Annotated in this window: 54 protein-coding genes; 37 read left to right on the forward strand and 17 right to left on the reverse strand. The window is 65.3% G+C overall.

What is annotated here, in order from left to right; translation table 11 throughout:
* The 4 genes from ACYP33_RS03785 to gspG all read right to left on the reverse strand — a co-directional run.
* Positions 1-71, reverse strand: a 71-nt coding sequence (locus ACYP33_RS03785; RefSeq protein ID WP_459619852.1) for a prepilin-type N-terminal cleavage/methylation domain-containing protein, incomplete at its 3' end; no start/stop codon positions are given.
* On the reverse strand, positions 49-459 hold the full coding sequence (gspI, locus tag ACYP33_RS03790) for a type II secretion system minor pseudopilin GspI (RefSeq protein ID WP_414443494.1): 411 nt from the start codon (positions 457-459) through the stop codon (positions 49-51). The genes gspI and ACYP33_RS03785, both read right to left, overlap by 23 nt.
* 2 nt (positions 460-461) lie before the next feature.
* Entirely contained in the window at positions 462-953 is a 492-nt protein-coding gene (locus ACYP33_RS03795; RefSeq protein ID WP_459619798.1) for a GspH/FimT family pseudopilin, read from the reverse strand.
* A gap of 55 nt (positions 954-1,008) precedes the next feature.
* On the reverse strand, positions 1,009-1,470 hold the full coding sequence (gene gspG / locus ACYP33_RS03800) for a type II secretion system major pseudopilin GspG (RefSeq protein WP_459619800.1): 462 nt from the start codon (positions 1,468-1,470) through the stop codon (positions 1,009-1,011).
* 151 nt (positions 1,471-1,621) lie between these two features.
* Here gspG and ACYP33_RS03805 point away from each other — a divergent pair, with 151 nt between their 5' ends.
* Positions 1,622-2,032 (forward strand): hypothetical protein, encoded by a 411-nt coding sequence (locus tag ACYP33_RS03805; protein WP_459619802.1) that lies wholly within the window; start codon positions 1,622-1,624, stop codon positions 2,030-2,032.
* A 122-nt stretch (positions 2,033-2,154) separates the two neighbouring features.
* On the opposite strand, the gene gspF is transcribed toward ACYP33_RS03805, so the two are convergent.
* The 3 genes from gspF to gspD are packed head-to-tail and all read right to left on the reverse strand — an operon-like array spanning position 2,155 to position 7,200.
* Positions 2,155-3,372 (reverse strand): type II secretion system inner membrane protein GspF, encoded by a 1,218-nt coding sequence (gene gspF / locus ACYP33_RS03810; protein WP_414450641.1) that lies wholly within the window; start codon positions 3,370-3,372, stop codon positions 2,155-2,157.
* Positions 3,373-3,376: 4 nt separating this feature from the next.
* Positions 3,377-4,858, reverse strand: a complete 1,482-nt coding sequence (gene gspE / locus ACYP33_RS03815) for a type II secretion system ATPase GspE (RefSeq protein WP_414443499.1) — start codon at positions 4,856-4,858, stop codon at positions 3,377-3,379.
* Positions 4,855-7,200 carry a type II secretion system secretin GspD gene (gspD, locus tag ACYP33_RS03820; RefSeq protein ID WP_459619804.1) on the reverse strand — a complete coding sequence of 782 codons (2,346 nt, stop codon included), beginning with the start codon at positions 7,198-7,200 and terminating at the stop codon, positions 4,855-4,857. Before gspD ends, gspE begins: the two co-directional genes overlap by 4 nt.
* A gap of 368 nt (positions 7,201-7,568) precedes the next feature.
* Between gspD and ACYP33_RS03825 the strand changes: the two genes are divergently transcribed.
* Positions 7,569-8,024, forward strand: coding sequence for a lytic transglycosylase domain-containing protein (locus ACYP33_RS03825; protein ID WP_414443501.1), 456 nt, complete (start codon positions 7,569-7,571; stop codon positions 8,022-8,024).
* A gap of 274 nt (positions 8,025-8,298) precedes the next feature.
* Positions 8,299-9,603, forward strand: a complete 1,305-nt coding sequence (locus tag ACYP33_RS03830) for a GTP-binding protein (RefSeq protein WP_459619807.1) — start codon at positions 8,299-8,301, stop codon at positions 9,601-9,603.
* Between the two features lie 91 nt (positions 9,604-9,694).
* Here the strand turns inward: ACYP33_RS03830 and ACYP33_RS03835 are convergent, their stop codons facing one another.
* Complete coding sequence (locus tag ACYP33_RS03835; RefSeq protein WP_006401505.1) at positions 9,695-9,973, reverse strand: HU family DNA-binding protein; 279 nt, start codon at positions 9,971-9,973, stop codon at positions 9,695-9,697.
* A 50-nt stretch (positions 9,974-10,023) separates the two neighbouring features.
* Complete coding sequence (locus ACYP33_RS03840) at positions 10,024-10,323, reverse strand: hypothetical protein (protein WP_414450638.1); 300 nt, start codon at positions 10,321-10,323, stop codon at positions 10,024-10,026.
* A 30-nt stretch (positions 10,324-10,353) separates the two neighbouring features.
* On the opposite strand from ACYP33_RS03840, the gene mnmC reads away from it, so the two are divergent.
* The 7 genes from mnmC (at position 10,354) to ACYP33_RS03875 (ending at position 19,516) form a co-directional block, all read left to right on the forward strand.
* Positions 10,354-12,327 carry a bifunctional tRNA (5-methylaminomethyl-2-thiouridine)(34)-methyltransferase MnmD/FAD-dependent 5-carboxymethylaminomethyl-2-thiouridine(34) oxidoreductase MnmC gene (mnmC, locus tag ACYP33_RS03845; protein ID WP_459619810.1) on the forward strand — a complete coding sequence of 658 codons (1,974 nt, stop codon included), beginning with the start codon at positions 10,354-10,356 and terminating at the stop codon, positions 12,325-12,327.
* Positions 12,328-13,076: 749 nt separating this feature from the next.
* Entirely contained in the window at positions 13,077-14,291 is a 1,215-nt protein-coding gene (locus ACYP33_RS03850) for a cation:proton antiporter (RefSeq protein ID WP_414450636.1), read from the forward strand.
* Positions 14,292-14,348: 57 nt separating this feature from the next.
* Positions 14,349-15,464 carry a YbdK family carboxylate-amine ligase gene (locus ACYP33_RS03855; RefSeq protein WP_414443505.1) on the forward strand — a complete coding sequence of 372 codons (1,116 nt, stop codon included), beginning with the start codon at positions 14,349-14,351 and terminating at the stop codon, positions 15,462-15,464.
* Between the two features lie 515 nt (positions 15,465-15,979).
* Positions 15,980-16,621: a MarR family winged helix-turn-helix transcriptional regulator gene (locus ACYP33_RS03860; protein WP_414450635.1), complete on the forward strand. Its 642-nt coding sequence runs from the start codon at positions 15,980-15,982 to the stop codon at positions 16,619-16,621.
* Between the two features lie 40 nt (positions 16,622-16,661).
* A complete protein-coding gene (locus ACYP33_RS03865) occupies positions 16,662-17,372 on the forward strand; it encodes a glutamine amidotransferase (protein WP_414450634.1) in 711 nt (236 codons plus the stop codon).
* 192 nt (positions 17,373-17,564) lie between these two features.
* The gene (locus ACYP33_RS03870) at positions 17,565-18,677 is read left to right on the forward strand and encodes an NADH:flavin oxidoreductase/NADH oxidase (protein WP_459619813.1); all 1,113 of its coding nucleotides are present in this window, start codon (positions 17,565-17,567) and stop codon (positions 18,675-18,677) included.
* A 269-nt stretch (positions 18,678-18,946) separates the two neighbouring features.
* On the forward strand, positions 18,947-19,516 hold the full coding sequence (locus ACYP33_RS03875; protein WP_414450632.1) for an SET domain-containing protein: 570 nt from the start codon (positions 18,947-18,949) through the stop codon (positions 19,514-19,516).
* Positions 19,517-19,597: 81 nt separating this feature from the next.
* Here the strand turns inward: ACYP33_RS03875 and ACYP33_RS03880 are convergent, their stop codons facing one another.
* The gene (locus tag ACYP33_RS03880; protein ID WP_459619816.1) at positions 19,598-21,163 is read right to left on the reverse strand and encodes a sensor histidine kinase; all 1,566 of its coding nucleotides are present in this window, start codon (positions 21,161-21,163) and stop codon (positions 19,598-19,600) included.
* A gap of 116 nt (positions 21,164-21,279) precedes the next feature.
* Complete coding sequence (locus ACYP33_RS03885; RefSeq protein ID WP_414443510.1) at positions 21,280-21,972, reverse strand: response regulator; 693 nt, start codon at positions 21,970-21,972, stop codon at positions 21,280-21,282.
* Between the two features lie 107 nt (positions 21,973-22,079).
* Here ACYP33_RS03885 and ACYP33_RS03890 point away from each other — a divergent pair, with 107 nt between their 5' ends.
* Positions 22,080-22,310, forward strand: coding sequence for a DUF3717 domain-containing protein (locus ACYP33_RS03890; protein ID WP_414443511.1), 231 nt, complete (start codon positions 22,080-22,082; stop codon positions 22,308-22,310).
* A 232-nt stretch (positions 22,311-22,542) separates the two neighbouring features.
* Here the strand turns inward: ACYP33_RS03890 and ACYP33_RS03895 are convergent, their stop codons facing one another.
* Together ACYP33_RS03895 and phhA are read right to left on the reverse strand one after the other, a co-directional pair.
* A complete protein-coding gene (locus tag ACYP33_RS03895; RefSeq protein WP_459619818.1) occupies positions 22,543-22,908 on the reverse strand; it encodes a 4a-hydroxytetrahydrobiopterin dehydratase in 366 nt (121 codons plus the stop codon).
* A 37-nt stretch (positions 22,909-22,945) separates the two neighbouring features.
* Positions 22,946-23,857 carry a phenylalanine 4-monooxygenase gene (phhA, locus tag ACYP33_RS03900; RefSeq protein WP_459619820.1) on the reverse strand — a complete coding sequence of 304 codons (912 nt, stop codon included), beginning with the start codon at positions 23,855-23,857 and terminating at the stop codon, positions 22,946-22,948.
* A gap of 139 nt (positions 23,858-23,996) precedes the next feature.
* Here phhA and ACYP33_RS03905 point away from each other — a divergent pair, with 139 nt between their 5' ends.
* A complete protein-coding gene (locus ACYP33_RS03905) occupies positions 23,997-24,488 on the forward strand; it encodes an Lrp/AsnC family transcriptional regulator (protein WP_414443514.1) in 492 nt (163 codons plus the stop codon).
* Positions 24,489-24,571: 83 nt separating this feature from the next.
* On the opposite strand, the gene ACYP33_RS03910 is transcribed toward ACYP33_RS03905, so the two are convergent.
* A complete protein-coding gene (locus ACYP33_RS03910; RefSeq protein WP_414443515.1) occupies positions 24,572-25,102 on the reverse strand; it encodes a class IV adenylate cyclase in 531 nt (176 codons plus the stop codon).
* A gap of 228 nt (positions 25,103-25,330) precedes the next feature.
* The gene (locus ACYP33_RS03915; protein ID WP_414450628.1) at positions 25,331-26,230 is read right to left on the reverse strand and encodes a LysR family transcriptional regulator; all 900 of its coding nucleotides are present in this window, start codon (positions 26,228-26,230) and stop codon (positions 25,331-25,333) included.
* Positions 26,231-26,365: 135 nt separating this feature from the next.
* On the opposite strand from ACYP33_RS03915, the gene ACYP33_RS03920 reads away from it, so the two are divergent.
* The 6 genes from ACYP33_RS03920 to ACYP33_RS03945 all read left to right on the forward strand — a co-directional run bounded on the left by ACYP33_RS03920 (position 26,366) and on the right by ACYP33_RS03945 (position 33,225).
* Positions 26,366-28,060, forward strand: a complete 1,695-nt coding sequence (locus ACYP33_RS03920; RefSeq protein ID WP_459619823.1) for a GMC family oxidoreductase — start codon at positions 26,366-26,368, stop codon at positions 28,058-28,060.
* 343 nt (positions 28,061-28,403) lie between these two features.
* Entirely contained in the window at positions 28,404-29,183 is a 780-nt protein-coding gene (locus tag ACYP33_RS03925; protein WP_414443518.1) for an ABC transporter ATP-binding protein, read from the forward strand.
* Between the two features lie 38 nt (positions 29,184-29,221).
* Complete coding sequence (locus ACYP33_RS03930; protein WP_459619854.1) at positions 29,222-29,983, forward strand: ABC transporter ATP-binding protein; 762 nt, start codon at positions 29,222-29,224, stop codon at positions 29,981-29,983.
* Between the two features lie 80 nt (positions 29,984-30,063).
* On the forward strand, positions 30,064-31,266 hold the full coding sequence (locus tag ACYP33_RS03935; protein ID WP_414443519.1) for an ABC transporter substrate-binding protein: 1,203 nt from the start codon (positions 30,064-30,066) through the stop codon (positions 31,264-31,266).
* Between the two features lie 100 nt (positions 31,267-31,366).
* Positions 31,367-32,251 carry a branched-chain amino acid ABC transporter permease gene (locus ACYP33_RS03940; protein ID WP_414443520.1) on the forward strand — a complete coding sequence of 295 codons (885 nt, stop codon included), beginning with the start codon at positions 31,367-31,369 and terminating at the stop codon, positions 32,249-32,251.
* Entirely contained in the window at positions 32,251-33,225 is a 975-nt protein-coding gene (locus ACYP33_RS03945) for a branched-chain amino acid ABC transporter permease (protein WP_414443521.1), read from the forward strand. The genes ACYP33_RS03940 and ACYP33_RS03945 overlap by 1 nt, the downstream gene beginning before the upstream one ends.
* A gap of 234 nt (positions 33,226-33,459) precedes the next feature.
* Here the strand turns inward: ACYP33_RS03945 and ACYP33_RS03950 are convergent, their stop codons facing one another.
* The gene (locus tag ACYP33_RS03950) at positions 33,460-33,693 is read right to left on the reverse strand and encodes a hypothetical protein (RefSeq protein WP_414450626.1); all 234 of its coding nucleotides are present in this window, start codon (positions 33,691-33,693) and stop codon (positions 33,460-33,462) included.
* A 411-nt stretch (positions 33,694-34,104) separates the two neighbouring features.
* Here ACYP33_RS03950 and ACYP33_RS03955 point away from each other — a divergent pair, with 411 nt between their 5' ends.
* From ACYP33_RS03955 to ACYP33_RS04045, 19 genes are all read left to right on the forward strand, one after another.
* Positions 34,105-35,262: an ABC transporter substrate-binding protein gene (locus tag ACYP33_RS03955; protein WP_414450625.1), complete on the forward strand. Its 1,158-nt coding sequence runs from the start codon at positions 34,105-34,107 to the stop codon at positions 35,260-35,262.
* A gap of 127 nt (positions 35,263-35,389) precedes the next feature.
* Positions 35,390-36,445: a branched-chain amino acid ABC transporter permease gene (locus ACYP33_RS03960; protein ID WP_459619827.1), complete on the forward strand. Its 1,056-nt coding sequence runs from the start codon at positions 35,390-35,392 to the stop codon at positions 36,443-36,445.
* 4 nt (positions 36,446-36,449) lie between these two features.
* A complete protein-coding gene (locus ACYP33_RS03965) occupies positions 36,450-38,249 on the forward strand; it encodes a branched-chain amino acid ABC transporter ATP-binding protein/permease (RefSeq protein ID WP_459619829.1) in 1,800 nt (599 codons plus the stop codon).
* Positions 38,249-38,995: an ABC transporter ATP-binding protein gene (locus tag ACYP33_RS03970; RefSeq protein WP_459619831.1), complete on the forward strand. Its 747-nt coding sequence runs from the start codon at positions 38,249-38,251 to the stop codon at positions 38,993-38,995. Before ACYP33_RS03965 ends, ACYP33_RS03970 begins: the two co-directional genes overlap by 1 nt.
* 160 nt (positions 38,996-39,155) lie before the next feature.
* The gene (gene mnmG / locus ACYP33_RS03975) at positions 39,156-41,126 is read left to right on the forward strand and encodes a tRNA uridine-5-carboxymethylaminomethyl(34) synthesis enzyme MnmG (protein WP_459619833.1); all 1,971 of its coding nucleotides are present in this window, start codon (positions 39,156-39,158) and stop codon (positions 41,124-41,126) included.
* A complete protein-coding gene (gene rsmG, locus ACYP33_RS03980) occupies positions 41,123-41,812 on the forward strand; it encodes a 16S rRNA (guanine(527)-N(7))-methyltransferase RsmG (protein WP_459619834.1) in 690 nt (229 codons plus the stop codon). The genes mnmG and rsmG overlap by 4 nt, the downstream gene beginning before the upstream one ends.
* A 56-nt stretch (positions 41,813-41,868) precedes the next feature.
* A complete protein-coding gene (locus tag ACYP33_RS03985; RefSeq protein WP_414443528.1) occupies positions 41,869-42,639 on the forward strand; it encodes a ParA family protein in 771 nt (256 codons plus the stop codon).
* Positions 42,640-42,677: 38 nt separating this feature from the next.
* Positions 42,678-43,565, forward strand: a complete 888-nt coding sequence (locus ACYP33_RS03990; protein ID WP_414443529.1) for a ParB/RepB/Spo0J family partition protein — start codon at positions 42,678-42,680, stop codon at positions 43,563-43,565.
* 7 nt (positions 43,566-43,572) lie between these two features.
* Positions 43,573-44,703 (forward strand): SLC13 family permease, encoded by a 1,131-nt coding sequence (locus tag ACYP33_RS03995; protein ID WP_459619837.1) that lies wholly within the window; start codon positions 43,573-43,575, stop codon positions 44,701-44,703.
* Positions 44,704-44,958: 255 nt separating this feature from the next.
* On the forward strand, positions 44,959-45,486 hold the full coding sequence (locus ACYP33_RS04000; RefSeq protein ID WP_414443531.1) for an ATP synthase subunit I: 528 nt from the start codon (positions 44,959-44,961) through the stop codon (positions 45,484-45,486).
* 152 nt (positions 45,487-45,638) lie between these two features.
* The gene (atpB, locus tag ACYP33_RS04005) at positions 45,639-46,490 is read left to right on the forward strand and encodes a F0F1 ATP synthase subunit A (RefSeq protein WP_414443532.1); all 852 of its coding nucleotides are present in this window, start codon (positions 45,639-45,641) and stop codon (positions 46,488-46,490) included.
* A 76-nt stretch (positions 46,491-46,566) separates the two neighbouring features.
* The gene (atpE, locus tag ACYP33_RS04010) at positions 46,567-46,836 is read left to right on the forward strand and encodes a F0F1 ATP synthase subunit C (protein ID WP_013696170.1); all 270 of its coding nucleotides are present in this window, start codon (positions 46,567-46,569) and stop codon (positions 46,834-46,836) included.
* Between the two features lie 130 nt (positions 46,837-46,966).
* A complete protein-coding gene (locus tag ACYP33_RS04015) occupies positions 46,967-47,437 on the forward strand; it encodes a F0F1 ATP synthase subunit B (RefSeq protein WP_414443533.1) in 471 nt (156 codons plus the stop codon).
* Positions 47,438-47,439: 2 nt separating this feature from the next.
* Positions 47,440-47,979, forward strand: coding sequence for a F0F1 ATP synthase subunit delta (locus ACYP33_RS04020; RefSeq protein ID WP_414443534.1), 540 nt, complete (start codon positions 47,440-47,442; stop codon positions 47,977-47,979).
* Positions 47,980-48,023: 44 nt separating this feature from the next.
* The gene (gene atpA / locus ACYP33_RS04025; RefSeq protein WP_414443535.1) at positions 48,024-49,565 is read left to right on the forward strand and encodes a F0F1 ATP synthase subunit alpha; all 1,542 of its coding nucleotides are present in this window, start codon (positions 48,024-48,026) and stop codon (positions 49,563-49,565) included.
* Between the two features lie 72 nt (positions 49,566-49,637).
* Positions 49,638-50,516 (forward strand): F0F1 ATP synthase subunit gamma, encoded by an 879-nt coding sequence (atpG, locus tag ACYP33_RS04030; protein WP_459619841.1) that lies wholly within the window; start codon positions 49,638-49,640, stop codon positions 50,514-50,516.
* A gap of 72 nt (positions 50,517-50,588) precedes the next feature.
* Positions 50,589-51,983 (forward strand): F0F1 ATP synthase subunit beta, encoded by a 1,395-nt coding sequence (gene atpD / locus ACYP33_RS04035; protein ID WP_414450617.1) that lies wholly within the window; start codon positions 50,589-50,591, stop codon positions 51,981-51,983.
* Between the two features lie 107 nt (positions 51,984-52,090).
* A complete protein-coding gene (locus tag ACYP33_RS04040; RefSeq protein WP_206125680.1) occupies positions 52,091-52,516 on the forward strand; it encodes a F0F1 ATP synthase subunit epsilon in 426 nt (141 codons plus the stop codon).
* A 164-nt stretch (positions 52,517-52,680) separates the two neighbouring features.
* Entirely contained in the window at positions 52,681-54,507 is a 1,827-nt protein-coding gene (locus tag ACYP33_RS04045) for an AMP-binding protein (RefSeq protein WP_459619843.1), read from the forward strand.
* 731 nt (positions 54,508-55,238) lie between these two features.
* On the opposite strand, the gene ACYP33_RS04050 is transcribed toward ACYP33_RS04045, so the two are convergent.
* On the reverse strand, positions 55,239-56,030 hold the full coding sequence (locus ACYP33_RS04050; RefSeq protein WP_459619845.1) for a transporter substrate-binding domain-containing protein: 792 nt from the start codon (positions 56,028-56,030) through the stop codon (positions 55,239-55,241).
* Positions 56,031-56,116 lie beyond the last annotated feature (86 nt).

A 56,116-nucleotide genomic window follows, 5' to 3' on the forward strand; every position in this document is an offset into this window, starting at 1 on the left:
GCGATCGCGATCAGCAGCTCGATCAGCGTGAAGCCGCGCGCGCGGCGCTCAGAGCGAACGATTGGTTTCATTCGCCACCACCGTCACCATCTGCGCGAGCACGCCTTTCTCACCGGTCTTGCTGACCGACACCTCGACGCGCCGGAACACCGGGTTCGGCGTGGTCTTGACGCGCTGCGTGCAGCTCAGTTCGAGATTGCCCTGGGAGCAATCGAAGGTCTGCTCGCCGACCTCGGGCCAGGCATGCGCGAGGCGCAACTGGCCGAGCACGTCGTCGGCGCTCCAGCTTGCCAGCAGGCGGTCGTTCAGCGCGCCGGCATTGCTGGCGAGCGTGCCGACCGCGCGGATCGACGCGGCCAGCGCGATCGCGATGATGGCCAGCGCGATCAGCACCTCGATCATCGTGAAGCCGCGCGCGCGCGAGGCGCGGCGCGGTGCAGGGGTGAGCCGGGCGGACATGTTCAGCGCACCTCGTAGCGGCCGTTGCCGGTGCCGACGATCGTCGCGCTGCCGATCGCGGAATAGAGCGTGACGCGCACCGGCACGTCGATCGGTTCGGTGCCGAAGACGATCCGGTTCACTTGCGTATCGGAGCCCGGGTAATCGATGCTCGCGCCGGTCACGCCGCCATCCCAGTCGCGCGGGCGCAACAGGTCGTCGCGCAGCGTGCGCCAGCCGTCCTGGCTGCGGATGTCGAAGCGAAAGCCGTGCTCGGTGGGCTGCCAGGCGATCGGCCGGGCGCGAACCTGGGCCTCGTCGCCGGCGCTTTCGAGCAGCAGCGAGACGCGCACCGCTTCCTCGTGGAGGTCGGTGCGCGGATTGCGCCGCATGGTCAGCGTGGCCGCCGTCACGAGGATCCCCGCGATCACGAGCACGACCATCATCTCGAGCAGCGTGAAGCCGTGCATCCGCCGGGGCGGAGAACGCAGCAGGGTAGTGCCGGGGGTTCGCATGACAAACGAAGGGTAAAGGGAACGGTATCGGTCGGTCGGCCGCGCGGGCGGGACGTTACTGCCAGGACCCGATGTCGGCGTCGTTGTTCTCGCCGCCTTCCTTCGCATCGGCGCCGTAGCTGAACACGTCGATTTCGCCGTGCACGCCCGGGTTCAGGTACTTGTACGGGTTGCCCCACGGGTCGTTCGGCAGGCGTTCGAGATAGCCGCCGTCCTTCCAGTTGTTCGGCACCGGATCGGTGGTGGGCTTGGCGGTCAGCGCCTGCAGGCCCTGCTCCTGGGTCGGGTAGCGGCCGTTGTCGAGGCGATACAGCTTCAGCGCCTGCATGACGGTGCCGATGTCCTGCTTGGCGGCGACCCGGCGCGCTTCGTCCGGGCGGCTCATGATCTTCGGCACGATCAGCGCCGCGAGAATGCCGAGAATTGCGATCACGACCATGATCTCGATCAGCGTGAAACCGCGTTGGCCGTTCGGGCGACGCGCGGCTTGCGGGCGGCGATTGATCCACGTTTGCATGGGTGAAACCTCTCTTTCAAAAACAGTCAGTCAATATTGAATGGCGCTGGCAGGCACACCGCCCGCGCAGCGAAGCCGCATTGTAAGACGGCCCCTGCTTCGGGCTTTCACCCAACGCAAATTTCACATAATCGTCCGTACAATAGCCCGCATGAACGCGCTCTCGATCCGGATCCTCTCCCTCGCCCTCTTCGCGGCTTTGTGCGCGACGGCCACTTACTGGGCCATCACGCTCTCGGCGCATCAGGCCCCACTACCCGCCGCCGCCGCGCGCGCACCCTTGCGCACGGAGGACGCTGCCGCGCTGTTCGGCGGGCAGCTCACGCACAACCCGGTACAGGACATCCACCTGTTCGGCATCCTCGCGCTGCGCCAGGGCGCCGCCGCGATCATCGGCGCGGGCGGCGACCCGGCCCGCGCGATCACGCTGGGCAGCAACATCATGCAGGGCACCAAGCTCGCCGAAGTTCGCGCGCGCTCGATCGTGATCGACCGCAACGGTGCGCACACCGAAATCTTCCTGCCGGCCAACGCGCCCGGCGCCACCATCTACGTTCGCTGAGCCGCCGTTGCCCTGACGCCACTGCGGTTGCCCGCGTCAGGGCCTGCCGTTCATTCCGCAAGCGGGCCGCATCATGCGGCCCGTTTTGCTTGCTCCACCCGTTTCGCCTGCCTGCCGCCGCCTCACTGCACCATGTTGTTCAGGTCGATGATCGGCAACATCACGGCCAGCACGATCACCAGCACGATGCCGCCCATCGCCAGGATCAGCAGCGGTTCGAGCAGGCTCGTCATGAACATGGTGCGGCGTTCGAGTTCGCGCGCCTCACCTTCGGCGGCGCGGTCGAGCATGGTCGTGACGTCGCCGGTGGCCTCGCCCGAACGGATCAGGTGCACCAGCACCGGCGGGAACGTCTTGACGTGATTGAGCGCGCGCGAGAGCGAGGTGCCTTCGCGCACGCGGATGATGGCGTCCTCGATGTTGCGGCTCATCGCGCGGTTGCTCAGCGTTTCGCCCGCGGCCTGCAGCGCGCGCAGGATCGGCACGCCAGCCGCGGTCAGGATCGCCAGCGTGCTCGCGAAGCGCACCGTGTTGTAGCCGCGCACCAGCTTGCCGGCCAGCGGCGCGCCGAGCAGCCAGCGGTCGAACGCGAGGCGCGGGCCTTCGCGCGACAGCGTGGCCTTCGCGGCCCAGATCACCAGCGCCACGCCGATCAGGATCGCCCACCACCAGTTCCGCACGAACGCGGACAGCGCCATCATCACCACCGTCAGCACCGGCAACTGCTGCTTGGTGCTCGCGAACACGTTGACCACCTGCGGCACCACGTAACTGAGCAGGAACGTGACGATGCCGAGCGCGATCAGCGTGACGATGCCCGGGTAGGTGAAGGCCAGCACGATCTTCTGCTTGAGCGCGTTGCGCTGCTCGATGTAGTCGGCCAGGCGCGACAGCACGAGGCCGAGCTTGCCGGTGTGTTCGCCGGCCGCGACCAGCGCGCGGTAGATCTCGGGGAAATCGCGCGGGTGCTCCGCCAGTGCGCTGGCCAGCGAATGGCCGCCCAGCACCTCGGCGCGGATCGCCGCCATCAGTTCGCGGATGTAATCGCGCTCGGCCTGCTCGGTGAGCACGGCCAGCGCCTCGCCGAGCGGCAGCCCGGCGGTCAGCAGGCTGGCGAGCTGACGCGTGAGGATCGCCTGCTCGCGCTGCGACATCTTGCGGCCGATCGACAGGCGCTGCTTGCGCTGCCCGGCCGTGCGCCTGGCGGCCGGCTCGACCACCAGCGGCGTGAGGCCCTGGGTGCGCAACTGGCCGCGCGCGGCGCGCGCGCTGTCGGCCTCGATCACGCCTTTCTGAGGGCGGCCGCCTGCGTCGATGGCTTCGAAACGGAATGCCGGCATCGCGCTATGCGCCTCCTGTCACGCGCAGCACTTCCTCGAGCGACGTGTTGCCCTGCTCGATCCAGCGCTCGGCGTCGTCGCGCAGCGTGCGCATGCCACGGGCGCGGCCCGAGGCGAGGATCTCCGAATCGGGTGCGTTGCGGTGGACCAGCGAGCGGATGTCGTCGTCGAGCGTCAGCAGTTCGTACACGCCGCGCCGGCCCGAATAGCCCGAATGGCCGCATTTCTCGCAGCCGACCGGGTGATAGCGGATGCGGCCGTCTTCCTCGCGCGGCGCCTTGCAATGCGGGCACAGCTGGCGCACCAGCCGCTGCGCGAGCACGCCGAGCAGCGACGACGCCAGCAGATACGGCTCGACGCCCATGTCGGTCAGACGCGTGACGGCGGACGCCGCGTCGTTGGTGTGCAGCGTGGCCAGCACCAGGTGGCCCGTCAGCGAGGCCTGCACGGCGATCTGCGCGGTTTCGAGGTCGCGGATTTCGCCGATCATGATGACGTCCGGGTCCTGACGCAGGATCGAACGCAGCGCACGTGCGAAATTCATGCCGATCCGCTCGTTCACCTGCGTCTGGCCGATGCCAGACAGGTCGTATTCGATCGGATCTTCCACCGTCATGATGTTGGTGGTGGCGGTTTCGAGCCGCGACATCGCCGCGTAGAGCGTGGTGGTCTTGCCCGAGCCGGTCGGGCCTGTGACCAGCACGATGCCGTGCGGCCGCGCGATCAGCTTGTCGAACTGCCTGAGCGTATCGCCGCCCATGCCGAGCGCTTCGAGATTGAGGCGCTTCGAATCCTTTTCGAGCAAGCGCAGCACCGCGCGCTCGCCATGGCCGGTCGGCAGCGTCGACACCCGCACGTCCACCGGGCGGCCGCCCACCCGCAGCGTGATCCGGCCGTCCTGCGGCAGGCGTTTCTCGGCGATGTCGAGCTGCGCCATGATCTTGATCCGCGAGATCAGCGCGCCGTGCAGCGCCTTCTTCGGGCGCACCACGTCGCGCAGCGTGCCGTCCACGCGGAAGCGCACCACCGAGGCGTTCTCGAACGGCTCGATGTGGATGTCCGACGCCTGTTCGCGCGCGGCCTGCGTCAGCAGCGCGTTGATCATGCGGATGATCGGCGCATCGTCTTCGGATTCGAGCAGGTCCTCCACCTCGGGGATGTCCTGCATCAGGCGCGACAGATCGACCTCGCCTTCCACCTCGCCCACCACCTGTGCCGCGCTGCCGTCCTGGCGCGCGTAGGCGGTGTTGATCGCCTGGGCAAGCTCGTCGGCGGGCAGGCGGCGCGCCGTCAGCGCACCGAAATTGCGGGCAACCTCGGCCAGCGCCGCATCGGTCGTGCGATCGCTGATCCACACTTCGATCGCCTCGCCGTCCTGCTGCGCGACGAGGATCTGGCCGGCCTTCGCGAAGCCGTAGGGCAGCAGGCGCGCGGCGATCGCCGACGGGCCGGCGTCGCTCTGGGCGTCCCGGACGGCGTCGTTCACGGCTGCGCTCCCGGCTGGGTGGTCACGCCCTGGGTGGGCACCGGCTGGACCACCGGCGCGGCCACGCCCGAGGTGGGCGCGGTGGCGGCCGGCGCGCTGGCCGGATTCGCCGGATAGCCCGGGCGGCGCGTCATGCGCGACAGGTCGAACAGGTTCGCGGCCGGCGAACCGCCGTCGCTCGGGCCGATCGGCATCGGCGGCGTGACCGGATCGTCGCGATCCTTGATCAGGTTGTTGTCCGACTTGTACGCGCCCTGCACGCCCTGGATGTAGTCGTAGCGGTTCGCGGTAATCGCCTGCGTGGTGGATTGATCGCTCAGGATCACCGGGCGCAGGAACACCATCAGGTTGGTCTTCGAGCGCTGCTTGCCTTCCGAACGGAACAACTGGCCGATCCAGGGGATGTCGCCGAGCAGCGGCACCTTGTTGTTGCCGGCCTGGTAGTTATCCTGCATCAAGCCGCCGAGCACGATGATCTCGCCGTTGTCGCACAGCACGGTGGACTGGATCGAACGCTTCGTGAAGGTCGGCACGCCGATCGTGCTGGCGCTGCTCGAGGTGCTCGGCAGCACCGCAGAATCCTCGGTGTAGATCTGCAGCTTCAGGATCCCGCCTTCGGTGATCTGCGGCTTCACGTGCAGCGTCAGGCCCACGTCCTGGCGGTCGAAGGTGTTGAACGCGTTGTTGCTGTTGCCGCTCGTCAGGTTCGAGTACGAGCCGGTGGCGATCGGCACGTTCTGGCCGACCACGATCTTGGCTTCCTCGTTGTCGAGCGTGACCAGATTCGGCGTGGACAGCACGTTCGCGTCGCTCGACCCGGAGAACGCCTGCAGCAGCGCGCCGAGGCCGGTGATGCCGAACATGTTCTTGAGCCAGCCGATATTGAGGCCCGGCGTGAGCGAGGCCGCCGCCGCGGCGCCACCGCTGATGCCGCTCGCCGAGCCCGTCGCGGCCGCGGACGTCAGGCCGGTGATGGTGTTGCCGAGGCCCGACACGTTGGTGCCGAGCGAGCTGCCCGCGTACAGCGCGTTGTTCGCGACCTGCCACTGGATGCCCAGGTTGGCCGAGGTCGTGGAATTCAGTTCGACGATCAGCGCCTCGATATAGACCTGCGCGCGACGCTCGTCCAATTGGTCGATCACGGCGCGCAGGTTCCGGTAGACCGGGTCCGACGCGGTGATGATCAGCGAATTGGTGGCGGCGTCGGCCTGGATCATGCCGCCTTGCTGGTTGTCGTCGCTTTTGTCCTTGTCGCTGCTGAGGAAGCCGTCGTTCTTGCCGCTGCCGCTGCCGCCACCGCCGAAGCTGCTGCCCGAACCGGAACCGGAGCCCAGCGAGGACGAACCCGACGGCAGCGGAGCGGTGCCGGACGTGCCCGTCGAGAAGTTGCTGCCGCCACCCGAGCCGCCGCCCGAATTGAACGAATTGGCGTCATTCGTGGAGCTGGAGCTGCTGCTGTCACCCTTGCCCAGCATGCCGCGCAAGGTTTTTGCAAGTTTCACGGCGTCGGCATTGCGCAGCCGCACCACATGCATGTTGCCCGGCACGCCGCTCGGCGCGTCGAGCTGCGACACGAGCCGCTTGGCCGCGGCCAGCCGCGAGCCGTTCGAGGCGCGCAGCAGGATGGCGTTGGTACGCGGATCGGCCGTGACGCTGACCTTCAGCGTGGCATCGGTATTGCCGATCGAGCCCGGGTCGAGCAGCTTGCCGAGCTGGCTGGCCACGTCGATCGCGTTGGCGTTGCGCAGCGGCATCACCACGACCTGGTTGCCGGCCGCGCCGTCCACGCCCGCGATGATCTGGGCAATACGGCGCACGTTGTCGGCGTAATCGGTGACGACCAGCGTGTTGTTGGCCGGATACGCCGTCACGGTATTGTTCGGCGAGATCAGCGGGCGCAGCACCGGCAGCAGGTTGTTGGCCGATTCGTTATGCAGTTCGAACACCTGCGTGACGATCTGGTCGCCGGTGGCGCGCGGCGTATTGCCGATATAGGTGGGCACGCCCTGCAGCTTGGCGTCGGCTTCCGGCACGACCTTCAGGACGCCGTGGTCCTGCAGCAGCGAGAAACCCTGCATGCGCAACGCCGATTGCAGCGTCTTGAGCGCCTGATCCTCGGGCACCGATCGTTCGGAGATGAGGTTCAACTGCCCCTTCACACGCGGGTCGACGATGATCGTCTTGCCGGTGGCCGCGCCGATGGCCTTGGCCACCTGATCGATATCGGCATTGACGAAATTGAGCGTGACCTGGGCGTGCGCGACCGTGATCTGGGACGCGACGATTCCGGCGACGACGAGCGCTTTTGCAGCGCGCCGCATAGCAAAACGAGTGGTTGTCATGAGGTGGGTAGTCGATGCCGGGTAAGGCCGTATCAGACGGTAGAGCGTGATTGCGGAAAACAAAAAACGGACATTATCAGCTTTTCGTGTCCGAAATATCACATTGGTCCGAGAGACCTCTCGCTTTTTTCAGCCAGATCATCCCGGCTGCTGCGGGTCGTATTTCTTTCGGCAAGTTTTCGCAAGAATTCCAAATAAAAGGCCCTGGAAAAAACCGTGTTCGCTGCCCGCAACACCCGCTGCGGACGGTGGCGGGATGCGCCAGGGCACCGGTATGATACGGGCGGCGCAGCGCCTGCGCCCGCTTTCCGCGTTGGGGGTTTTCCCGCCCCGATTTCCCGTTTTTTCAGCTATTTGAAGGCTTCCTAATGCAAATTAGGTGTTTTCTCTTCGTGTCGTGGCTTGCCGCAGCCGGCTTCAGCGCTCCCGCGCATGCCGACTGTTATGACGAGGCCGCCAAGTATCAGAAGGTCAATCCGCTGATCCTTCGCGCCATCGCGTGGCAGGAATCCCACAACACACCCGACGCGATCAACCGGAATGCGAACGGTTCGACCGATTACGGGATCATGCAGATCAACTCGATCCATCTGTCGCGGCTATCCCAATACGGGATCACCAAGGACACGCTGATGCAGCCGTGCAAGAACGTCTACATCGCGGCGTGGCACCTGCGCCAGAAGATGAACAAGTTCGGCAACACCTGGGCCGCGGTAGGTGCTTACCACTCCGAAACGCCGTCGTTGCGCGATAAATACGCTCGGCAGATCGCGGCGATCCTGGCCAAATGGCGTCTGCTGCCGACGGCGAACGAGCCGCACTGAGGGCGAGCGGTGCGGTACGGCCACAGTGCGAACGCACCGCCGAGCCGCCGTCTGCCGGTAGCCCCCCACCGATTTCGCCTGCCGTATTCCTCGTTTCATCCGCTTCGTTCAGCCCGTTTCTTTCTGCCGCTTCCTCTCCCGCTTCTTCTGCCGATGCTCCCCAGCCAGCCCGGCGTCCCCGCCCGCCCGCGCGTTTGATGCACAATGCGGCTTTCATGCCGCCACGCCTGCGCGCGCTCGGCTGCTTTCGTCTTTTTCCGGGGTATCCATCGCCATGAACTCGCCGTTGCCCGTTACCGTGCTGTCCGGCTTTCTCGGCGCCGGCAAGACCACGCTGCTGAACCACGTGCTCGCCAACCGCGACGGCCTGCGCGTTGCCGTGATCGTCAACGACCTGGCCGACGTCAATATCGACGGCGCGCTCGTCGACGACAAGGCGGCGTTGTCGCACGTGGAGGAACGGCTGGTCGAGATGTCGAACGGCTGCATCTGCTGCACGCTGCGCGACGACCTGCTGGTGGAAATCCGCCGGCTGGCCGCCGAGGGCCGTTTCGACGCGATCCTGGTCGAATCGACCGGCGTGGCCGAACCGATGCCGATCGCCGAAACCTTCACGTTCGTCGACGACGACGGCGATTCGCTCGAACATGTCGCGCGGCTCGACACGATGGTGACGGTGGTCGACGCGTTCAATTTCCTGCGCGATTACGGTTCCGACCAAGGCCTCGCCGATCGCGGCCTGGCCACTGCCGGCGACGACGATCGCCAACTGGTCGAACTGCTGATCGAGCAGATCGAATTCTGCGATGTGCTGGTGATCAACAAGGCCGACCTGGTGGAAGCGGATCAACTGGCGCAGTTGCAACGGATTCTCGCCCGCCTCAATCCGCGTGCGCATCAGGTGGTGAGCCGCTTCGGCGTCGTGCCGGTGTCCGAGGTGATCGGCACCGGGCGCTTCGATTTCGAGGCCGCCGCGAACGCGCCGGGCTGGCTCACCTCGCTCGAACATCGCCACGACGGCGATTGCAGCGACGCCTGCGACGGCGCCCATGCGCATGGCACGCCCGACGAATTCGGCATCGGTCATTTTGTGTATCGCGCGCGCCGGCCGTTTCATCCGCAGCGTTTCTGGACGCTGCTGCACGACGAGTGGAAGGGAGTGCTGCGCAGCAAGGGCTTCTTCTGGCTGGCGACGCGTCATGATGTCGGCGGCTCGCTGTCGCAGGCCGGCGGCGTGTGCCGTCATGGGCCGGCGGGGCTCTGGTGGGCCGCGCAGGATCGCAGCGAATGGCCGGACGACGATCCGTCGCTGCTCGACGAAATCGCCGCCGATTGGCATGGCGATCCGGACGACACGACGATCGGCGACCGCCGCCAGGAACTGGTGCTGATCGGCGTGGGCCTCGATACGAACGCGTGGCGTGCGAAATTCGACGCCTGCCTGCTCGACGAAACTGAATTCGCGGCCGGCCCCGATGCCTGGCACGCGCTGCCCGATCCGTTCCCTGCGTGGGACATCGAGGAGCACGATCATGACGATGATCATGATCACGACGGTGAAATCGTCCATCGTCACTGAACGCGATGCGTCGCCGCGCCCAGGGCCGTGATGCCGGGGACGAAAAAAAACCCGCCGGGAAGGCGGGTTTTTCCGTTAACAAACGCAGAACTTAGCGCTTGTTCACTGCATCCTTGAATGCCTTGCCAGCCGTGAACTTGACGGTCTTGGCAGCCGGAATCTTGATGGTTTCGCCCGTCTTCGGGTTGCGGCCGGTACGTGCTGCACGCTTACCCGAGCCGAAGCTGCCGAAGCCGATCAACTGAACCGCGTCGCCTTTCGACACGGCCTTCTTGATCACTTCGAGGAGCGTGTCCAGCGTTTCGCCGGTTTGTGCCTTGCTGGCGCCCGTCTGTGCGGCGACGGCGTCGATCAGTTCCTGTTTGTTCATTAAGGTTCCTTTCTCAGGTTAGGTTGACACGAACAGCGCAGACGCGCCGATTATAAGTGCGCCCACCGTAGCATCGCAGTTCGCGGCGACGGCAGGGCGCAGTCGGACTGCGCCGCGCCTCGTAACAGCGAAGGCGCCTGAGGCGCTTCCGCTTTACGGCGCTTGCTATGATAGCGCAGCGCAAACCCAATAACGACAAGGGTTTCAAAGATTTTCATCCGGATTTTGCCGGATTCCAGCGCCGTTGCCCGCATTTTTGCAGCGCACCGCCCGGCCTTGTCAAGCGTGCGAACCCAGCCTTGCGCAATGACGTTGGTTTTTGCCAACGCCAAGCGGGGCGGGGCTTCCACGGCGATGCCGGCCCATTTCGATTGTTTCGCATGACCGACCGACTGATCCCTGCCACGCTTCAGCGCCTTGAAAACGGCACGCTCGTTTCATCGTTTCACGGCGAGTTGCAGCCTGCCGCGGCCGATGCGCACCCTGCGCCAGCGCAAGCCGGCAGCGGCTTGCTGCACGGCAACGGGCTGCCCGAACGCTGGCGCGGCCGGCGCAGCTTCACGATCGTCGAAACCGGCTTCGGCGCCGGATTGCAGTTCCTCTCCACCTGGTCCGCCTGGCGTGCCGATCCGGCGCGCGGCGAACGTCTGCACTACGTAGCAATCGAGTCGCACCCGTTTTCACGCGAGGATCTGCATCGAGCTGCCAAATATCTGGTTGCGAGCGCAACCAACAGGGAAGCGGGTGTCGAATGCTTGATCGATACGCTCGTCGATACGTGGCCAATGCTCACCCCGGGCCTGCATCGGCTCGAACTCGATGCCGGGCGTGTGATCTTGACGCTCGCGTTCGGCGACACCGAGGCGATGCTGTCGTCGCTCGTGTTGCGCGCCGATGCGTTCCATGTCAATACCTTCGCAGTCCGGAACAATCGGAATGCAAGCGCGGCCATGACGTGTCGCGCGCTCGCCAAACTGGCCGATGAGAACGCAACGTTCACCGTCGATACGATCGACGATGAAATGCGAAAGGCCCTGCAAAATGCGGGCTTTTCGTGTCGCGAGGAAGCCTGCGCGGGCACCTTCGCGCCACGCTGGAAGGTACGTCGTCACGAGCCACCGCGCGCGCATGACGCAAGCACCCGCGACGCAATCGTGATCGGCGCGGGGCTGGCCGGCAGCGCGCTCGCCGAACGTCTTGCCGCACGCGGCTGGCACGTCACGCTGATCGAGCGCCATGATGCTGTCGCATGCGAAGCCTCGGGCAATCCGGCCGGCGTGTTTCATCCGCTCGTCGCGATCGACGACAACTTCGGCGCACGGCTGTCGCGCGCCGGTTATCTGTATGCGCTGTCGCGCTGGCGCGCGTTCGAGGCGGCCGGTCACGACTTCTCGCGCAGTGCAAACGGCTTGCTGCAACTGGCCTGCGACGATGACGAATTCGTTCGCATGCAGGCCGCGGCCGACGCGCTCGACATGCCGGAAACACTGGCCGTCTTGCTCACGCGTGAGCAAGCAGCCGAGCGCCTGCGCACCGATGTTGCTCATGGCGGATGGTTCTTTCCGCACGGCGGCTCGCTCGATCCGGCGGCACTTGCGCGTGCCGCATGCGCGATGGCCGGCGAGCGGCTGACGCGCCTGCACGGTGTGGACGTCGCGCAGCTCGTGCCCCGCGACGGCGCCGGATGGCGCGCCATCGATGCGTCGGGCGCAACGCTGGCCGAGGCATCCGTGGCCATCGTCGCCAACGCGGCCGATGCGCCCCGCGTCGCGCGCTTGCATCATGCCCCGGTGCAGATCGTGCGCGGCCAGTTGAGCCTGCTGCCGGCCGGCGTCGCCCCTGACGTTGCGCTGCCCGTGATCGGCGACGGCTACCTGATCCCGTTCGCCGACGGCACCGCGCTGACCGGCGCGACCTACGATCCCGACGACACGGACCCAGCCTTGCGCGCCGGCGATCATCGAGACAATCTCGCGCGGCTCGCGGCACTGCTGCCATGCAGCCACGTCGATATCGATGTCATTGCAGATCCGGCCGCGCTGGCGGGCCGCGTCGCGTTCCGCTGCGTGGCGAGCGATCGTCTGCCGATGGCCGGCGAGCTTGGCGACGAGCCCGAAGCGGCAGCCCAAGCCGCCTTGCTGTCGGGCGCGCAGGCACGCGATGTGCCACGCGCGGCAGGCCTCTATGGCGCGTTCGGCTTCGGCTCGCGCGGTTTCATCTGGGCCGCGCTCTGCGCAGAATTGATCGCCTCGCAGCTCGACGGCGAACCCTGGCCGATCGAACGCGAACTGGCCGAAGCCGTCGACCCCGCACGCTTCCTGCTCCGCGCCCTGCGCCAGGGCCGCGCCGGCTGAGATCCGCACCTTCCGGCCGCGCCAATGGTGCGGCACGCCGGCTTTCCGGCTTCACCCATTCCCGGTTGCCACAGCCCGATCCGGCACAGCCGCCCAGAAAACGGCGCCTGTGCGCGGCAGCTTATCCACCGGCATCTGTGGATAAGCGCGCGATTTCCCCGTGAGTTCCCTGTGTAACCACAGTGGACGTAAACGGGGTAACTTGGGTTCGCCGCACAGCACAGCAAAAGTTGTTCTGTGAATTGCTGTGCGAGCGCACAGGCTGTGCGGGGTTTTTGAGTTTGGCAAGCTTATGAATCTGTGAGGTTTACCGGGGTTATCCACAGAAAATCGATGCCCTTGTTAACTACTACTACGTATACATACAAGTAAACCTGTGGTTATAAACCCATGGCATCTACCGAGCGGCCAGGCTTCGGATAAATCCGATCCGGTGCGAAATAGATGTGGCACAATCGGACACCACTGCGCCGCACCGGAATGCCACCGGCGCGGCACATCAGGAACAGTTCTAGCGAATCGGAATCTGAGGATGAGATCGCGCTGTTTCCATCACGCCAGGCCGGCAGTCAGATCGGCCATCTCCCGAGCAGCGTCCTCATGCGTCGCGATTCGGGAAATCCCGTGTCATGACGCCCTGATCCAGACCAACAACAACGGGGCAACCAGCCAAGCCAGCGCGCCATTTCGTTCGATACGCTCGACCCAGCGTCGCAGCCGGTTGCCTTCGCATAGGAGAATTCACCTCGATGAAGTCGGCATTCTCGTTTCTACCGAATTGGCCGTTTGTTCCCGATGCCGTGTTCTGGGCCGGGATCGCGCTGTTCGCGGCAGGCCTCTGTGGCGAACTCTGTTACCGCGCGTGGCGCCTGCCGCGCGTCACCGGCTACGCCGTCATCGGGCTGATCGCCGGGTCGGCCGGGTTCGGCGCGATCGACGCCAGCACCAGCAATACCGCGCGCCTGCTGATCAACGTCGCGCTCGGGCTGCTGCTGTTCGAACTCGGCAGCCGGCTCGACCTGCGCTGGATTCGCCGCAACCCCTGGCTGATCGCCACCAGCGTGGCCGAAGCCACGCTGACCTTCGCGCTGGTGCTGACCGTGCTGTTGGTGCTCAACGTGCCGGCCATGGTGTCGATCGTGCTGGCCGCCATCGCGGTGGCCACCTCGCCGGCGATGGCGATCCAGCTCAAGACCGAACTGCGCGCGGAAGGGCAGGTGTCGCAACGCCTGCTCACGCTCACGGCGCTCAACAGCGTGTATTCGGTGGTCCTGACGAAATTGCTGACGAGCTGGTTGCACCAGGAGGAATTCGGCAACGTGTTCGCGACGATCCTGCAGCCGCTGTATCTGATCGCCGGTTCGATGATCCTCGCGTACCTGCTCGCACGCGCCTGCAATTACCTGTTCCGTCACATCGCGCCGGTCATGCGTGACGAGCATTCGTTCGTCGCGCTGTTCGGCCTGGTGGTATTGGCGATCGCGGTCGCGCAGGCGCTCAAGTTGTCGACCGTATTGACCTTGCTGCTGGCCGGCATCGTCGTGAAGAATCTCGAGGTGCGTCCGCAACTCTGGCCCGAGCATTTCGGCACGGCCGGCTGGCTGCTGACCGTCATTCTGTTCGTGCTGACGCTGACTTCGTTCACCTGGCACGACCTCGCCACGGGCGGGTTGATCGCGCTGGTGCTGATCGCCACGCGCCTGGTCGCCAAGCTGATCGGCGTGGTGGCGTTCGCCAAGAAGAGCGGCATCAACGTGAAGCAGGGCGTGGCGCTCGGCCTGTCGCTGGCGCCGATGTCGGCGCTGGCCTACTTGCTGGTGGACGACACCTATCAGTCTTATCCGAACTTCGATCCGCACCTGCGCGCGGTCGTCATGTGTTCGATCGTGCTGCTGCAGCTCGTCGGTCCGGCCTTCGTCTATCGCAGCCTGTCGGCGGTGGGCGAACGGCGCGACGACAACTGATCGGCGCCGCCGCGGCCACGATCGCGGCGGCACCCAACCCGTTATCCGGAATTTGCCATGGCACTCGAAACCTTCAACAATTCCGAGCCGTTCACGTTCGGCGTCGAGCTGGAAATCCAGATCGTCAACACGCACAACTACGACCTGACCAAAGCGGCGTCGGACCTGATGCGGCTGATCGAAAACGAGCCGCATCCCGGCAACATCACGCCGGAAATCACCGAAAGCATGATCGAGCTGTCGACCGGCATCTGCCATTCGCACGAGCAGGCGCTCGGCGAATTGCGCACGATTCGCGACGTGCTCGTGAAGGCGGCCGACCAGCTCAACGTGGGTCTCGCCGGCGGCGGCACGCACGCGTTCCAGCAATGGAGCGACCGGCAGATCTACGACGCGCCGCGCTTCCAGTATCTGTCCGAGTTGTACGGCTATCTGGCCAAGCAGTTCACGGTGTTCGGCCAGCACGTGCACATCGGTTGCCCCGATGCCGACAGCGCGTTGTTCCTGCTGCATTCGATGTCGCGCTATATCCCGCATTTCATCGCGCTGTCGGCGTCGTCGCCGTACGTGCAGAACGTGGATACCGGATTTCATTCAGCACGCCTGAATTCGGTGTTCGCGTTTCCGATGTCGGGCCGCGCGCCGTACACGCTGACTTGGGATGGCTTCGAGGAGTACTTCTCGAAGATGGTCAACACCGGCGTGGTCAACAGCATGAAGGACTTCTACTGGGATATCCGCCCGAAGCCGGGCTTCGGCACGATCGAGGTTCGCGTGATGGATACGCCGCTGTCGGTCGATCGCGCCGCGGCGATCGCCTGTTACATCCAGACGCTGGCGCGCTACCTGTTGCTCGACAAGCCGCTGAAGCTGTCCGAAGACGATTACCTGGTCTACACGTTCAACCGATTCGAGGCCTGCCGCTTCGGTCTGGACGGCACCTGCGTGAATCCGCAAACGGGCGAGCGCCGCACCATCGCCGAAGACATCCTCGATACGCTCGACCGTCTCGCACCGCATGCGGCCGCGCTCGGCTCGCGTGCCGCGCTCGACGAAATCGGCGCGCAGGCGAAGGCGCGTGTAAATGACGCATCGTGGTTGCGCACCGTGTTCAAGCAGGAAAAGTCGCTTAACGAGACAGTTCGTCAGCAATGTTTGCGCTGGCGCGAGTGAAAAAGACTATTTCCGCCGCCGGTATCTGCGGCAGAAAGTCCGACCGGCTTTCGGGCCGGTCGAACAAATGTAGTAGTCTGAAGTAATTCTCATCGGGCGCTTGTGGATAACCGGCGCTTTCCCAGCAAACTCAAGGCTCTGCGCGTCTCGCGCACGATCGCGTCTTCCCCCGCCGGCACACCGTTGTTTGTCGATTGAAAGCGGCCGCCCGACGTGCACATGAGAGTCGTTCTTAATGGCACAGCGAAACGCTTCGGTTATCCAGGTTTTATCCACAGACTTATTTGGATAACTTAGCTGTGCGATTTTCTGCTCTCGCATAGAATGTCGGCTTTGCGAACGACAGTGCCGGATAGCATCGCGTTCGCAGGCCGGTTCATGGCGTATCAGTCATGGTGAACGGGCATCGGTGCGCCGTTCCGGACACTGCATCTCGATTCTCGATGGCAGGCTGGACACGGATCTCCCCACAAAGGCCGTCGGTTCGAACCGAGGCCGGCAACAGCGAAAAGACTATGAGCGAAGGTGTTTACGGGAACGAGGCAGCGGGTCGTGTGACCCACAGCCTGTTGCGATTGAGTACGGCCATGCGAAGCGAAGCATGGAATTGGGCGGAAGGCGCCGGTCTGACGCCGACGCAAGGTGAAATCCTGGTGCTGTTGCTGCAGCGCAAGGGCCCGATGCGTCTCGGCGAGATCGCCCGGGAAACCCAGTTGACCGCGGCTACCACCAGCGATGCGGTCAGCACGCTCGAAACCAAGGGTCTCGTGGAAAAGCGCCGTGCGCTCGACGATGGCCGCGCACTCGCCGTTCGCCTCAGCGCTCGCGGCCGCACCGCGGCCAAGAAGGCGCTGCAATGGCCCGATTTCCTGTCGAAGGCCGTGGGCGTGCTCGGCGGCGACGAGCAAGGCGCGCTGTACCGCGCGCTGCTGAAGGTCATGCGCGAGCTGCAGGTGGCCGGCCAGGCGCCGCAACACCGCATGTGCGTGACCTGCAAGCATTTTCAGCCGGGTAAAACCGGCCGCAAGGCATCGTACCGTTGCTCGCTGCTCGACCTGACGATGGCCGACAGCGATCTGCGCCTCGACTGCACCGTGCATGAAGAAGCGGACGCACTGACGCAGAAGAAAACCTGGAAGATATTCGCGCAGCTGTAAAAAGGCGCCGCGCGTGGCGCGCCAGACGGAGCCCGGTTTGATGAATGCAGAAGTCGTGGCGATCCGCCACGTCCACTTCGAGGATCTCGGCAGCTTCGAGCGCGTGCTCGGCGAACGCGGCCGGCGTGTCCGTTATGTCGATGTCGGCACGTCGCGCGTCGAGGTGCTCGACGCCTGCGAGCCGTCGTTGCTCGTGGTGCTCGGCGGGCCGATCAGCGCCTACGACGACGATCTCTATCCGACCACCGCGCCGCTCGTCGAACTGATCCGCCGGCGCATCGAGGCCGGGTTGCCGACGCTCGGCATCTGTCTCGGCGCGCAACTGATCGCACGAGCGCTCGGTGCGCGGGTCTATCCGGGCAAGGTGAAGGAAATCGGCTGGGCGCCGCTCACGTTGACGGCGGCCGGCGAAGCGTCGCCGCTGCGGCATCTGTCCGGCGAACACACCTCGATGCTGCACTGGCACGGCGATACGTTCGATCTGCCGCCCGGCGCGATCCATCTGGCGGCCACACCCGACTGCGCGCATCAGGCGTTCTCGTGGGGGCAGCATGTCCTCGCACTGCAATGCCACCCGGAAATCTCGACCGAAACCTTCGAGGCCTGGCTGATCGGCCATGCCAGCGAAATCGGCTCGGCGTCCGGCGTCGATGCCCGGCAGTTGCGTGCGGCCACGGCGCTGCACGGCCCCGTGCTCATGCCGGCCGCTGCGCGCATGTTCTCGGAATGGCTCGGCGCGGTCGGGCTTTGATCGACGATCCTCGGCATCTCTCACGAAACGGCACGCCAATGCGTGCCGTTTTGCTTCAAGGGGCCGCTGGCGGCTTCGTCAGCCATTCGACAGGGGCAGGCCTCGGTGGCCTCCCCGGAGCGGCGCCAGCAGCCTTGTGCGCTGCGTGCTAACCTCGATCGCTTCCGCCCCCTTGTAGCGAGCCAGCCTGCGATGAGCGTCCTGTTTTCTCCCTTTACCCTGCGCGGCATCACATTGCCGAATCGCATCGTCGTCTCGCCGATGTGCCAGTACTCGGCCGAACGCGGTGAGCCCACCGCCTGGCACACGATTCACCTTGGCAGCCTCGCGCTGTCGGGCGCATCGATGCTGTGCACCGAAGTGGTGGCCGTCGAACCGGATGGCCGCATCACGCCGGGCGATCTCGGCTTGTGGGACGACGCCACCGAGGCCGCCTACGTGCCGCTGCTGGCCGCCATTCGGCAGCATTCGCCGATCCGCGTCACGATGCAGATCGGCCACGCGGGCCGCAAGGCATCGAGCCAGGCGCCGTGGGAAGGCGGCCAGTTGATCGAGGTGGCGGACGGCGGCTGGTTGCCGCATGCGCCCTCGGCGGTGCCGCACAAGGAAGGCGAAACGCCGCCGCTCGCGCTCGACACGGCCGCGCTGAATCGCGTGCGCCGCGCGTTCGAGGCCACCGCCAGGCGTGCCGCGCGGCTCGGCGTCGACGCGCTCGAAGTGCACGCCGCGCACGGCTATCTGTTGCATCAGTTCCTGTCGCCGCTGGCCAACCGGCGCGACGACGAATACGGCGGCTCGCTCGAAAACCGCATGCGTTTCCCGCTGGAGATCTTCGACATCGTGCGCGCCGCGTTTCCGGCCGACCGGCCGGTGGGCGTGCGCGTATCGGCCACCGATTGGGTGGACGGCGGCTGGACGCTCGACGAAACCATCGAATTCGCGAAGGCGCTGAAGGCGCGCGGTTGCGACTGGATCGACGTGTCGTCGGGCGGTGTGTCGACGCTGCAGAAGATCCCGCTGTCGCAGGGCTATCAGGTGCCGTTCGCGCGCGCCGTGCGTCATGCGGCCGACCTGCCGGCATTCGCGGTCGGCCTGATCACCGAAGCGGCGCAGGCCGAGAAGATCGTGGCCGACGGCGATGCCGACTTCGTCGCGCTGGCCCGCGCGATGCTCTACGACCCGCGCTGGCCGTGGCATGCGGCTGCGGAACTTGGCGCGACCGTGACGGCTCCGCCGCAGTATTGGCGCTCGCAGCCGCGCGAGCAGAAGGCGTTGTTCGGCGACGTGGCGTTCGGCCAGCGCTGAAGCCCGCTGCAATCCCCCATCATCCCGCGCAACGCGGGCCGGATCGACACGACAAGCTGCCTGTTGTCGTGTCGATTCGCGCCGATCCATGCCGTTCGCGCATGATCGGTTGAACGAAGCAAGCGCGAACGTGTAGCATGCGGTTGGCCCGTCGCGGGCGCGTCGCTTCGACGGCTCCGCGCGCGCGACGCAGATCGCGCGCCGCATGCGGACGGCGGCCGGCTTGCCGCCGCCTTCGCGTCATCCATCGTCTTCACAAGGATTCATCGATGAGTTCACGCAGGATCGTCGTGCGCCGTTCCGGCGTTCACGGCAAGGGCGTATTCGCGGCCGCGCCGATCAAGACGGGCGAGCGCGTGGTCGAATACAAAGGCGAGCGGATCTCCTGGAAGGAGGCGCTGCGCCGTCATCCGCACGATCCGAGCGATCCGAATCACACGTTCTACTTTGCGCTGGAAGGCGGCGACGTGATCGACGGCAAGGTCGACGGCAACAGCGCACGCTGGATCAACCACTCTTGCGCGCCGAACTGCGAAGCCGAGGAAACCGCCGGCCGTGTGCATATCCGCGCGCTGCGCGACCTCGAAGCCGGCGAGGAGCTGTTCTACGACTACGGCCTCGTGATCGACGAGAAGCTGACCAAGGAACTGAAGCGCGAGTACGCGTGCCATTGCGGCGCGAGCACCTGCCGCGGCACGCTGCTGGCCGTCAACGACGACTCGGACAAGAAGAAAAAGAAGAAGTCGAAGAAGGCCAAGGCCGAGAAGGAAGCGAAGGCCGAGAAGACCGAAAAGGCCGAAAAGGCCGAGCGCAAGGAGAAGGGCGCGAAGAAGAAGTAAGCGCCCGGGCGGCTGACAGTCAATCAATCCATGACGGCGCGCGATGCGCCGTCATGCGTTTTGCGGGCCGGTTTTCAGCGTTCAGCCGTGTTGCGCTGGCGAATCGGTGGCCTTGGCCGTCGCCTCCGGCTTGCTCGCCAGCGGAATCCGCACGATGAAGCGTGAGCCGCCTTCCGGCGCATCGGCATACAGCACGTCGCCGTCGTGCATCGCGATGATGTCGTAGACGATCGCGAGGCCGAGGCCCGCGCCCGTTTCCACGCCGTTGCCGCTCTGCGCATCGCCACGGAAGAAGCGCTTGAACAGGTCCGCCTGCTGGCCTTGCGGCACGCCCGAGCCGTTGTCCTCCACCACGATCTCGCCCGCGATGCGCCCGTTCGGCAGCGTGACCTGCGCGGCGTTCACGGTGATCCGCGCGCCGTCGGGGCGTGTCAGCGGCACGTACTTCAGTGCATTGTCGAGCAGGTTCGCAATCACCTCGCGCAGCAGCACCGGGTTGCCGCGCACCATCAGCGGCTCCACATTGGCCAGGTCGAATTCGTCGGGCGGCAGGTCGTCGGCATCCGCGTCGTCGCCGTGAATCGATTGGCAGTCCGGAGAAGATGCGGCGGCGGTGTCGTCGCAGGTCTGGAAGCCGAGGTCGACGTGCGCGGCGAGCGCGCGCGGCACCCATTCGGCGCCCGTCTCGAACGCCAGCGCGGCCAGATCCACTTCCACGAAACGGGCCGCCTGTTCGCCAGGTTCGGCGCGCGCCAGCGACAGCAACTGATTCGACAGCCGCACCGCGCGATCGGCTGCCGCGCGCAGTTCGTGCACGGCGGTCAGCGTCTGCTGCGGATCGCGCGCAATGGCGGCCTGCTCGGCATGCAGCTTCACGGCCGTCAGCGGCGTGCGCAACTGGTGCGCGGCGTCGGCGATGAACTTGCGCTGCGCATCGAGCGCCGTTTTCAGCCGACCGAGCAGCGCGTTCATGGCGCTCGTCAGCGGGCGGATTTCGAGCGGCACATCGGTTTCGTCGACCGGTTCGAGCGAGGTGTGAGTCTGCCGGTTCAGCGAATCGGCCAGATGCGTGAGCGGCCCCAACTGCTGGTTCACGACGCGCCAGACGATCCCCCAGCCGGCCAGCAGCAGCAACAGCAACGGCATCATGATCGCCACGAGGAATTCGGCGGCGATCTGGTAGCGGTGCCGCACCGGCTGCGCGACCTCGACGATCATCGGATTGCCGTTGTCGGTCTGCTCGACACGCACCTGGGCCACGCGCACGGCCTGGCCTTCGTAATCGGCCTCGAACACGTAGGCGTAGTGCATGCGGCGCACGCTGGTGCCTTGCAGCGGCAGGCGCGGATCGCCGGCGAGTTCGTGCTCGCCGTCGCTGATGCGGTAGATCAGTTGCTCGGCGGGATCGGAGAACATCGCCTGCGCGAGCGGCGGCACGGTAAACGGCGCGTCCGGCCCGGCGATCTGGATCTGTTTGGAGATGGCGGTGGCCAGATCGGCCAGCGATCGATCGATCACGTGCTGCGTGTACTGCCAGGCGAGCCAATAGGCGATCAGGCCGCTCATCAGCGCCAGCATCGACAGCGGGGCGGCGAGGCGGCGCAGCAGCGAGCGGCGCAGGCTGGAAGCGGCCGGGTCAGTGGACATCGCGTCGGTCAACCATCAAAAAGAAGCGCCCGGCGAAAGGGCCGGGCGTGGTGTTCGCAAGCGTGCCGGCAGGAACGCGGCGGGCATGCCGCCTGCGCTCCCGGGGCGGCCGGGCGTCAGACGCTGGCCGGCTGGCGGATTTCCTGCAGCAGGTAGCCGAAGCCGCGCACCGTGACGATTTCCACGCGGCACTGTTCGAGCTTCTTGCGCACGCGGTGCACATAGACTTCGATCGCGGTATCGCCGAGATCGCCGCCGAAGTGCGTCAGGTGATCCTGCAACTGGGCCTTGCTGACCACGCGGCCGTGGCGCAGCAGCAGCATTTCGAGCACGGCGAATTCGCGCGGCGACAGTTCGAGCGGCTTGTCGTCGTTGAAGATGCGGCGATCGACGCCCGACAGGCGAACGCCGCCGAGCGAGACTTCCGGACGCGGCATGTCGCTGTGCGGGCCGCTGCGACGCATCACGGCGCGGATGCGCGCCTCGAGTTCGGCCGGCTCGAACGGCTTGAGCATGTAATCGTCGGCGCCCGAATTCAGGCCCTGCACGCGATCGTTCAGCTCGTCGCGGGCGGTGAGGATGATCACCGGCGTGTGGCGATTGGTCTGACGGAAGCGCGACAGCAGCGTCATGCCGTCGATACCGGGCAAGCCCAGGTCGAGGATCACCAACTCATGGCGATTCTGGGCGAGTGCCTGCTCGGCGAAAATGCCGTCGTGAACCATGTCGACCGTGAAGCCGGATTGTTCGAGACTGCTCTGGATGCCGCGTGCGATGGGGCGGTCGTCTTCGATGAGGAGGAGTCGCATGAGATTCGCTCAAGTACAATGGGTTGGCTGGGACAGCACGACGCCGTTTCCAACAGCATGTCGCGTGGCCGACGACAGCAAGGCGGCTAGCGAACGAAATTCCAACTATGTCCGACATCTCGATCTACGAACTCGAAGCCGCGATCAATTTCTGGCGCGCCCGTTCGCCGTCCAGCGGCGACGAACTCAGATTGTGCGAAGAAGCGAGCGCGCTTTCCAGGCCGTATGCGTTGCTGATTGTACAGCGGCAAGGCGCACTGAAACTGGAAGGTTTGGACCCCATCGCACGTCGTGCCTGGGAGTCTTACACGCGCCTCACGAACGGCCTGGAAAACTGACAGCCGGCACCGCTTCGCGCAATCTTTCTGAATCAAGAAACGCGCGTCCACGCTTCGGCGTTGACGCGCGTTCTGTTTTTGCACCTTGCCACGCGCCGGTTCGTATGAAGGATGCGGAACGTCGGGACCGTATCAGTATGACGCTCGCATGGCGGCCCGTGCAGTTTGTCTTGGGGATGTCAGGTGCCTGTCGGCAAGGTGTCGGGTTGGGCGCGAAGGTTCGGTCCCCTGATCAACCGAGCTGGGCCTCGCCGCCGGCCTGATCGATGAAGCGCGCGAGCGCGATGTCGCGTTCGGTCAGGCCGTCGGCATCGTGCGTGGACAGCGTGATGTCGACGCGGTTGTACACATTGAACCACTCGGGATGGTGATCCATTTCCTGCGCCTTGATCGCGACGCGCGTCATGAAGCCGAACGCCGCGTTGAAATCGGCGAAACGCAGGCTGCGCTGGATCGCGTCGCGCCCGGGGATGGACGACCAATGGGGCAGCGTGGCGAGCTGCGTCTTGCGTTCTTCCGATGTGAGCTTGTGAATCATGGGATGGCCTCGTTTGCGGATGGGGCGCGCCTGCCAGGGGCGGCGCGCCGATCCGGTCATTCTTCCATATTTGCGCGATGCCCGATTTGATCGGGCTTCAGGCCGCGACGCGATCGCTCGTATCGGCATGCTCGGCCCAGCCTTCGCCGGTGCCGCGATGGAACACGTGGTCGCCATCGAGCACCGCGCCGGCCGGGTGTTCGCTCAATTCGGCCAGGCGGCGGGCCAGCGCGCGCGCATCGACCTTGGCCAGCGCGAACAGTTGCTCGAAATCGTCGATCACGAAGTAGGTTTTCTGGAACGTGTCGATGCGATAGGCGGTGCGCATCACGCGATCGAGGTCGAAGCCGATCCGGTTCGGCGTATCGCTTTCGAGGCTGTAGACCGATTCGCCGCGGCTCGACACGATGCCCGCGCCGTAGATCTGCAAGGTGTCCGGGTCCTGCCGGCTGCGGATCAGGCCGAATTCCACGGTGTACCAGTAGAGCCGGCCGAGCAGCGCCAGCGCGACCGGATCGTCGGCCACGGCCAGCGCGGCCTGGCCATAGGCGTGCATGTAGTCGGCGAACACCGGATCGATCAGCAGCGGCACGTGGCCGAACAGATCGTGGAAGCAATCCGGTTCTTCAAGGTAGTCGAGCTGGTCGGGGCGGCGCATCCACCAGGTCACGGGAAAGCGGCGATTCGCAAGGTGTGCGAAGAATACGTCGCTGGGCACCAGGCCCGGCACCGCGACGATTTCCCAGCCGGTGGCCGGCTTCAATTGGCGGTTCACGTCCTCGAACGACGGCACGCGATCGGCCGGCAGCGTCAGGCGCTTCATGCCGGCCACGAACGCGTCGGCCGCGCGGCCTTCGAGCAGGGCGGTCTGACGTGCGTAAAGCGTTGCCCACACCGCGTGATCCACCCGGCTGTAGCGCTCGAGCGGCTGATCGATCGTGAAATCGGCGCGGGTTTCGAGACCCGCGTCGAACTGCTCCTGCAGTTTCGCGGTGACGACGGTGGGCATGGCTGGCTCTCTGTTCAAGCGGTGACGATGGATGCCAGTGTAGAGCGGACAACGCGCGGGATGGGCGCAATCTCGACGTGAAATCACGAGTTAATGCGATAATCGCGCATCTAAATCGGAATTCGTGCGGAGAATTTTCATGTTGGAACTCGATCACTTCGATCTGGCGCTGCTCGACGTGTTGCAGCGTTTTGGCCGCGCCACCCACCAGCAGCTCGGCGAGCAGGTGCCGCTGTCGCCATCGCAGATCGGCCGCCGCCTGCAGCGGCTCGAATCGGCCGGCGTGATCGACGGCTATCGCGTGGTGCTGCGCCCCGAACGGCTCGGGTTGGGCGTGACCGCGTTCACGAGCCTGAAGCTCAAGCATCACGGCGATTCGATCATCGAGCAGTTCCAGCAGGAGATCGACCTGCTGGCCGAGGTGCTCGAATGCCACGCGGTGGTGGGCGATGCCGATTATCTGCTGCGGATCGTGGCGCCGGATCTGAACGCGCTGTCGTCGTTCGTCATGAAGAAGCTGATGCGCGTGCCGGGCGTGGACAGCGTGCGCTCGAACATCGTGCTGACCACCTTCAAGCGCAACGGGCCGCTGCCGCTGTCGCACCTGGAGCCGGGCGCGGCGCCCGCCTGAGCGGGGCGCGCCGGATCGTGACACCGGGCGGGGGCGGCCCCACCCGGACATTACCTTGCTGCTTTATTGCCTTGTTGCCGGGTTCAGGCGGCGGCCGCCTCCGGCGCGTTCAGCAGGTCCACATAGGCCACCGCCACCAGCGCCTCGGCCGGCACACCGAGCTTGGCGAACATTTCGTGCGCCTCGGCCTCGCCGCCGGCTTCCTCGTCATCCTCGGCCAGCAGCACTTCCAGTTCGATGAAATCGCCGAGCCCGTCGACGCGATCCAGATGGATGCGCGTGCGGCCGACCAGATAGACGTGACGTTCCTTGCTGACGATGCCGCGCGTGGTCAGCGCGGTGGCCAGCAGCGCGTGCATCGCTTCGGGGTTGGTGACCGGGCTGCGCGTGTAGTACGACACCTTCGGGCCGTCGCGATCGTCGCGTTGGTAGAAGATCAGTTCGGGCGGGGTGTTGTCGTCGAAGCGGCGCAGCTTGAGCCGGCCGCGCGGCACGTCGTAGAAGAAATCCTGTTGACGGTAGAACAGCGGGGCGTCGGTGGCGAGCGATGCCGCCTTGTCGCGCAGGGCGTCAAAGTCGCTGACGCGGGCCTTGATCTCGATGTTGCGTGCCATGCAGTTCTCCTCGGTCTTGGCGATCGAATCGCCTGGGTGGGTGATGAATCTAACAAAAACTCCGGGTCCGTGGCGTGACGCCTGACGAACGGCAGGGCAAACGCGCGCCGCGAAAGGTGAGGAAAAATCCGGAACGGTGAGTGATTTTTGTTTTCTATCCTCACCGTTTAAAGGTGAGGAAATTGTTGATAACGCGCAGGCGGAGCGCCGCCCGACGGGGCTTCGACGCTATCCGGCCCATTGTTGCTCGACCAGCCGCAGCGCCGCGGCGATCACCGGTTCCTCGCGCCGATCGGCCCGCGTCATGAAGGTCAGCTCGGTCGGCACGCTGACCGGCTCGACGATCACCAGCGCATGCGCGTGCGCCTCGCGCAGCGCGATCGAATCGCGCACCAGCGACAGTCCCACGCCCGATTTCACGAGATCGAGCATCGACGGTTCCTGATCCACCTCCGCTACCTTCACCGGTTGCACGCCGGCCTCGGCGAAGCGGCGCGACAGCAGCCGGTGATGGGCCGAGGAGGGCGGCGTCCAGATCCACGGCAGCGCGGCCAGCGCGCGCCAGTCGCGGGCGCGCTGCACGCGCTCCTTCCAGCCGGCCGGCGCCATCACGCGGTACTGGTAGCGGGTCAGCGTGAGCGTGTGGAACAGCACGCCGTCGAGCGGATCGTCGTCGTCGGGGCGGCCGATCGAATAGCCGACATCGAGCTCGCGCGCCCGCACGGCCTCGCGCACCCAGCCCGACATGCCGTGGCGCAGTTCGGTTTCGATCTGCGGATAGGTTTCGACGAGTTGTCGCAGAAAGCCGCCCAAGCGCAGGAATTCGGGATCGAGCACGGTGCCGATCCGCAGCCGGCCGCGCACTTCCTGGCGCAGCGCGCTGGCTGCGCGTTGCACGTCGTGAGCGGCCGACAGCGCGCGCTCCGCGTGCGGCAGCAGCGCCTGGCCGTCGCGCGTGAGCACCAGGCCGCGCGAAGTGCGCGTGAACAGCACCACGCCAAGCGTTAGCTGCAGATGCTTGATCTGCAGGCTGACGGCGGGCTGCGTCAGGCACAGGCGAGCGGCGGCGCGCGTCAGGTTGCCTTCGCGGGCCACCGTGGCGAACGCACGGAGCAGGATCAGATCCATCGAGCGATATTAGCGCGGCTTATAAAGCTGTTCAGCATAACTCATTGGATTCGGATCGCGGCGCGCGGGTACGCTTCGATGCATTCGCTGCCGGCAAGCCGCACGCGCAGCGCCAAAAACGAAAGGAGACAGATCGTGACATCCCCCCGCACGCTCGAAGGTGAATTCGATTATGTGATCGTCGGCGCGGGCACGGCAGGCTGCGTGCTGGCGAACCGCCTTAGTGAGGATTCCGACGTGTCGGTGCTGCTGCTCGAAGCCGGCGGCAAGGACGACTATCACTGGATCCATATCCCCGTCGGCTATCTCTACTGCATCGGCAACCCGCGCACCGACTGGCTCTACAAGACACAACCGGAAGCCGGCCTCAACGGCCGCGCGCTGTCGTATCCGCGCGGGCGCGTGCTGGGCGGGTCGTCGTCGATCAACGGCATGATCTACATGCGCGGCCAGCGCGAGGATTACGACGATTGGGCGCGCCTGACGGGCGACGCGGGCTGGGCCTGGGATGCGGTGCTGCCGGTGTTCCGGCGCAGCGAGGACCATCACGGCGGCGCGAGCGACGCGCACGGGGCGGGCGGCTTGTGGCGCGTCGAGAAGCAGCGGTTGCGCTGGGAGATCCTCGAAGCGTTCTCGCAGGCCGCGCAGCAAACCGGCGTGCCGGCCACCGACGATTTCAATCGTGGCGACAACACCGGCGTCGGCTACTTCGAGGTGAACCAGAAACGCGGCGTGCGCTGGAACGCGTCGAAGGCGTTCCTGCGGCCCGCGCTGTCGCGCCCGAACCTCACCATCATCACCGGCGCGCAGGCCGAGCGGCTGGTGTTCGAGGGCGCGCGATGCCGTGGCGTGGCGTATCGCGGCGGCGGCCAGGCGTTCGTGGCGCATGCACGCGCCGAGGTGATCGTCGCTTCGGGCGCGGTCAATTCGCCGGCGCTGCTGGAGCTGTCCGGCATCGGCGACGCGCAGCGCCTGCGCGCGCTCGGCATCGAGGTGCAATGCGATCTGCCCGGCGTCGGCGAAAATCTGCAGGATCACTTACAGTTGCGCAGCGCGTTTCGCGTGTCGGGCGTACGCACGCTCAATACCTTGTCGGCGCATTGGTGGGGCAAGCTCGCGATCGGTGCCGAATACCTGTTGCGGCAAAGCGGGCCGATGGCGATGGCACCGTCGCAGCTCGGCGTGTTCACGCGCTCCGATCCATCGATGGCGCGCGCCGATCTCGAATATCACGTGCAGCCGCTGTCGCTCGACCGTTTCGGCGAGCCGCTGCACCGCTATGACGCGTTCACCGCATCGGTCTGCAACCTGCGGCCGAGCTCGCGCGGCAGCATCCATATCGCGTCGTCCGATCCGTTCGCGGCGCCTAACATCGCGCCGAACTACCTGTCGACCGAGGAAGACCGGCGCGTGGCCGCCAACGCGCTGCGCCTGACGCGCCGCATCGCGGCTGCGCCGGCGCTGTCGCGCTACCGGCCCGAGGAAATCCTGCCGGGCACCCGCTATCAAACCGAGGCCGAACTGGCCGAGGCGGCCGGCGCAGTGGGCACCACGATCTTCCATCCGGTGGGTACCTGCCGGATGGGCCGCGCCGACGATCCGCAGGCCGTGGTCGACAGCCGCCTGCGCGTGCGTGGCGTGGCGGGGTTGCGCGTCGTCGATGCGTCGGTGATGCCGCTGATCACGTCGGGCAACACCAATTCGCCGACGCTGATGATCGCCGAACGCGCGAGCGAGATGATTCGCGCAGATCGGCGCAACGGGGCCGCCGTCGAGAACGTGATCGCGCCGGCGGGGGCTGTCGCGTCGTCGGCTGCGGCGGCCGTCTGAGCGGCGCTATCGCGAAGGGCGATTGCTGATCGCTGATCGCGCCCGCGATAGCGCCCGCGATAGCGCACCACAATCCGTCCCGCAATCGAGGTTTCCGGCAATGCCGCGGCGCGCCATCGCAACCGGCGCGCCCGCGCATAACGCGATCTCTCAGTGCAAATCCCGATGAATGCACTGCACCAACGGCGCGACAATGCTGCGCAGCAGGCATGCGTGCCGACGCACGCGCGTCGATGCCGGATGCCGGCGCCTGGCTCGGGGGCAGGCCGCATCGACGTGCGGCGGCGCAGTGGCTCGTGCGAGATTTTTGCGGTGTTTCGCGTCATATCGGACGGAAGCGGACATGATTCTCGGCGACACGATTCTCGAGACGCGCGGGCTGACCAAGGAATTCCGCGGCTTCACCGCGGTCGGCGGCGTCAACCTGCGGGTGCGGCGCGGCTCGATCCACGCGTTGATCGGCCCGAACGGCGCGGGCAAGACCACCTGCTTCAATCTCCTCACCAAATTCCTGAAGCCCACCGCCGGGCAGATCGTCTATAACGGCCTCGACATCACGCGCGAGCGGCCGTCGCAAATCGCGCGGCGCGGCATCATCCGCTCGTTCCAGATCTCGGCGGTGTTCCCGCATCTGACAGCCTTGCAGAACGTGCGCGTCGGCCTGCAGCGCACGCTTGGCAGCGAGTTCCATTTCTGGCGCAGCGCGCGTTCGCTGCGCCGGCTCGACGATCGCGCGATGGATCTGCTGACCCAGGTCGGCCTGACCGATTTCGCGCATGTGCGCACCGTCGAGCTGGCCTACGGCCGCAAGCGCGCGCTGGAGATCGCCACCACGCTTGCCATGGAGCCCGAACTGATGCTGCTCGACGAGCCGACCCAGGGCATGGGCCACGAGGACGTCGATCGCGTCACCGCACTGATCAAGAAAGTATCGGCCGGGCGCACGATCCTGATGGTCGAGCACAACATGAACGTGATCGCCGGCATCTCCGACACCATCACCGTCCTGCAACGCGGCGAGGTGCTGGCCGAAGGTGCGTACGCCGAAGTATCGAAGAATCCGCTGGTGATCGAGGCCTACATGGGCAGCGCCGACGCCGCGCTGACGGGGGCGCACGGATGAGCGCGGGCGAACGGCGGGAACCGGCGCTGGCCGGCTCGATGCACGGCGCGGCCGCGGCCTTCGATGCGTCGATGAAGGTGGTCGACGCGCAGGCGGTGCCGGCGCTGGCGATCCACGATCTCGAAGCGTGGTACGGCGAATCGCACATCCTGCACGGCGTGGAGATGACGGTCGGGCGCGGCGAGGTGGTCACGCTGCTGGGCCGCAACGGCGCGGGCCGCTCCACCACGCTGCGCGCCATCATGGGCCTGACGGGCCGGCGGCGCGGTTCGATCCGGATCGCGGGCCGCGAAACCATCGCGCTGCCCACGCACCGCATTGCGCACGGCGGGGTGGGCTATTGCCCGGAGGAGCGCGGCATCTTTTCCAGCCTGTCGTGCGAGGAGAACCTGCTGCTGCCGCCGGCGGTCGGGCCGCGCGAGAACGCGATGTCGCTCGACGAGATCTACACGCTGTTTCCGAACCTGGCGACGCGCCGGCACAGCCAGGGCACGCGCCTGTCGGGCGGCGAGCAGCAGATGCTGGCGGTGGCGCGCATCCTGCGCACCGGCGCGAACCTGCTGCTGCTCGACGAGATTTCCGAGGGCCTCGCGCCCGTGATCGTGCAGACGCTCGCACGCATGATCGTCGCGCTGAAGGCGCGCGGCTACACGATCGTGATGGTCGAACAGAACTTCCGCTTTGCCGCGCCGCTCGCCGACCGCTTCTACGTGATGGAGCATGGCCGCATCGTCGAGCATTTCGAGGCGGCGCAACTCGAAGGCAAGATGCCCGTGCTGCACGCGCTGCTCGGCGTCTGACGTGCCGGGCGCGCCGCGGCCGCCACGCGCGGCGGCGGTCGCGCTCTACAACCACAAATGCATCACACCAGGAGACGTCAATGAAACTGAGGACCCTCGCGCGCGCGTGTCTCGTCACCGCGTTCGCCGCCGCGGCCGCTTCCGGCCCGGCGCACGCGGCCGATGCGGTGAAGATCGGCTTCATCACCGATTTGTCCGGGCTGTATGCCGATATCGACGGGCAGGGCGGCCTCGAAGCGATCCGCATGGCGATCGCGGATTTCGGCGGCAAGGTGAACGGCAAGCCGATCGAGCTGGTGTATGCGGATCACCAGAACAAGGCTGACATCGCCGCCTCGAAGGCGCGCGAGTGGATGGACCGCGACGGCCTCGACCTGCTGGTGGGCGGCACGAATTCGGCCACGGCGCTGTCGATGAACCAGGTCGCGGCCGAGAAGAAGCGCGTGTACATCAACATCGGCGCCGGCGCCGACACGCTGACCAACGAGCAGTGCACGCCGTACACGGTGCATTACGCCTACGACACGATGGCGCTCGCCAAGGGCACCGGCTCGGCCGTCACGAAGCAGGGCGGCAAGACCTGGTTCTTCCTGACCGCCGATTACGCGTTCGGCAAGGCGCTGGAAAAGAACACCTCGGACGTGGTCAAGGCCAACGGCGGGCAGGTTCTCGGCGCGGTGCGCCATCCGTTGTCGGCGTCGGATTTCTCGTCGTTCCTGTTGCAGGCGCAGGCCTCGAAGGCGCAGATCCTCGGCCTGGCCAACGCGGGCGGCGACACCGTCAACGCAATCAAGGCCGCCAAGGAATTCGGCATCACCAAGAGCATGAAGATCGCCGCGCTGCTGGTGTTCATCGACGACATCCACAGCCTGGGCCTCGACACCACGCAGGGCCTGGTGCTGACCGACAGCTGGTACTGGAACCGCGACGACGCCTCGCGCAAGTGGGCGCAGCGCTATTTCGCGAAGACCAAGAAGATGCCGTCGAGCCTGCAGGCCGCCGATTATTCCTCGGTGACGAATTACCTGAAGGCCGTGCAGGCGGTGGGCTCGACCGACGCCGACAAGATCATGGCGCAACTGAAGAAGACCAAGATCGACGACTTCTACGCGAAGGGCTACGTGCGCCAGGACGGCAGCATGATCCACGACATGTACCTGATGGAAGTGAAGAAGCCGTCGGAATCGAAGGAACCTTGGGACTACTACAAGATCCTTGCGACGATCCCGGGCGATCAGGCCTACGGCACCAAGCAGGAATCGCGCTGCGCGTTGTGGAAGTAAGCCGGCTCGTTCGCAGCGCCCGGTGATGCGCGTGCGCCGCCGGCCACCACGGTGAGCCGGCGGCGCATGTGTTGCGCACCCCTAACAGACGGCAGATTCGATGAACATCTTTGGCATTCCGTTGTCGGCGATGCTGAGCCAGTTGCTGCTCGGCCTCGTCAACGGCTCGTTCTACGCGATCCTGAGCCTGGGGCTCGCGGTGATCTTCGGGCTGCTCAACGTGATCAATTTCGCGCACGGCGCGCTGTTCATGCTGGGTGCGATGCTCGCGTGGATGGGGCTCAACTATTTCGGGCTGCCGTACTGGGCGATGCTGGCGATCGCGCCGCTGGTGGTCGGCTTGTTCGGCATCCTGATCGAAAAGACCATGCTGCGCTGGCTCTACCGGCTCGATCACCTGTACGGCCTGCTGCTGACCTTCGGCCTGACGCTGGTGATCGAGGGCGTGTTTCGTTCGATCTACGGCGCGTCGGGCCAACCGTACGACGTGCCGGCGCTGTTGAGCGGCGCGACCGATCTCGGCTTCATGTACCTGCCGAACTACCGCGCCTGGGTGGTGGTGGCCTCGCTGACGGTGTGCCTCGTCACCTGGTTCGTGATCGAGAAGACGCGCCTGGGCGCGTACCTGCGCGCCGGCACCGAGAACCCGAAGCTGGTCGAGGCGTTCGGGGTGAACGTGCCGCGCATGATCACGCTCACCTACGGCTTCGGCGTGGCGCTGGCCGCGTTCGCCGGCGTGCTGGCCGCGCCGGTGATCCAGGTCTCGCCGCTGATGGGGCAATCGATGATCATCACCGTGTTCGCCGTGGTGGTGATCGGCGGGATGGGCTCGATCCTCGGCTCGATCGTCACCGGCCTGCTGCTCGGCGTGATCGAGGGTTTCACGCGCGTGTTCTATCCCGAGGCATCGGCCACCGTGGTGTTCGTGATCATGGCGCTGGTGCTGCTGGTTCGCCCGGCGGGCCTGTTCGGCAAGGAAAGATGATGCAGAGAAAAGTGCTCTACGGCCTGCTGCTGATCGGCCTCGCGTGCGCGCCGTTCATCGGCGCCTATCCGCTGTTCGTCATGAAGGTGATGTGCTTCGCGCTGTTCGCGGCCGCCTTCAACCTGCTGATCGGCTATACCGGCCTGCTGTCGTTCGGCCATGCGATGTTCCTCGCCACGGCCGGCTACCTGACCGGCTACACGATCCAGACGCTCGGCTTCACGCCCGAGCTGGGCGTGGCGGCCGGCACCGCGGCGGCCACGCTGGTGGGGCTGGTGGTGGGCCTGTTCGCGATTCGCCGGCAGGGCATCTATTTCGCGATGATCACGCTGGCGTTCGCGCAGATGATCTACTTCGTCTACCTGCAGGCGCCGTTTACGCACGGCGAGGACGGCCTGCAGGGCGTGGCGCGCGGCCGGCTGTTCGGCCTGCTCGATCTGTCGCAGGACCTGACGCTCTACTACGTGGTGCTGGTGGTGGTGGCGTTCGCGGCGATGGGCATCGTGCGGATCGTCCATTCGCCGTTCGGCCAGGTGCTGGTGGCGATCAAGGAGAACGAGCCGCGCGCGATCTCGCTGGGCTACGACACCGACCGCTTCAAGCTGCTGGCCTTCGTGCTGTCGGCGGCGCTGGCCGGGCTGGCCGGCGCGCTGAAGGTGGTGGTGCTCGGCTTCGAGACGCTCGGCGACGCGTACTGGACCATGTCCGGCCTCGTGATCCTGATGACGCTGGTGGGCGGCATGGGCACGCTGTTCGGCCCCTTGCTCGGCGCGGCGCTGATCGTCGCGCTGGAGGAGCGGCTCGGCGACATCGGCAGTTGGCTCGCCTCGGTCACCGGCGTGGACTGGTTCCGCTCGCTCGGCGAATCGACCTCGATCGTCACCGGGTTGATCTTCATCGCCTGCGTGCTGGCGTTCCGGCGCGGTATCGTCGGCGAGATCGTGGCGCGCGTGAAGCCGCTCCGGACGTCGTGATGCGCAGCGTCAAAGCGGCGACTGGCGCGCGGTGCGTGCCGCGTTAAACGGCCGCGAACGCCCGTCAAATGGACGCCTCGTTGCCGGGAATTGTGCCCAATTTCCGTGCGGCGATGCACCATAGGGGTAAATGCTAGGTTGCTCGTAATTCCACGCTTGTTTAATCTTCGTTCCTGTTCTGCTGCACCGCGAACCCGATTTTGCAGGTGGAGAACGAGGAGACAATCGAGGCACTCAGTGCCCGGCCCCAAAGCGCTGTTGGACGGAATCCAACAGCGCTTTTTCATTTGGCGCGGCGGTTTGCGCATCCGGTTTTCCGGCATTCCTTCCTGTTTCGTTCCCCTTCCGTTTTTTCTTCGTTTCCCTGAATTTCCCCCGTTTTCGCTCGTTCTCCGGTTTCAGCTTCTTGCCGTTTACCCGGTTTGTCGCGCGCGCGTGGCGGCCGCTACACTCGCTTTCGCGAACCATTCGATTGGGTAACGCGTGGGGTTTCCGGTGTGTCTGCGCATCGCTCCGGATTCGTCGTGGGCGTGATCCGGCAGGGTGCCTTGGCGGATGGCGGAGACGGGTTGGCGCGGGCTTGCCGGGCCGCCGATGGGAAGATCTTCGGCGCGTGTCGCGAGGGCCGTGGCGAGGCGCTGGAGCGGCCGCTACGTGATCCATCTGCGATCTGCTGGTCGCCGCGTCGAACGTTTTGCAAAGCCGGCCGGCATCGTGACAGCGGCGATCGATCGAACAGGGCGCGTGCTTCGTAACGCGCCTTTTTATTGCCCGCGCGATGGGCCGTCGCGCCGAACGATGGCCGTCGATTGCGCCGAGAGCAGGGCGACGGCCGGCACGATGATATCGACCAGAACGAACAACGCGGGGAGACAGGGCATGACGATCAAGCGATGGACGCTGACGCTGCTGGCGGCGGGCCTGGCATGCGGTGTGACGGCTGCGGTGGCGCAGGTGACGGTGGGCGTGTCGGTGTCGGCCACGGGGCCCGGTGCGTCGCTCGGCATCCCCGAGAAGAACACGGTCGCGCTGCTGCCGAAAACAATCGGCGGGCAGGCGATCCGCTACATCGTGCTCGACGACGCATCGGATTCGAGCCGCGCCGTGCAGAACACTCGCAAGCTGATCGACGAGGATCACGTCGATGCGATCGTCGGTTCGACGATCACGCCGAACTCGCTGGCCATGATCGATGTGGCCGCGCAGGGCCGCACCCCGATGATCTCGCTGGCCGCCAGCGCGCAGATCATCGCGCCGATGGATGCGAAGCGCGCGTGGGTGTTCAAGACGCCGCAGAACGACCGACTGATGGCCGACGCGATCGCGGGCTACATGGCCAAGCACGGCGTGAAGACGGTCGGCTTTATCGGCTTCGCCGATGCCTACGGCGACGGCTGGTCGACCGTGTTCACGGCGGCGGCCGCCGCGAACGGCATCCGCGTTGTCGCCAACGAGCGCTACAACCGCCCGGACACCTCGGTCACGGGGCAGGTGCTGAAGCTGCTCGCCACGCGGCCCGATGCGGTGCTGATCGCCGGGGCCGGCACGCCGGCCGCGCTGCCTGCCAGGACGCTCAAGGAGCGCGGCTACGCGGGCAAGGTCTATCAGACGCATGGCGTGGCCAACAACGATTTCCTGCGCGTCTGCGGCAAGGATTGCGACGGCGAACTGCTGCCGGCCGGCCCGGTGCTGGTTGCCGACCAATTGCCCGATTCGAACGCCGTGAAGACACCCGCGCTGGCCTACAAGGCGGCCTATGAGGCTGCGTATGGTGCCGGCTCGCTGTCGACCTTCGGCGGCCATATGTGGGACGCCGGGCTGATGTTGCAGCGGGCGATTCCCGAGGCGCTGAAGGCCGGCAAGCCGGGCACGCCGGCATTCCGTGAAGCGCTGCGCACGGCGCTCGAAAACCTCCGCAACCTGCCTGCGTCGCACGGCGTGTTCAACACCACGCCGGCCGATCACAACGGCTTCGATGCCCGCGCCCGCGTGATGGTGCAGATCGTCGACGGCAAGTGGAAGCTCCAGGCCGATTGATCGGCTGCCGCAATGTTTCATGTGAAACATTGCGGTGCGCGCCTTGCCTGACGGGCGATTCCGGTATTCGCTTCCGTGTTTGCTGCCGTTTCTATCGCCGATTTCCGACCCAACCGGATTCGATCGCATGGATCTTTCGATAGCGCTGATTCTCGCGCAGGACGGCATCACGACCGGCGCGATCTACGCGTTGCTCGCACTGGCGCTGGTTCTGGTGTTTTCCGTGACGCGCGTGATCTTCATCCCGCAGGGCGAGTTCGTGGCCTTTGGCGCGCTGACGCTGGCCGCGTTGCAGACGCAGAAGGTGCCGGCGACCTGCTGGCTGCTCGTCGTGCTCGGCATCGCCTGCTTCGTGCTCGACGTGGCCGCGTTGATCCGGCATCGCGAACGCCGCCATGCGCTCGGCCGCACGTTGACGACGCTGGCCGGGCGTTGCGTGTTGATGCCGGTCGCCGTGTTTGCCGTGGCGCATGCAATGGCCGCAACGGCGTTGCCGATGCTGGCCCAGATCGCGTTGACGCTGGCGATCGTCGTGCCGATGGGGCCGTTCGTCTATCGGCTCGCCTATCAACCGATCGCGGAGGCGAGCACGCTGGTGCTGCTGATCGTGTCGGTTGCGGTGCATTTCGCGATGGTGGGGCTGGGCCTCGTGATGTTCGGCGCGGAAGGTTCGCGCACGGCGGCGTTCTCCGATGCGCAGCTCGCATTCGGCACGCAGACGATCTCGGTGCAGAGCGTGGTGGTGATCGTCACGGCGCTCGCGATGATCGCCGCGCTGGCCCTGTACTTCGGCCGCACGATTGCGGGCAAGGCGCTGCGCGCGACCTCGGTGAACCGGCTCGGCGCGCAGTTGGTCGGGATCGGCACGACGCAGGCCGGGCGGCTCGCGTTCACGTTGTCGTCGGCGCTCGGCGTGCTGTCCGGGATTCTGGTCGGGCCGCTGACGACGATCTATTACGACTCGGGCTTTCTGATCGGGCTCAAGGGCTTCGTTGGCGCGATCATCGGCGGGCTGGTCAGCTACCCGCTCGCGGCGGCCGGCGCGGTGCTGGTGGGCCTGCTCGAATCGTATTCGTCGTTCTGGGCCAGCGCGTACAAGGAGGTGATCGTGTTCACGTTGATCATTCCGGTGCTGCTCTGGCGCAGCCTGACGTCGCCGCAGGGCGAGGACGAGGAGGGCTGACGCGATGAAGACGCTGCATCGCCATCGCCTGTTCGTGGCGTTCGTGCTGGTGTTGTTCGCGTTGCCGGCGCTGCCCGGGGCGCTGCGGATTCCCGAGTTCTGGATCACGCTGCTGAACACCATCGGCCTCGATGCGATCGTCGCGATCGGCCTCGTGCTGCTGACCGGCATCGGCGGCATGACGAGCTTCGGGCAGGCCGCGTTCGTCGGCATCGGTGCGTATGCCACGGCCTATCTGAGCACCGCCTGCGGCCTCTCGCCGTGGCTCGGTTTGGCCGCCGGGGTGGTGTTGACGGCACTTATCGCACTGGTGCTCGGCGCCGTGACGATGCGGCTGTCGGGCCATTTCCTGCCGCTCGGCACGATCGCCTGGGGCCTCGCGCTGTTCTATCTGTTCGGCAACCTGGCGTGGCTCGGCAAGTACGACGGCATCAACGGCATCCCGGCGCTGCACGTGCCGGGCCTCACGTTCGACACCGGACGCAGCTTCTATTACCTGATCTGGCTCGTGGTGCTGGCGGCCGTGGTGTCGGTGCGCAATCTGCTGGACAGCCGGCCCGGCCGGGCCATCCGCGCGCTGCGCGGCGGTGCCGCGATGGCCGAGGCGATGGGCGTGAATACCGCCTGGATGCGCGTGACGATCTTCGTCCACGCGGCCGTGCTGGCGGCCGTGTCGGGTTTCCTCTATGCGCACTTGCAGCGCTCCGTGAATCCGACCCCGTTCGGGCTGAACCATGGCATCGAGTTCCTGTTCATGGCCGTGGTGGGCGGTGCCGCGCATGTCTGGGGCGCGTTGCTCGGCGCGGCCATCCTCACCGTGCTTCAGGACTGGCTGCAATCGCTGCTGCCCAGGCTGCTCGGCCAGGACGGCAACTTCGAGATCATCGTGTTCGGCGTGCTGATGGTGGTGCTGTTGCAGACGGCGCGCGATGGCGCATGGCCGTTTCTCGTGCGGTGCTGGGCCGGTTGGTTGCCGTCGCGCGGCCAACGGGCGAGGGCGCTGGAATCGGCCGAACCGCTGCCGCGTCGCGCGCGGCCTGCGCTCGGCGAGCCGCTGCTCGAAGTGGAGCGGATACGCAAGACGTTCGGCGGCCTGGTCGCCGTCAACGACATCAGTTTCGAGGTCAAAGCGGGACAGATCGTCGGCCTGATCGGCCCGAACGGCGCGGGCAAATCCACGACGTTCAACCTGGTCACGGGCGTCTCGCGTGCGACAGGCGGCACGATTCGCTTCCGTGGCGAGCGGATCGATTCGATGGTTTCACGTGAAATCGTGCGACGCGGGATCGGCCGCACCTTCCAGCATGTGAAGCTGCTGCCGGGCATGACGGTGCTGGAGAACGTCGCGATCGGCGCGCACCTGCGTGGCTCGGCCGGGGTCTGGCGCAGCATCGCGCGGCTCAACGCGCATGAGGAAGCACGCCTGCTGGCCGAGGCGGCTACGCAATTGCGGCGCGTCGGGCTCGGCGCGCAGATGGACGAGGAGGCGGGCAGCCTGGCGCTGGGGCAGCAGCGGATCGTCGAAATTGCTCGCGCGCTGTGCTGCGATCCGACGCTGCTGCTGCTCGACGAACCGGCCGCCGGGCTGCGTTACCAGGAGAAACAGCAGCTGGCCGAACTGCTGCGCCGGTTGCGCGACGAGGGCATCAGCGTGCTGCTGGTCGAGCACGACATGGATTTCGTGATGAATCTGGCCGATCGGCTCGTCGTCATGGAGTTCGGCACGCGCATCGCGGAGGGCGTGCCCGACGAAGTCCGGCGCGATCCTGCGGTGCTCGAAGCGTATCTCGGTGGAGTGGAATGATGGCGACTGCGATCCTCGAAGTCGACGGCCTCTCGGTGCGGTACGGCAAGGTCGAGGCGCTGCGCGGCGTGTCGATTCGCGTCGCGGCGGGGCAGATCGTCAGCGTGATTGGCCCGAACGGGGCAGGGAAGTCGACGCTGCTTAACGCGATCATGGGCGCGTTGCCGGCGACCGGGCGGGCGAGCGGTGCGGTGCGTTATTGCGGCGAAGCGGTGGAGACATTGCCCGTCGAGCAGCGCGTCGCGCGTGGCATGTGTCTGGTGCCTGAAAAGCGCGAGCTGTTCGGCTCGATGACGGTTGAGGACAACCTCGTACTGGGCGCATATCGCCGCAAGCAGGCGGGCGAGGCGCGTTATCTCGACCAACTTGACCCCGTGTTCGCGCTGTTCCCACGCCTGAAGGAGCGACGCAGGCAGGCGGCCGGCACGCTATCCGGCGGCGAACGGCAGATGCTTGCGCTGGGCCGCGCGCTGATGGGCAAGCCCGATCTGTTGATGCTCGACGAGCCGAGCCTTGGCTTGGCGCCGTTGATCGTCAAGGAGATCTTCCACATCGTCAGCGCACTGCGCGGCACAGGCGTCGCCATTCTTCTGATCGAGCAAAACGCACGGGCGGCGCTGCAGATTTCCGATCACGGTCATGTGCTCGAAACCGGCGAATTCGTGCTCGACGGGCCGGCTTCCGACTTGGCGCAGAATCCCCGCGTCATCGACAGCTATCTCGGGTTGGCCCGAAAACCGGGCTGATCGGTGGCCGCCCTGTTGGAAAAATGCGGCGTGTTTCACGTGAAACACAGCGATTTTTGAGCCTCGTCCGTTCGGACGATATTCGGGCCAAAAGCGAACCCGCTATAATCCGCCCCATACTTCTCTCTAGGTTCGCGATCGTTCTGACGCGAAATCCGCAATGCTTTATCCCACTGAATTTGACGTGATCGTCGTTGGCGGCGGTCATGCCGGTACGGAAGCCGCTTTGGCGTCCGCGCGTATGGGCGTGAAAACGCTGCTGCTGACGCACAACATCGAGACGCTCGGACAGATGAGCTGCAACCCGTCGATTGGCGGGATCGGCAAGGGCCATCTGGTCAAGGAAGTCGATGCGCTGGGCGGTGCCATGGCCATCGCCACGGATGAATCCGGCATCCAGTTCCGAATCCTGAACTCCTCGAAAGGCCCGGCCGTGCGTGCCACGCGTGCACAGGCCGACCGTCTGCTCTACAAGCAGGCGATCCGCAGCCGCCTCGAAAACCAGCCGAACCTTTGGCTGTTCCAGCAAGCCGTTGACGATTTGATCGTCGAGGGCGAGCGCGTGGTGGGCGCCGTGACGCAGATCGGCATCCGCTTCCGCGCGCGCGCCGTGGTGTTGACGGCGGGCACGTTCCTGGACGGCAAGATCCACGTCGGCCTGAACAACCACACCGGTGGGCGGGCAGGGGACCCGGCGGCGGTCACGCTGTCGTCGCGCCTCAAGGAATTGAAGCTGCCGCAAGGCCGCCTCAAGACCGGGACGCCGCCGCGTATCGACGGCCGCTCGATCGACTTTTCGAAGCTCGAAGAGCAACCCGGCGATCTCGATCCGGTGCCGGTGTTCTCGTTCCTCGGCCGCGCCGAGATGCATCCGCGCCAGATGCCATGCTGGGTCACGCATACCAATGAGCGCACGCACGACATCATCCGCAGCGGCCTCGACCGCTCGCCGATGTACACGGGCGTGATCGCCGGCGTCGGCCCGCGCTATTGCCCGTCGATCGAAGACAAGATCCACCGTTTCGCCTCGAAGGATTCGCACCAGATCTTCCTGGAACCGGAAGGGCTGACCACCAACGAGTTCTACCCGAACGGGATCTCCACCAGCCTGCCGTTCGACGTGCAGCTCGACCTCGTGCACTCGATGCGCGGGCTGGAGCACGCGCATATCCTGCGCCCCGGCTATGCGATCGAGTACGACTACTTCGATCCGCGCGGCCTGAAGGCGTCGCTGGAAACCAAGGTCATTGAAGGGCTGTTCTTTGCGGGCCAGATCAACGGCACGACCGGCTATGAGGAAGCGGCTGCGCAAGGTCTGCTGGCCGGCATCAATGCTGGCCGCTACGCACAGGACAAGGACGCGTGGTGTCCGCGTCGCGATCAGGCTTACCTCGGCGTGCTGGTCGACGATCTGGTCACGCAAGGTGTATCCGAGCCGTACCGGATGTTCACGAGCCGCGCCGAATACCGCCTGAGCCTGCGTGAAGACAACGCCGACATGCGCCTGACCGAAATGGGCCGCGAACTGGGTGTGATCGACGACGCGCGCTGGGATGCGTTCTGCCGCAAGCGCGATGCTGTTTCACGTGAAACAGAACGCCTGCGCAAGACCTGGGTGACACCGAAGACGTTGCCGGCCGATGAAGCGGAAGCGTTGCTCGGCAAGGCCATCGATCACGAATACAGCCTCGCCGAATTGCTGCGCCGCCCGGGTATCAGCTATGCCGGCGTGTGCGGTTTGCGCGGTGGTGAATGCGGACCGACCGAGGCCCTGGCCGACGATCCGGTGCTGCTCGCCCAGATCGAGGAACAGATCGAGATCGGCATCAAGTACCAGGGCTATATCGAGCGTCAGGCCGGCGAGATCGAGCGCAACGGGGCGCATGAGAACACGCGCCTGCCGGAAAGCATCGATTACGCGGAAGTGCGCGGCCTGTCGTTCGAAGCGCGTCAGAAGCTGGAGCAGCATCGCCCCGAAACGGTTGGCCAGGCATCGCGGATCTCCGGCATCACGCCGGCTGCGATCTCGCTGTTGATGGTGCATCTGAAGCGCGGCCTCGGCCGTCGCGGTACGGCAGCCGGCTCGACGCCCGGCGAAGCAGGGGGCAACAACGTCCCGACGCAGCAATGACGGGGCGTAACCCGATGGCGGGGGGCTCCCGCGATGCGCTTCATGCGCTGCTGACCGAAGGGCTTGCCTCACTCGATATCGCGCTCGACGAGGCACAAGTGACGAAGCTGCTCGACTATGTCGCACTGCTCGGCAAGTGGAACGCGGTCTACAACCTGACCGCGATCCGCGACCCGCGGCAGATGATGATTCAGCACATCCTCGATTCGCTGTCGATCGTGCCGCATCTGCGCGAGCTGAAGGCGAGGACGGCGCTCGACGTCGGTTCGGGCGGTGGCCTGCCCGGCATCGTGCTGGCCATCGTGTTCCCGCACTGGCAGGTCACGCTCAACGATATCGTCCACAAGAAGTCCGCATTCCAGACGCAGGCCAAGGCCGAGCTGAAGCTCGCGAACCTGTCGGTGGTCACCGGCCGCGTCGAGACGCTGCGCCCCGGCCATGAAGTGCCGGGCCAATTCGACGTGATCGTGTCCCGCGCGTTTGCCGATCTGTCGGATTTCGTCGTGCTCGCGCGGCACCTGGTGGCGCCGGGCGGAGCGATCTGGGCCATGAAGGGCGTCCAGCCGGACGATGAAATGGCTCGCCTCCCTGAAGGCGCGCAAGTCCGCCAGATTTTCCGGCTTGCGGTGCCGGCGCTCGATGCCGAGCGACATCTGATCGAAGTCGGCGTTGCCGAAGCACATTGAATGATGAAGGGTGCGCTACGCCGCATCCGATGTTTTGATTGAGGGACAAACCAACGATGGCAAAAATCTTCTGTGTGGCCAACCAGAAGGGTGGGGTCGGCAAGACGACCACGACGGTCAATCTCGCCGCGAGCCTCGCAGCCCAGCAACAGCGTGTCCTGCTGATCGACCTGGACCCGCAGGGCAATGCCACCATGGGTAGCGGTATCGACAAGGCGACGTGCGAATCGACCGTCTATGAAGTGCTCGTCGATGGTGTGTCGATCGAGCAGGCGCGCGTGCGCCCCGAGTCGCTCGACTACGACGTGCTGCCGGCCAACCGCGAACTGGCCGGTGCGGAAATCGAGCTGGTCGGCGTCGAGAACCGCGAACGTCAACTGAAGGCCGCGATCGAGAAGATCGAGGATCAATACGATTTCGTGCTGATCGATTGTCCGCCGGCGTTGTCGCTGTTGACGCTGAACGGCCTGTGCGCGGCGCACGGCGTGGTGATCCCGATGCAGTGCGAATACTTCGCGCTCGAAGGCCTGTCCGATCTGGTCAACACCATCAAGCAGATCCACGCGAACCTGAATCGCGAGCTGAAGGTGATCGGCCTGCTGCGCGTGATGTTCGACCCGCGCATCACGTTGCAGCAGCAGGTGTCGGACCAGTTGAAGGCGCACTTCGGCGACAAGGTGTTCGATACGGTGATCCCGCGCAACGTGCGCCTCGCCGAGGCGCCCAGCTACGGGCTGCCGGGCGTGGTGTTCGATCGCGCATCGCGTGGCGCGCAGGCGTATCTGCAATTCGGCGCCGAGATGATCGAACGAGTGCAGGCGCTTTGACGCGTCGTTCCAGCGGACTATCGAACGAGGGAAAGTCGATGAATGCGGTAGCAAAGAAGAAAGGTCTGGGACGCGGGCTCGAAGCCTTGCTCGGCGGCAGCGCCGACATCACCGAAGCCGTGAAGATCGAGGGGGCGCCCAATACGCTTCCGCTCGACAAATTGCAGGCCGGCAAATACCAGCCGCGCACGCGGATGGACGAGGGCGCGCTGCAGGAGCTGGCGTCGAGCATTCGCGCGCAGGGCGTGATGCAGCCGATCCTGGTGCGTCCGGTCGGCGTCGACCGCTTCGAGATCATCGCGGGCGAGCGGCGTTTCCGCGCCTCGCGTCTGGCCGGCCTGAAGGAAGTGCCGGTGCTGATCAAGGATGTGAGCGACCAGGCCGCGGCGGCCATGGCGTTGATCGAGAACATTCAGCGCGAGGATCTGAATCCGCTCGAAGAGGCGCATGGCATCCAGCGTCTGCTCGACGAATTCGACTTCACGCACGAGCAGGCCGCCGAATCGGTGGGCCGCTCGCGCAGTGCCGTGTCGAACCTGCTGCGCCTGCTGAACCTGGCCACGCCGGTGCAGACCATGCTGCTCGCCGGCGACCTCGACATGGGCCATGCGCGCGCGTTGCTGGCCGTCGATGCCGCCACGCAGATCACGCTGGCGCATCAGGTCGTCAACCGCCGCCTGTCGGTGCGCGAAACCGAGAAACTCGTGGCGCATACCACCAAGGAAGCGCCGACGCTGAAGGCCAAGTCGAAGGAAGATGGCGGCCGCGATACGCGCCGGCTCGAGGAGGAGCTGTCCGACATGCTCGCCTCGAACGTCAAGATCAAGCTGGGCCGCCGTGGCCGCGGGCAATTGACGATCGACTTCGGCGATCTCGACGCGCTCGAAGGCATCCTGTTGCGCCTGCGCGGCAATATCGCCGCCTGAGGTGCCGATGAATCAGGTGAGCGGGGCGGCCCCGCGCAAATGGCTCGCGTTCGTCGCGAGCGAGCCGGTGCTGTCCATCCTCGTCGTCGCGCTGGTGATCCTGCAGATCGCGCGGCCGCAGCCGCTGGCTGCGCTCGCTGGCCTGGTCGACTGGCAGACGGTCGCGACGCTCGCCGGCCTGTTGATGGTGACCAAGGCGCTCGAACTGTCGGGCTTCCTGATGTGGCTCGCGCATCGGATCGTGCATCGCGTGCGCACCGAGCGTTCGCTCGCGATCCTGCTGATCGTGTTCGCCGCCGTGCTCGCCACTTGGCTGACCAACGACGTGGCGCTATTCGTCGCCGTGCCGCTGGTGGTGTCGCTGCAGCGGCTCACACCGCTGCCGATCAAGCGCCTCGTGATCTGCCTGGCGATCGCCGTGAACGCCGGCTCGATCGCGACGCCGCTCGGCAACCCGCAGAACCTGTTTCTCTGGCAGCGCAGTGGTGCGTCATTTGGTCGCTTCGTGATCGAGTTGGCACCGCTCGCGTTGATTACGATGGCCATGCTGCTGGTGCTGGCCGCGTGCCTGTTCCGCGCCAAACCGCTCGATTTTTCGGGCGACAGCGAGCCGAATCCGGTGCGCCGGCCGCTCGCGCTGACGGCCGCGGTGCTGTTCGCGGCGTTCGTGGTGGCGGCCGATTTGCACTTCGCGGTGCCCGGCGTGATCGCGGTGGCGCTGGTGCTGGCCGCGACCCGGCGCGATGCCGTGCTGCGGATCGACTGGCTGCTGTTGCTGATTTTCGTGCTGATGTTCGTGGTGCTGCGCGGCGCGGCGGCGCTGCCGGCCGTGCACGGCGCGGTCGCGCAACTCGGGCTCGATGCCCCGCTGCGCCTTTATACAGCGGGCGCCGTGCTGTCGCAGGGCATCAGCAACGTGCCGGCCGCGATCCTGCTTTCGGAGTTCGGCGGCGACTGGCGCGCGCTCGCGTTCGGCGTCAGCGTGGGGGGGTTTGGCTTTGCGATCGGCTCGCTCGCCAACCTGATCGCGGTGCGGCTCGCGAAAACGCCCGGCATCTGGGGGCCGTTTCATCTGGTCTGCGTGCCGTTCGGTTTGATCGCGTACGCGCTTGGCGCGCTGTGGTTGCATCTCGTCTGAGATAAGCCGCGGCCGATCCGGGCGGCCGACATTGCGCTGAAAGCTGGCTGCGGGCTTTTTCTTTCAACTGTTGTCAGACGTCAGAAAATGACGCGATTTTCCGTGCGTCGCATGTCGTTTTCATCGTGTTTTTGTCGCGTCCAAAACCTTGAATCGCGTGCGGCTATCGCTTACAATCGCCGGGATTTGTTAGCACGGTAGCCCTGAAAGCTTGTGGAAAGCTGAAGGCTTACGGCGATTTTGCGGAAGATGGCGATGGCGAGTCAGGCGCCGAACAACAGGCACGACGAACATCCCCACGCGCAGCATGTCGCTGCCGGGCAGCAGCACGGCGTCCCACGGGCAGACGAGTGGGATGTCGAGCAGCAAGATAACACTATCGTTCCGCTCACACGGGCCGAGGCGCAAGCGCTGTTCGGTCCGGATGTGAGTCGGCCATCGCGTGTCACCCCGTTTCGGGTGGTGATCGCGCAAATGGTCTTGTCCCTGGTTGCAACGCTGGCGTGGTGGCTGTTTTCAAAGTCGCCGGGTGCTGCTGCGCAATCGGCATTGCTGGGCGGAGCGATTGGCTGGGTACCGAGTGCGGTGTTCGCAGCGAGACTGCGGTTCGGCGGCGCGAACACGGTGATGGGCTGGATGTTCGGCGAGGCGCTGAAGCTGGGGTTGACGATCGCGATGTTCACCGCGGTGGCGGTCCGGTTTCCGGACGTGCACTGGGTGCCGCTTCTCGTCACCTACCTCGTTGCGCTGAAGACATACTGGCTCGCGCTCGCCTGGCGGTAAGGCATTTTGCGGCAAACCGGAACACACGTTGCGATGCAGCATAAGCAAGTATCGCAGGTCTGACCGGAAGTTGCGCTCTCGTGTTCCCGCAATAAATCTTTGCGGTAATACGTAAAACAACGATTTTCGACAATTTGGGTGCATTAACGACTATGGCAGCTAGCGAAGGCACGCACGCTCTGGATCCGTCCGAGTACATTGCGCACCACTTGCAGAACTTCTCCACCGCGCATCAGACGTCGATCGTCGATTTCCACGTATGGAATCTCGACACGCTGTTCTGGTCGATCGTGTGTGGCCTCGTGACCATTCTCGTGTTGCGTCTCGCAGCACGCAAGGCAACGCCGGGCGTACCGGGCCGTTTCCAGTGCCTGATCGAAATGGTCGTCGAAATGGTCGAAGACCAATCGAAGGCCGTGGTTCGCGGCAACCGCACGTTCATCGCGCCGCTCGCGCTGACGGTGTTCGTCTGGGTGCTGCTGATGAACTCCCTCGACTTCCTGCCGGTCGACCTGCCGGGCCGCGTGATCAACTTGCTCGGCTTGTCCGGCGTGATCTCCTATCACCGCATCGTCCCGACCGCGGACCTGAACGGCACCCTCGGCATCGCGCTGGGCGTGTTCGTCCTGATGATCTACTACAGCATCAAGATCAAGGGCGTCGGCGGTTTTGCCCACGAGCTGGTGTCGGCACCGTTCGGCGCGCATTGGGCGCTGTGGATCCCCAACCTCGCGTTGAACATCGTCGAATACATCGCCAAGACCGTTTCGCTCGGCATGCGGCTGTTCGGCAACATGTACGCAGGTGAGCTGGTGTTCCTGCTGATCGCGCTGCTGGGCAGTATCTGGAGCTTCGGCGGCGATGCAACGGTTCTTGGTTTCGTCGGCCATGTGATCGCGGGCAGCGTCTGGGCAATCTTCCACATCCTGATTGTTCTGTTGCAGGCATTCATCTTCATGATGCTGACGCTGGTGTATCTCGGCCAGGCGCACGAAACGCACTGAGTGCGTGACGGGCAGGCAGTTTCGTTTTTCGGTTTTTTAAATCTCTAGTTCCAAGTCTTTTCAAATAGGAGTGATCATGCAAGCTTTCATCGCCAACATTCAGGGTCTGACCGCAATCGGTATCGGCATCATCATCGGCCTGGGTGCCGTCGGCGCCTGTATCGGTATCGGCCTGATGGGCGGCAAGTACATCGAAGCCTGCGCACGTCAGCCGGAACTGATCAACCCGCTGCAAACGAAGATGTTCCTGCTGGCCGGCCTGATCGACGCTGCATTCCTGATCGGTGTTGGTGTGGCAATGCTGTTCGCATTCGCGAACCCGCTCCTGTCGAAGCTCGCAGGCTAAGGTTCACCGGAAATTTTGCGCTCGCACATAGCGGGCGCAGGGCGGAACGGAGATCCCGGGCGCTGATCGGATGCAACTCGATGAGCGCCTCACCGTTTCATTTTCCCGGATAGCAGACTAAGGAAACACCGTGAATCTCAACGCAACCCTGTTTGCGCAAATGGTCGTGTTCCTGATCCTCGCGTGGTTCACGATGAAGTTCGTGTGGCCGCCGCTGATCAACGCACTCGACGAACGCGCGAAGAAGATCGCCGACGGCCTGGCCGCCGCGGAAAAGGGCAAGGCGGAACTCGAAGCGGCACACAAGGCCGCGGACCAGGAACTCGCGCAGGCTCGCACCGACGGCCAGCAGCGAATCGCCGACGCTGAAAAGCGCGCGCTCGCCGTTGCCGAAGAAATCAAGACGAATGCGCAGGCGGAAGCCGCTCGCATCGTTGCCCAGGCGAAAGCCGATGCCGCACAGCAAATCGTGAAGGCTCGTGAACTGCTGCGCGCGGATGTCGCGACGCTGGCGGTCAAGGGCGCCGAACAGATCCTGAAGCGCGAAGTCGATCAGGCGGCCCACGCCGAACTGCTGACTCAACTGAAAGCCGAGCTCTGATCATGGCCGAATTTGCAACCATTGCCCGCCCTTACGCAGAAGCGCTGTTTCGCGTGGCCGAGGCTGGTGACGTCGCCGCCTGGTCCACGCTCGCAGGAGAGCTGGCCCAGGTTGCGCAACTGCCCGAAGTGCTGTCTGTCGCGTCGAACCCGAAGGTCGGGCGCGCACAGGTCGCCGAACTGCTGCTCGCCGCGGTGAAGTCGCCGCTCGCCGGCAGTGCGGAAGCGAAGAACTTCGTGCGGATGCTGGTCGACAATCATCGCATCGTGCTGCTGCCTGAAATCGCGGAGCAATTCGACGCACTGAAGAACGCGCGTGACGGCGCGGCGGACGTGACCATCGTCAGCGCGTTCCCGCTCGAAGGCGCGCAGCTCGCCGAGCTGGTCGCAAGCCTCGAACGGAAGTTCGGTCGCACGCTGAAAGCCACGGTTGAAATCGACGCGTCGCTGATCGGCGGTGTGCGCGTGACGGTGGGTGACGAAGTGCTCGATACCTCGGTCCGCGCGCGGCTCGCGAGCATGCAAGCCGCATTGACCGCTTGAGCGCCGCAGCCGGCACGCAACAGAATTGAACATCAGGAGCGAATATGCAACTCAATCCCTCTGAGATCAGCGAGCTGATCAAGAGCCGGATCCAGGGCCTGGAAGCGAACGTCGACGTTCGCAATCAAGGCACCGTGATCTCCGTGACGGACGGCATCGTGCGCATCCACGGCCTGTCGGACGTGATGCAAGGCGAAATGCTCGAATTTCCGGGCAACACGTTCGGCCTCGCGCTGAACCTCGAGCGCGACTCGGTCGGCGCCGTGATTCTGGGTGACTACGGCCACATCAGCGAAGGCAACATCGTCAAGACGACGGGTCGCATCCTGGAAGTGCCGGTCGGTCCGGAACTCATCGGCCGCGTGGTCGATGCGCTCGGCAACCCGATCGACGGCAAGGGCCCCGTCAACGCCAAGGCGACCGACGCGATCGAAAAGATCGCCCCGGGCGTGATCTGGCGTCACGGCGTGTCGCAGCCGGTGCAAACCGGCATCAAGTCGATCGACGCGATGGTGCCGATCGGCCGCGGCCAGCGTGAGCTGATCATCGGCGACCGCCAGACGGGCAAGACCGCCGTCGCGATCGACACGATCATCAACCAGAAGGGCAAGGATCTCGTCTGTATCTACGTCGCGATCGGCCAGAAGGCCTCGTCGATCATGAACGTGGTGCGCAAGCTCGAAGAAACGGGCGCGATGGAGTACACGATCGTCGTGTCGGCATCGGCTTCGGATTCGGCTGCCATGCAGTACCTCGCACCGTACGCCGGTTGCACGATGGGCGAATACTTCCGCGATCGCGGTCAAGACGCCCTGATCATCTATGACGATCTGACCAAGCAAGCCTGGGCCTATCGCCAGATCTCGCTGCTGCTGCGCCGTCCGCCGGGCCGCGAAGCGTACCCCGGCGACGTGTTCTATCTCCACTCGCGTCTGCTCGAGCGCGCGGCTCGCGTCTCGGAAGAGTACGTCGAGAAGTTCACGAACGGCGAAGTGAAGGGCAAGACGGGTTCGCTGACGGCGCTGCCGATCATCGAAACGCAGGCAGGCGACGTCACGGCATTCGTACCGACCAACGTGATCTCGATCACGGACGGCCAGATCTTCCTGGAAACCGACCTCTTCAACGCAGGCATCCGTCCGGCAATCAACGCCGGCATCTCGGTGTCGCGAGTCGGTGGCGCTGCGCAAACGAACGTCGTGAAGAAGCTGTCGGGCGGTATCCGTACCGACCTCGCACAGTATCGTGAGCTGGCTGCGTTCGCGCAGTTCGCCTCGGACCTCGACGCCGCCACGCGCAAGCAGCTCGAACGCGGCCGCCGCGTGACGGAACTGCTCAAGCAGCCGCAATACCAGCCGCTGCAGGTCTGGGAACTGTCCGTCGCGCTGTTCTCGGCAAACAACGGCTACCTCGACGACGTCGAAGTGAAGGACGTGCTTGCCTTCGAAAAGGGCCTGCGCGAATACCTGAAGGCCAGCCACGCCGACCTGATCAAGCGTATCGAAGACAACAAGGCTTTGTCGAAGGAAGATGACGGCGCGCTGCACGAAGCGCTGAAGTCCTTCAAGAAGTCGGGTGCCTATTGATCCGCGAGGGACACCTCGAAGCGGTGCGACGCGCGTAAGCGCTGACGCCCCGCTTCGGTCAAGGAGCAAGCAATGGCTGGAATGAAGGAAATTCGCGGCAAGATCAAGAGCGTGCAAAACACGCGCAAGATCACCAAGGCGATGGAAATGGTCGCGGCATCCAAGATGCGCCGCGCGCAGGAACGCATGCGCGCTGCCCGTCCGTACGCCGACAAGGTCCGCGCGATTGCTGCTCACATGAGCCGCGCGAACCCGGAATACCGCCACCCGTTCATGGTGGCGAACGAAGATGCCAAGACGGCCGGTGTGATCCTCGTCACGACCGACAAGGGTCTGTGCGGTGGCCTGAACACGAACGTGCTGCGCGCGACGGTCGGCAAGCTGAAGGAACTCGAGAAGCAAGGCCAGAAGTTCGAAGCCACGGCCATCGGCAGCAAGGGCCTCGGCTTCCTGAACCGCTTCGGCGGCAAGGTGGTCTCGCAGGTCGTCCATCTGGGCGACACGCCGCACCTCGACGCGCTGATCGGCGCGGTGAAGGTGCAGCTCGATGCGTACTCGGAAGGCAAGCTGTCGGCCGTGTACATCGCCTACACGCGCTTCATCAACACGATGAAGCAGGAGTCGGTGATCGAGCAGCTGCTGCCGCTGGCGGCCGAGCACTTCGAGAACGGCGAAGACGGCACGCCTTCGACCTCGTGGGATTACATCTACGAGCCGGATGCGCAGGCCGTGGTGGACGAGTTGCTGGTGCGTTACGTCGAGGCGCTCGTGTATCAGGCCGTGGCGGAAAACATGGCGTCCGAGCAATCGGCGCGAATGGTCGCGATGAAGGCTGCGTCCGACAATGCGAAGACCGTGATCAGCGAGCTTCAGCTGTCGTACAACAAGAGCCGTCAGGCAGCGATCACGAAGGAACTGTCTGAGATCGTCGGCGGTGCCGCCGCTGTTTAAGCGAGTCAGCGACTGTCGCCTCGAAACTGCGCCCTTGCGCGAGTAAAGAATCAGGTATTGAAAGGAAAAGCGATGAGTACTACTGCTTTGGTAGAAGGCAAGATCGTACAGTGCATCGGCGCCGTTATCGACGTGGAATTCCCGCGCGACCGCATGCCGAAGATCTACGACGCACTCATTCTGGAAGGTTCGGAACTGACGCTCGAAGTCCAGCAACAGCTGGGTGACGGCATCGTTCGTACCATCTGTCTGGGCGCATCCGACGGCCTGCGCCGCGGCGTGCTGGTGAAGAACACCGGCCTGCCGATCTCGGTGCCGGTCGGCAAGCCGACCCTCGGCCGCATCATGGACGTCCTCGGCCGTCCGATCGATGAAGCCGGCCCGATCGTGAGCGAAAAGACGCGCTCGATCCACCAGAAGGCACCGGCGTTCGACGAACTGTCGCCGTCGACCGAACTGCTCGAAACCGGCATCAAGGTCATCGACCTGGTGTGCCCGTTCGCAAAGGGCGGCAAGGTGGGCCTGTTCGGTGGTGCCGGCGTGGGCAAGACCGTCAACATGATGGAGCTCATCAACAACATCGCGAAGGAACACGGCGGTTACTCCGTGTTCGCGGGCGTGGGCGAACGTACCCGTGAAGGGAACGACTTCTACCACGAAATGAAGGACTCCAACGTTCTCGACAAGGTCGCGCTGGTCTACGGCCAGATGAACGAGCCGCCGGGCAACCGTCTGCGCGTCGCGCTGACCGGCCTGACGATGGCCGAGCACTTCCGTGACGAAGGCCTCGACGTGCTGTTCTTCGTCGACAACATCTACCGTTTCACGCTGGCCGGTACCGAAGTGTCGGCACTGCTCGGTCGTATGCCGTCGGCCGTGGGCTATCAGCCGACGCTGGCAGAAGAAATGGGCAAGCTGCAGGAACGCATCACGTCGACCAAGACGGGTTCGATCACGTCCGTTCAGGCCGTGTACGTCCCTGCGGACGACTTGACCGACCCGTCGCCGGCCACCACCTTCGGCCACTTGGACGCTACCGTCGTGCTGTCGCGTGACATCGCCTCGCTGGGTATCTACCCGGCAGTCGATCCGCTCGACTCGACCTCGCGCCAGATCGACCCGAACGTGATCGGCGAAGAGCACTACACGATCACGCGTCGCGTTCAGATGACGCTGCAGCGCTACAAGGAACTGCGCGACATCATCGCGATTCTGGGCATGGACGAACTGTCGCCGGACGACAAGCAAACGGTCGCCCGCGCACGGAAGATCCAGCGTTTCCTGTCGCAGCCGTTCCACGTCGCCGAAGTGTTCACGGGTGCGCCGGGCAAGTACGTGCCGCTGAAGGAAACGATCCGCGGTTTCAAGATGATCGTCGACGGCGAGTGCGACCACCTGCCGGAACAGGCGTTCTACATGGTCGGCACGATCGACGAAGCCTTCGAAAAGGCCAAGAAGATCCAGTAAGGGTTCAATGAGCTGCGGCGGCGCAAGCCTGCCGCGGTTCGTTTTACCTGCCGAGCATGGGATGGAGGCCGGCGCGCCAGCGCCGGTTTTCATCGACAGGAGTCCATATGGCAACCATCAAAGTAGACGTCGTCAGCGCGGAAGAGCAGATCTTCTCGGGTCAGGCGAAGTTCGTCGCGCTGCCGGGCGAATCGGGTGAGCTGGGCATTCTGCCGGGCCACACGCCGCTCATCACCCGGATTCGTCCGGGTGCGGTGCGCATCGAATCGGAAAGCGGCGCGGACGAGTTCGTGTTCGTCGCCGGCGGCATCCTCGAGGTGCAGCCGGGTGCCGTGACCGTGCTCGCCGACACCGCGATCCGCGGCAAGGATCTCGACAGCGCGAAGGCGGAAGAAGCCAAGCGCCGTGCAGAAGAAACGCTGCAGAACGCGAAGTCGGACATCGACCTCGCCAAGGCCCAGTCGGAACTCGCGACGGCCATGGCGCAGCTCGAGGCGATCCAGCGTCTCGCGAAGATCCGCAGCAAGAACTGACACGCCGGCGCCTTGCGCGCAGGCAGGAAGAAGCAGCCTTCGGGCTGCTTTTTTTTCGTCTGGCGTTCGCGCATCGCCGTCGATGGCCAGGCGCGCTAACCCCGATGTCAGCCGACTGTCAGGCAGGGCAGAATGGCTCGATCAAGGCTTGGTCGGAGACAGCGATGGCGGCGAATCAAGGCGATCGGGGCGGTGACGGCGCGGTAGGCGACGTAATAAACAACGCAGGCAGCCTGAACGGCGGCGATCGTCCGAATGAGGCAGGCGAGGGCGGCAAGGCCCGTGAAAACGGCATCGCCCCACGCGACGGCCTGTCCCACGTCCGTGGCGCAACCACGCCCGCGTTGAGCCACGCCACCGTGGGCCGCTTCCTGGCCGACACCATCGCGCGCTTTCCCGACCGCCCGGCCGTGGTGTTCCGCGAGCAGGGCGTGCGCTGGAGCTGGCGCGAATTCGGCGACGAGGTCGATGCGCTGGCCGCCGCGCTGATCGAGCTGGGCATCGCACCGGGCGAACGCGTCGGCATCTGGGCGCCGAACCGTGCCGAATGGCTGCTGACGCAATTCGCCACGGCCCGCATCGGCGCGATCCTCGTCAACATCAATCCGGCCTACCGGCACGCCGAACTCGATTACGCGCTGAACCAGGTCGGCTGCAAATTGCTGATCGCGGCCGAATCGTTCAAGACCTCGCACTACACGCTGATGCTGCGCACGCTCGCCCCCGAGCTCGACACGCACGCGCCTGGCATGCTGCGCGCCGAACGCGTGCCGGCGCTGCGCACGGTGGTGTCGATGAGCGAGGCGGCGCCGGCCGGCATGCTGCGCTTCGCGGATCTGATCGCGCACGGCCGCACCTTGCGCGAGCATGCCGGGCTCGACGTGCTGGGCGCGGGTTTCGCCGATACCGATCCGATCAACATCCAGTTCACCAGCGGCACCACCGGCAGCCCGAAGGGCGCAACGCTGACGCACCGGAACATCGTCAACAACGCCCGCTCGATCGCCGGCGTGATGCGGCTGACCGAGCAGGACGCGCTCTGCATCCCGGTGCCGCTCTATCACTGTTTCGGCATGGTGCTGGCGGTGCTGGCCTGCGTGTCGGTGGGCGCGAAGATGGTGTTCCCCGGCGCGGCGTTCGATCCGCTCGCCACGCTCGACGCCGTGCAGGCGGAACGCTGCACCGCGCTGCACGGCGTGCCGACCATGTTCATCGCCGAACTGGATCACCCCGAATTCGGCCGCTTTGACCTGCGCTCGTTGCGCACCGGCATCATGGCCGGCTCGCCGTGCCCGATCGAGACGATGAAGCGCGTGGTGGCCGAGATGCACATGGCCGAGGTCACGATCGCCTACGGCATGACGGAAACCAGCCCCGTGTCGTTTCAGAGCACCACCACCGATTCGCTCGAGAAGCGCACCACCACGGTCGGCCGGGTCCAGCCGCATCTGGAGGCGAAGATCGTCGATGCGAGCGGGGCCATCGTGCCGGTCGGCGAAACGGGGGAGCTGTGCACGCGCGGCTATTCGGTGATGGCCGGCTACTGGGGCGACGAGGCACGCACGCGCGAGGTGATCGTGGATGGCTGGATGCACACGGGCGACCTCGCGACGCTTGACGCGGCGGGCTTCTGCAACATCGTCGGACGGCTCAAGGACATGCTGATTCGCGGCGGCGAGAACATCTACCCGCGCGAGATCGAGGAATTCCTGTTCCGCCATCCGAAAGTGCAGAGCGCGCAGGTGTTCGGCGTGCCGGACGCGAAATACGGCGAGGCAGTGTGCACGTGGATCGTGCTGCGCGCCGGCGCGACGATGGACGAAGCGGAACTGCGTGCCTATTGCGACGGCCAGATCGCGCACTACAAGGTGCCGCGCTATGTGCGCTTCGTGGACGCCTTGCCGATGACCGTGACGGGGAAGGTGCAGAAGTTCGTGATGCGCGAAGCGATGATCGACGAACTGGGGCTGACGCAGCAGAAAACGGCGTGACAATCTGTACGTGCGTTTTCTATGGACGAAAAAAAGCGGGCTCATAAGCCCGCTAAAAACCACACGCTACGGGGTTAGCGCGAGGAGACCAAAGGTGGAAGCAATCGGCAGGTGCCGATCACGATTCCAACAAGGATGCCCCTAAGAAGGGATTCGGTATGAAACCGACGATCTATTCATTGTGCTTTGTATCCGCTCACACGCTGCACAAGAAGGACCACATCCGTGTTGAAACCGTGAGAACCATTGTGGGCGAATTAGAGGGCCTGCGCGGTAACAAAGTGTATCCGGTTGTAACGCCCGCCAGATAAGGCGATACGGGATTTTTTACTCCGCCGAATGGCTAAAAGCAGGGTCATTTTTACCGCCTTTTCCACTGATCTTTTTGCATAATTATTTTGTTTTTTCCATCAGGTTCCGAATAGTCGCTCCCGCACTGAACAAATTTGTAATTTGATGGGTAAGGATAATCCCTCGTTTTTCGATGGGAAACAATCCTGCCGATCGGCCAATGCGTCGCTGTGGTGCGCAATCGCGCGGGCCGGGGCGGGCACATTGCCGTGCGGTGGCCGGGCGGGGCCGGTGCTGGCGAACGCTGCAAGGCAGCGGCAAATCTTGCCGTCGAGGCGAGGCAGTCGGGCCGAGCCGTTGCGAGGTGACTGCCGCTCCCGTCGTTACTTTCCCCGTGTGTCGTAAGGAACCGAAACAGAGCGCGGCGGCGGCTCGCGCGCTTACTTCAGCCAGGTGTCCGTCACGGCCTGGAATTCGCCGGTTTCGTGGGCGAGGTGCAACCATTGGTCGACGTACTGCTGAAACACCACGTCGCCGCGCGGCACCATGTACGCCTTCTCGCCGAACTGGAACGGCTGGTCCGGGTGCACCGAGCACAGGCCGGGGTTGAGCTTTTGCTGGAGCAGCGTTTCGGAGGCGTCAGTCACCATCACGTCGGCATGGCCGTCGAGGATCTGGCGGAAGATCGTCACGTTGTCGGGATAGACGGTCAATTGGGCGTGCGTCAGGTATTGGCGCGCGAAGCGCTCGTTGGTGCCGCCGGGGTTCACGATCACGCGCGTCGACGGCCGGTCGATCTGCTCGACGCGCTGGAAGCGCGCGGCGTCGGCGCAGCGCACGATCGGCGTCTTGCCGTCCTTGACGGTGGGTTGGGTGAAAAAGGCGCGGCGCTGGCGGTCGAGCGTGGTGGAGATGCCGCCCACCGCGATGTCGCAATGCGCGACGAAATCGTCGGTCAGCGCGCGCCAGCTCGTCTTGACGAACGTGGCCTTCACGCCGAGCGAGCGCGCGAGCGATTCGGCCAGATCGATATCGATGCCTTCGAAGCGGCCGTCGGGGCGGTAGTACGTATAGGGCCGATAGTCGCCCGTGGTGCAAACCCGCAGCGTGCCGCGCGCGAGCACGGCGTCGAGCCGTGAGGCCGGGGCCGGGGCGGCAACAACCGGAGCCGTCGCGTCGGGGGCGGCGTCCGTCGCCGCATGGGCCGCGCCGCCGGCGAGCGTGGCGAACATGGAGCATGCGGCCAGCGCCAAGGCGGCCAGACGCGTTGAAGCGGGAACGGAAGCAAGGCGGCGCGGGCGCGCACGGCGGGCGGCAA

The sequence above is a fragment of the Burkholderia sp. 3C genome, assembly GCF_054589155.1.

Excerpts from the sequence above, each read along its gene's own strand:
- ACYP33_RS03890 (WP_414443511.1), top strand. The coding sequence starts at position 22,080 with ATGTCCGACATCTCGATCTACGAACTCGAAGCCGCGATCAATTTCTGG.
- ACYP33_RS03870 (WP_459619813.1), top strand. The coding sequence starts at position 17,565 with ATGAGCGTCCTGTTTTCTCCCTTTACCCTGCGCGGCATCACATTGCCG.
- ACYP33_RS03940 (WP_414443520.1), top strand. The coding sequence starts at position 31,367 with ATGAACATCTTTGGCATTCCGTTGTCGGCGATGCTGAGCCAGTTGCTG.
- atpA (WP_414443535.1), top strand. The coding sequence starts at position 48,024 with ATGCAACTCAATCCCTCTGAGATCAGCGAGCTGATCAAGAGCCGGATC.
- ACYP33_RS04045 (WP_459619843.1), top strand. The coding sequence starts at position 52,681 with ATGGCGGCGAATCAAGGCGATCGGGGCGGTGACGGCGCGGTAGGCGAC.
- ACYP33_RS03910 (WP_414443515.1), bottom strand. The coding sequence starts at position 25,102 with ATGGCACGCAACATCGAGATCAAGGCCCGCGTCAGCGACTTTGACGCC.
- ACYP33_RS03950 (WP_414450626.1), bottom strand. The coding sequence starts at position 33,693 with ATGGTTCGCGAAAGCGAGTGTAGCGGCCGCCACGCGCGCGCGACAAAC.
- atpD (WP_414450617.1), top strand. The coding sequence starts at position 50,589 with ATGAGTACTACTGCTTTGGTAGAAGGCAAGATCGTACAGTGCATCGGC.
- gspG (WP_459619800.1), bottom strand. The coding sequence starts at position 1,470 with ATGCAAACGTGGATCAATCGCCGCCCGCAAGCCGCGCGTCGCCCGAAC.
- ACYP33_RS04040 (WP_206125680.1), top strand. The coding sequence starts at position 52,091 with ATGGCAACCATCAAAGTAGACGTCGTCAGCGCGGAAGAGCAGATCTTC.
- ACYP33_RS03995 (WP_459619837.1), top strand. The coding sequence starts at position 43,573 with ATGAATCAGGTGAGCGGGGCGGCCCCGCGCAAATGGCTCGCGTTCGTC.
- ACYP33_RS03875 (WP_414450632.1), top strand. The coding sequence starts at position 18,947 with ATGAGTTCACGCAGGATCGTCGTGCGCCGTTCCGGCGTTCACGGCAAG.
- ACYP33_RS03905 (WP_414443514.1), top strand. The coding sequence starts at position 23,997 with ATGTTGGAACTCGATCACTTCGATCTGGCGCTGCTCGACGTGTTGCAG.
- gspI (WP_414443494.1), bottom strand. The coding sequence starts at position 459 with ATGTCCGCCCGGCTCACCCCTGCACCGCGCCGCGCCTCGCGCGCGCGC.
- ACYP33_RS03955 (WP_414450625.1), top strand. The coding sequence starts at position 34,105 with ATGACGATCAAGCGATGGACGCTGACGCTGCTGGCGGCGGGCCTGGCA.
- gspD (WP_459619804.1), bottom strand. The coding sequence starts at position 7,200 with ATGACAACCACTCGTTTTGCTATGCGGCGCGCTGCAAAAGCGCTCGTC.
- ACYP33_RS03805 (WP_459619802.1), top strand. The coding sequence starts at position 1,622 with ATGAACGCGCTCTCGATCCGGATCCTCTCCCTCGCCCTCTTCGCGGCT.
- ACYP33_RS03850 (WP_414450636.1), top strand. The coding sequence starts at position 13,077 with ATGAAGTCGGCATTCTCGTTTCTACCGAATTGGCCGTTTGTTCCCGAT.
- mnmG (WP_459619833.1), top strand. The coding sequence starts at position 39,156 with ATGCTTTATCCCACTGAATTTGACGTGATCGTCGTTGGCGGCGGTCAT.
- ACYP33_RS03990 (WP_414443529.1), top strand. The coding sequence starts at position 42,678 with ATGAATGCGGTAGCAAAGAAGAAAGGTCTGGGACGCGGGCTCGAAGCC.
- ACYP33_RS04020 (WP_414443534.1), top strand. The coding sequence starts at position 47,440 with ATGGCCGAATTTGCAACCATTGCCCGCCCTTACGCAGAAGCGCTGTTT.
- ACYP33_RS03960 (WP_459619827.1), top strand. The coding sequence starts at position 35,390 with ATGGATCTTTCGATAGCGCTGATTCTCGCGCAGGACGGCATCACGACC.
- rsmG (WP_459619834.1), top strand. The coding sequence starts at position 41,123 with ATGACGGGGCGTAACCCGATGGCGGGGGGCTCCCGCGATGCGCTTCAT.
- ACYP33_RS03965 (WP_459619829.1), top strand. The coding sequence starts at position 36,450 with ATGAAGACGCTGCATCGCCATCGCCTGTTCGTGGCGTTCGTGCTGGTG.
- ACYP33_RS03915 (WP_414450628.1), bottom strand. The coding sequence starts at position 26,230 with ATGGATCTGATCCTGCTCCGTGCGTTCGCCACGGTGGCCCGCGAAGGC.
- mnmC (WP_459619810.1), top strand. The coding sequence starts at position 10,354 with ATGACCGACCGACTGATCCCTGCCACGCTTCAGCGCCTTGAAAACGGC.
- ACYP33_RS03930 (WP_459619854.1), top strand. The coding sequence starts at position 29,222 with ATGCACGGCGCGGCCGCGGCCTTCGATGCGTCGATGAAGGTGGTCGAC.
- ACYP33_RS03855 (WP_414443505.1), top strand. The coding sequence starts at position 14,349 with ATGGCACTCGAAACCTTCAACAATTCCGAGCCGTTCACGTTCGGCGTC.
- ACYP33_RS03925 (WP_414443518.1), top strand. The coding sequence starts at position 28,404 with ATGATTCTCGGCGACACGATTCTCGAGACGCGCGGGCTGACCAAGGAA.
- ACYP33_RS03830 (WP_459619807.1), top strand. The coding sequence starts at position 8,299 with ATGAACTCGCCGTTGCCCGTTACCGTGCTGTCCGGCTTTCTCGGCGCC.
- ACYP33_RS03835 (WP_006401505.1), bottom strand. The coding sequence starts at position 9,973 with ATGAACAAACAGGAACTGATCGACGCCGTCGCCGCACAGACGGGCGCC.
- ACYP33_RS03880 (WP_459619816.1), bottom strand. The coding sequence starts at position 21,163 with ATGTCCACTGACCCGGCCGCTTCCAGCCTGCGCCGCTCGCTGCTGCGC.
- ACYP33_RS03860 (WP_414450635.1), top strand. The coding sequence starts at position 15,980 with ATGAGCGAAGGTGTTTACGGGAACGAGGCAGCGGGTCGTGTGACCCAC.
- ACYP33_RS03795 (WP_459619798.1), bottom strand. The coding sequence starts at position 953 with ATGCGAACCCCCGGCACTACCCTGCTGCGTTCTCCGCCCCGGCGGATG.
- atpB (WP_414443532.1), top strand. The coding sequence starts at position 45,639 with ATGGCAGCTAGCGAAGGCACGCACGCTCTGGATCCGTCCGAGTACATT.
- atpG (WP_459619841.1), top strand. The coding sequence starts at position 49,638 with ATGGCTGGAATGAAGGAAATTCGCGGCAAGATCAAGAGCGTGCAAAAC.
- ACYP33_RS04050 (WP_459619845.1), bottom strand. The coding sequence starts at position 56,030 with ATGTTCGCCACGCTCGCCGGCGGCGCGGCCCATGCGGCGACGGACGCC.
- ACYP33_RS03985 (WP_414443528.1), top strand. The coding sequence starts at position 41,869 with ATGGCAAAAATCTTCTGTGTGGCCAACCAGAAGGGTGGGGTCGGCAAG.
- ACYP33_RS03885 (WP_414443510.1), bottom strand. The coding sequence starts at position 21,972 with ATGCGACTCCTCCTCATCGAAGACGACCGCCCCATCGCACGCGGCATC.
- ACYP33_RS03865 (WP_414450634.1), top strand. The coding sequence starts at position 16,662 with ATGAATGCAGAAGTCGTGGCGATCCGCCACGTCCACTTCGAGGATCTC.
- ACYP33_RS03970 (WP_459619831.1), top strand. The coding sequence starts at position 38,249 with ATGGCGACTGCGATCCTCGAAGTCGACGGCCTCTCGGTGCGGTACGGC.
- ACYP33_RS03895 (WP_459619818.1), bottom strand. The coding sequence starts at position 22,908 with ATGACCGGATCGGCGCGCCGCCCCTGGCAGGCGCGCCCCATCCGCAAA.
- ACYP33_RS03945 (WP_414443521.1), top strand. The coding sequence starts at position 32,251 with ATGCAGAGAAAAGTGCTCTACGGCCTGCTGCTGATCGGCCTCGCGTGC.
- ACYP33_RS03935 (WP_414443519.1), top strand. The coding sequence starts at position 30,064 with ATGAAACTGAGGACCCTCGCGCGCGCGTGTCTCGTCACCGCGTTCGCC.
- phhA (WP_459619820.1), bottom strand. The coding sequence starts at position 23,857 with ATGCCCACCGTCGTCACCGCGAAACTGCAGGAGCAGTTCGACGCGGGT.
- gspF (WP_414450641.1), bottom strand. The coding sequence starts at position 3,372 with ATGCCGGCATTCCGTTTCGAAGCCATCGACGCAGGCGGCCGCCCTCAG.
- ACYP33_RS04000 (WP_414443531.1), top strand. The coding sequence starts at position 44,959 with ATGGCGAGTCAGGCGCCGAACAACAGGCACGACGAACATCCCCACGCG.
- atpE (WP_013696170.1), top strand. The coding sequence starts at position 46,567 with ATGCAAGCTTTCATCGCCAACATTCAGGGTCTGACCGCAATCGGTATC.
- ACYP33_RS03825 (WP_414443501.1), top strand. The coding sequence starts at position 7,569 with ATGCAAATTAGGTGTTTTCTCTTCGTGTCGTGGCTTGCCGCAGCCGGC.